At 74.5% G+C, this 56,946-nt stretch carries 50 protein-coding genes (1 of these 50 only partly in view); 30 read left to right on the top strand and 20 right to left on the bottom strand.

The window, feature by feature from the left end:
* Window positions 1-1,366 carry the 5' portion of a phosphatidylglycerol lysyltransferase domain-containing protein gene (locus tag AC07D6_RS24675; protein ID WP_479047722.1) on the bottom strand. 464 nt of this gene lie to the left of the window's left edge, so only the first 1,366 of its 1,830 coding nucleotides appear in the window; it begins with the start codon at window positions 1,364-1,366; the stop codon falls past the left edge of the window.
* A gap of 161 nt (window positions 1,367-1,527) precedes the next feature.
* Here AC07D6_RS24675 and AC07D6_RS24670 point away from each other — a divergent pair, with 161 nt between their 5' ends.
* Window positions 1,528-2,640 (top strand): alpha/beta hydrolase, encoded by a 1,113-nt coding sequence (locus AC07D6_RS24670; RefSeq protein WP_479047720.1) that lies wholly within the window; start codon window positions 1,528-1,530, stop codon window positions 2,638-2,640.
* On the opposite strand, the gene AC07D6_RS24665 is transcribed toward AC07D6_RS24670, so the two are convergent.
* The gene (locus tag AC07D6_RS24665; RefSeq protein WP_479047718.1) at window positions 2,627-3,733 is read right to left on the bottom strand and encodes an ABC transporter ATP-binding protein; all 1,107 of its coding nucleotides are present in this window, start codon (window positions 3,731-3,733) and stop codon (window positions 2,627-2,629) included. The two genes, AC07D6_RS24670 and AC07D6_RS24665, sit on opposite strands and share 14 nt — an antisense overlap.
* 161 nt (window positions 3,734-3,894) lie before the next feature.
* Here AC07D6_RS24665 and AC07D6_RS24660 point away from each other — a divergent pair, with 161 nt between their 5' ends.
* The 4 genes from AC07D6_RS24660 to AC07D6_RS24645 all read left to right on the top strand — a co-directional run bounded on the left by AC07D6_RS24660 (window position 3,895) and on the right by AC07D6_RS24645 (window position 7,409).
* Window positions 3,895-4,623, top strand: a complete 729-nt coding sequence (locus AC07D6_RS24660; RefSeq protein WP_315875925.1) for an ABC transporter permease — start codon at window positions 3,895-3,897, stop codon at window positions 4,621-4,623.
* A 3-nt stretch (window positions 4,624-4,626) separates the two neighbouring features.
* The gene (locus AC07D6_RS24655; protein ID WP_315875924.1) at window positions 4,627-5,310 is read left to right on the top strand and encodes an ABC transporter permease; all 684 of its coding nucleotides are present in this window, start codon (window positions 4,627-4,629) and stop codon (window positions 5,308-5,310) included.
* On the top strand, window positions 5,310-6,287 hold the full coding sequence (locus AC07D6_RS24650; RefSeq protein ID WP_479047715.1) for an ABC transporter substrate-binding protein: 978 nt from the start codon (window positions 5,310-5,312) through the stop codon (window positions 6,285-6,287). Before AC07D6_RS24655 ends, AC07D6_RS24650 begins: the two co-directional genes overlap by 1 nt.
* A 108-nt stretch (window positions 6,288-6,395) precedes the next feature.
* The gene (locus tag AC07D6_RS24645) at window positions 6,396-7,409 is read left to right on the top strand and encodes a coiled-coil domain-containing protein (RefSeq protein WP_479047713.1); all 1,014 of its coding nucleotides are present in this window, start codon (window positions 6,396-6,398) and stop codon (window positions 7,407-7,409) included.
* Between the two features lie 196 nt (window positions 7,410-7,605).
* On the opposite strand, the gene AC07D6_RS24640 is transcribed toward AC07D6_RS24645, so the two are convergent.
* Complete coding sequence (locus tag AC07D6_RS24640; protein ID WP_479047711.1) at window positions 7,606-8,766, bottom strand: NADH-quinone oxidoreductase subunit D; 1,161 nt, start codon at window positions 8,764-8,766, stop codon at window positions 7,606-7,608.
* A 5-nt stretch (window positions 8,767-8,771) separates the two neighbouring features.
* Entirely contained in the window at window positions 8,772-9,794 is a 1,023-nt protein-coding gene (locus AC07D6_RS24635) for an SAM-dependent methyltransferase (RefSeq protein ID WP_479047954.1), read from the bottom strand.
* 169 nt (window positions 9,795-9,963) lie between these two features.
* Here AC07D6_RS24635 and AC07D6_RS24630 point away from each other — a divergent pair, with 169 nt between their 5' ends.
* Together AC07D6_RS24630 and AC07D6_RS24625 are read left to right on the top strand one after the other, a co-directional pair.
* On the top strand, window positions 9,964-11,160 hold the full coding sequence (locus tag AC07D6_RS24630) for a sensor histidine kinase (protein ID WP_315875919.1): 1,197 nt from the start codon (window positions 9,964-9,966) through the stop codon (window positions 11,158-11,160).
* Window positions 11,161-11,253: 93 nt separating this feature from the next.
* Window positions 11,254-11,934 carry a response regulator transcription factor gene (locus AC07D6_RS24625; RefSeq protein ID WP_315875918.1) on the top strand — a complete coding sequence of 227 codons (681 nt, stop codon included), beginning with the start codon at window positions 11,254-11,256 and terminating at the stop codon, window positions 11,932-11,934.
* A 126-nt stretch (window positions 11,935-12,060) separates the two neighbouring features.
* Here AC07D6_RS24625 and AC07D6_RS24620 read toward each other — a convergent pair whose 3' ends face one another.
* Entirely contained in the window at window positions 12,061-13,161 is a 1,101-nt protein-coding gene (locus AC07D6_RS24620; RefSeq protein WP_315876108.1) for a DUF5937 family protein, read from the bottom strand.
* A 94-nt stretch (window positions 13,162-13,255) separates the two neighbouring features.
* Window positions 13,256-14,692, bottom strand: coding sequence for a threonine aldolase family protein (locus AC07D6_RS24615; RefSeq protein ID WP_479047951.1), 1,437 nt, complete (start codon window positions 14,690-14,692; stop codon window positions 13,256-13,258).
* A 171-nt stretch (window positions 14,693-14,863) separates the two neighbouring features.
* On the opposite strand from AC07D6_RS24615, the gene AC07D6_RS24610 reads away from it, so the two are divergent.
* From AC07D6_RS24610 to AC07D6_RS24570, 9 genes are all read left to right on the top strand, one after another.
* A complete protein-coding gene (locus AC07D6_RS24610; RefSeq protein ID WP_315875917.1) occupies window positions 14,864-15,808 on the top strand; it encodes a Rossmann-like and DUF2520 domain-containing protein in 945 nt (314 codons plus the stop codon).
* 332 nt (window positions 15,809-16,140) lie between these two features.
* A complete protein-coding gene (panC, locus tag AC07D6_RS24605; protein WP_479047948.1) occupies window positions 16,141-17,073 on the top strand; it encodes a pantoate--beta-alanine ligase in 933 nt (310 codons plus the stop codon).
* On the top strand, window positions 17,070-18,800 hold the full coding sequence (locus AC07D6_RS24600) for an L-aspartate oxidase (protein WP_479047708.1): 1,731 nt from the start codon (window positions 17,070-17,072) through the stop codon (window positions 18,798-18,800). Before panC ends, AC07D6_RS24600 begins: the two co-directional genes overlap by 4 nt.
* On the top strand, window positions 18,797-19,852 hold the full coding sequence (nadC, locus tag AC07D6_RS24595) for a carboxylating nicotinate-nucleotide diphosphorylase (RefSeq protein ID WP_479047705.1): 1,056 nt from the start codon (window positions 18,797-18,799) through the stop codon (window positions 19,850-19,852). Before AC07D6_RS24600 ends, nadC begins: the two co-directional genes overlap by 4 nt.
* A 3-nt stretch (window positions 19,853-19,855) precedes the next feature.
* A complete protein-coding gene (locus AC07D6_RS24590) occupies window positions 19,856-20,662 on the top strand; it encodes a type III pantothenate kinase (RefSeq protein ID WP_479047703.1) in 807 nt (268 codons plus the stop codon).
* Window positions 20,663-21,126: 464 nt separating this feature from the next.
* Complete coding sequence (locus AC07D6_RS24585) at window positions 21,127-21,315, top strand: hypothetical protein (RefSeq protein WP_315875912.1); 189 nt, start codon at window positions 21,127-21,129, stop codon at window positions 21,313-21,315.
* 104 nt (window positions 21,316-21,419) lie between these two features.
* On the top strand, window positions 21,420-21,965 hold the full coding sequence (locus AC07D6_RS24580; protein WP_479047701.1) for a BlaI/MecI/CopY family transcriptional regulator: 546 nt from the start codon (window positions 21,420-21,422) through the stop codon (window positions 21,963-21,965).
* 993 nt (window positions 21,966-22,958) lie between these two features.
* On the top strand, window positions 22,959-23,540 hold the full coding sequence (locus tag AC07D6_RS24575) for an amino-acid N-acetyltransferase (RefSeq protein ID WP_479047699.1): 582 nt from the start codon (window positions 22,959-22,961) through the stop codon (window positions 23,538-23,540).
* A 144-nt stretch (window positions 23,541-23,684) separates the two neighbouring features.
* Window positions 23,685-24,020: a histone-like nucleoid-structuring protein Lsr2 gene (locus tag AC07D6_RS24570; RefSeq protein WP_189537823.1), complete on the top strand. Its 336-nt coding sequence runs from the start codon at window positions 23,685-23,687 to the stop codon at window positions 24,018-24,020.
* A gap of 144 nt (window positions 24,021-24,164) precedes the next feature.
* Here AC07D6_RS24570 and AC07D6_RS24565 read toward each other — a convergent pair whose 3' ends face one another.
* Window positions 24,165-24,758, bottom strand: coding sequence for an SCO3374 family protein (locus tag AC07D6_RS24565; RefSeq protein ID WP_479047697.1), 594 nt, complete (start codon window positions 24,756-24,758; stop codon window positions 24,165-24,167).
* A gap of 430 nt (window positions 24,759-25,188) precedes the next feature.
* Between AC07D6_RS24565 and AC07D6_RS24560 the strand changes: the two genes are divergently transcribed.
* A complete protein-coding gene (locus AC07D6_RS24560) occupies window positions 25,189-27,714 on the top strand; it encodes an ATP-dependent Clp protease ATP-binding subunit (RefSeq protein WP_479047695.1) in 2,526 nt (841 codons plus the stop codon).
* 91 nt (window positions 27,715-27,805) lie between these two features.
* Here the strand turns inward: AC07D6_RS24560 and dacB are convergent, their stop codons facing one another.
* Window positions 27,806-29,422, bottom strand: a complete 1,617-nt coding sequence (gene dacB, locus AC07D6_RS24555) for a D-alanyl-D-alanine carboxypeptidase/D-alanyl-D-alanine endopeptidase (protein WP_479047693.1) — start codon at window positions 29,420-29,422, stop codon at window positions 27,806-27,808.
* A gap of 440 nt (window positions 29,423-29,862) precedes the next feature.
* Here dacB and AC07D6_RS24550 point away from each other — a divergent pair, with 440 nt between their 5' ends.
* Window positions 29,863-30,555 (top strand): M23 family metallopeptidase, encoded by a 693-nt coding sequence (locus AC07D6_RS24550; protein ID WP_315875906.1) that lies wholly within the window; start codon window positions 29,863-29,865, stop codon window positions 30,553-30,555.
* Between the two features lie 51 nt (window positions 30,556-30,606).
* On the opposite strand, the gene cseC is transcribed toward AC07D6_RS24550, so the two are convergent.
* From cseC to AC07D6_RS24520, 6 genes are all read right to left on the bottom strand, one after another.
* Window positions 30,607-31,935, bottom strand: a complete 1,329-nt coding sequence (cseC, locus tag AC07D6_RS24545) for a two-component system sensor histidine kinase CseC (RefSeq protein WP_479047690.1) — start codon at window positions 31,933-31,935, stop codon at window positions 30,607-30,609.
* 6 nt (window positions 31,936-31,941) lie between these two features.
* Window positions 31,942-32,640 (bottom strand): two-component system response regulator CseB, encoded by a 699-nt coding sequence (gene cseB, locus AC07D6_RS24540; protein WP_315875904.1) that lies wholly within the window; start codon window positions 32,638-32,640, stop codon window positions 31,942-31,944.
* Between the two features lie 19 nt (window positions 32,641-32,659).
* Window positions 32,660-33,361: a hypothetical protein gene (locus tag AC07D6_RS24535; RefSeq protein ID WP_391652692.1), complete on the bottom strand. Its 702-nt coding sequence runs from the start codon at window positions 33,359-33,361 to the stop codon at window positions 32,660-32,662.
* Complete coding sequence (locus tag AC07D6_RS24530; protein WP_315875903.1) at window positions 33,349-33,951, bottom strand: SigE family RNA polymerase sigma factor; 603 nt, start codon at window positions 33,949-33,951, stop codon at window positions 33,349-33,351. Before AC07D6_RS24530 ends, AC07D6_RS24535 begins: the two co-directional genes overlap by 13 nt.
* A gap of 251 nt (window positions 33,952-34,202) precedes the next feature.
* Window positions 34,203-35,117 carry an HhH-GPD family protein gene (locus AC07D6_RS24525; RefSeq protein WP_479047687.1) on the bottom strand — a complete coding sequence of 305 codons (915 nt, stop codon included), beginning with the start codon at window positions 35,115-35,117 and terminating at the stop codon, window positions 34,203-34,205.
* A 71-nt stretch (window positions 35,118-35,188) separates the two neighbouring features.
* Entirely contained in the window at window positions 35,189-35,866 is a 678-nt protein-coding gene (locus AC07D6_RS24520) for a phosphatase PAP2 family protein (RefSeq protein ID WP_315875901.1), read from the bottom strand.
* A 170-nt stretch (window positions 35,867-36,036) separates the two neighbouring features.
* Here AC07D6_RS24520 and AC07D6_RS24515 point away from each other — a divergent pair, with 170 nt between their 5' ends.
* Window positions 36,037-36,879 carry a hypothetical protein gene (locus AC07D6_RS24515; RefSeq protein ID WP_479047683.1) on the top strand — a complete coding sequence of 281 codons (843 nt, stop codon included), beginning with the start codon at window positions 36,037-36,039 and terminating at the stop codon, window positions 36,877-36,879.
* Between the two features lie 76 nt (window positions 36,880-36,955).
* Here AC07D6_RS24515 and disA read toward each other — a convergent pair whose 3' ends face one another.
* Together disA and radA are read right to left on the bottom strand one after the other, a co-directional pair.
* Window positions 36,956-38,077 (bottom strand): DNA integrity scanning diadenylate cyclase DisA, encoded by a 1,122-nt coding sequence (gene disA / locus AC07D6_RS24510; RefSeq protein WP_315875899.1) that lies wholly within the window; start codon window positions 38,075-38,077, stop codon window positions 36,956-36,958.
* Window positions 38,078-38,191: 114 nt separating this feature from the next.
* Entirely contained in the window at window positions 38,192-39,592 is a 1,401-nt protein-coding gene (gene radA / locus AC07D6_RS24505; RefSeq protein WP_479047680.1) for a DNA repair protein RadA, read from the bottom strand.
* A 391-nt stretch (window positions 39,593-39,983) separates the two neighbouring features.
* On the opposite strand from radA, the gene AC07D6_RS24500 reads away from it, so the two are divergent.
* Window positions 39,984-41,765, top strand: a complete 1,782-nt coding sequence (locus AC07D6_RS24500; protein WP_479047678.1) for a BACON domain-containing protein — start codon at window positions 39,984-39,986, stop codon at window positions 41,763-41,765.
* 12 nt (window positions 41,766-41,777) lie between these two features.
* Here the strand turns inward: AC07D6_RS24500 and AC07D6_RS24495 are convergent, their stop codons facing one another.
* Entirely contained in the window at window positions 41,778-42,662 is an 885-nt protein-coding gene (locus AC07D6_RS24495; protein ID WP_391652688.1) for a DUF3109 family protein, read from the bottom strand.
* Window positions 42,663-42,711: 49 nt separating this feature from the next.
* On the opposite strand from AC07D6_RS24495, the gene AC07D6_RS24490 reads away from it, so the two are divergent.
* From AC07D6_RS24490 to ilvD, 4 genes are all read left to right on the top strand, one after another.
* Window positions 42,712-43,641 carry a Ppx/GppA family phosphatase gene (locus AC07D6_RS24490; protein ID WP_315875896.1) on the top strand — a complete coding sequence of 310 codons (930 nt, stop codon included), beginning with the start codon at window positions 42,712-42,714 and terminating at the stop codon, window positions 43,639-43,641.
* Window positions 43,642-43,676: 35 nt separating this feature from the next.
* Window positions 43,677-44,516 (top strand): sugar phosphate isomerase/epimerase family protein, encoded by an 840-nt coding sequence (locus AC07D6_RS24485; RefSeq protein ID WP_479047946.1) that lies wholly within the window; start codon window positions 43,677-43,679, stop codon window positions 44,514-44,516.
* Complete coding sequence (locus AC07D6_RS24480) at window positions 44,513-45,130, top strand: TetR/AcrR family transcriptional regulator (RefSeq protein ID WP_479047675.1); 618 nt, start codon at window positions 44,513-44,515, stop codon at window positions 45,128-45,130. The genes AC07D6_RS24485 and AC07D6_RS24480 overlap by 4 nt, the downstream gene beginning before the upstream one ends.
* Before the next feature lie 202 nt (window positions 45,131-45,332).
* Entirely contained in the window at window positions 45,333-47,186 is a 1,854-nt protein-coding gene (gene ilvD / locus AC07D6_RS24475) for a dihydroxy-acid dehydratase (protein ID WP_315875894.1), read from the top strand.
* A 424-nt stretch (window positions 47,187-47,610) separates the two neighbouring features.
* On the opposite strand, the gene AC07D6_RS24470 is transcribed toward ilvD, so the two are convergent.
* Window positions 47,611-49,788 carry a protein kinase domain-containing protein gene (locus AC07D6_RS24470; protein ID WP_479047944.1) on the bottom strand — a complete coding sequence of 726 codons (2,178 nt, stop codon included), beginning with the start codon at window positions 49,786-49,788 and terminating at the stop codon, window positions 47,611-47,613.
* Window positions 49,789-49,948: 160 nt separating this feature from the next.
* On the opposite strand from AC07D6_RS24470, the gene AC07D6_RS24465 reads away from it, so the two are divergent.
* From AC07D6_RS24465 to proC, 5 genes are all read left to right on the top strand, one after another.
* Window positions 49,949-50,212 (top strand): peptidase, encoded by a 264-nt coding sequence (locus AC07D6_RS24465; protein ID WP_315875892.1) that lies wholly within the window; start codon window positions 49,949-49,951, stop codon window positions 50,210-50,212.
* Window positions 50,213-50,257: 45 nt separating this feature from the next.
* On the top strand, window positions 50,258-50,824 hold the full coding sequence (locus AC07D6_RS24460) for a hypothetical protein (RefSeq protein ID WP_479047672.1): 567 nt from the start codon (window positions 50,258-50,260) through the stop codon (window positions 50,822-50,824).
* A gap of 424 nt (window positions 50,825-51,248) precedes the next feature.
* Window positions 51,249-52,037 (top strand): ABC transporter ATP-binding protein, encoded by a 789-nt coding sequence (locus tag AC07D6_RS24455; protein ID WP_479047670.1) that lies wholly within the window; start codon window positions 51,249-51,251, stop codon window positions 52,035-52,037.
* A complete protein-coding gene (locus tag AC07D6_RS24450; RefSeq protein ID WP_315875889.1) occupies window positions 52,034-52,771 on the top strand; it encodes an ABC transporter permease in 738 nt (245 codons plus the stop codon). The genes AC07D6_RS24455 and AC07D6_RS24450 overlap by 4 nt, the downstream gene beginning before the upstream one ends.
* Before the next feature lie 122 nt (window positions 52,772-52,893).
* Window positions 52,894-53,703: a pyrroline-5-carboxylate reductase gene (gene proC, locus AC07D6_RS24445; RefSeq protein ID WP_315875888.1), complete on the top strand. Its 810-nt coding sequence runs from the start codon at window positions 52,894-52,896 to the stop codon at window positions 53,701-53,703.
* Window positions 53,704-53,724: 21 nt separating this feature from the next.
* On the opposite strand, the gene AC07D6_RS24440 is transcribed toward proC, so the two are convergent.
* The gene (locus AC07D6_RS24440; RefSeq protein ID WP_479047667.1) at window positions 53,725-54,360 is read right to left on the bottom strand and encodes an isochorismatase family protein; all 636 of its coding nucleotides are present in this window, start codon (window positions 54,358-54,360) and stop codon (window positions 53,725-53,727) included.
* Window positions 54,361-54,453: 93 nt separating this feature from the next.
* Here AC07D6_RS24440 and AC07D6_RS24435 point away from each other — a divergent pair, with 93 nt between their 5' ends.
* The gene (locus AC07D6_RS24435) at window positions 54,454-55,440 is read left to right on the top strand and encodes a GlxA family transcriptional regulator (RefSeq protein WP_479047664.1); all 987 of its coding nucleotides are present in this window, start codon (window positions 54,454-54,456) and stop codon (window positions 55,438-55,440) included.
* Here the strand turns inward: AC07D6_RS24435 and trpS are convergent.
* On the bottom strand, window positions 55,407-56,408 hold the full coding sequence (gene trpS / locus AC07D6_RS24430; protein WP_479047662.1) for a tryptophan--tRNA ligase: 1,002 nt from the start codon (window positions 56,406-56,408) through the stop codon (window positions 55,407-55,409). The two genes, AC07D6_RS24435 and trpS, sit on opposite strands and share 34 nt — an antisense overlap.
* Window positions 56,409-56,946: the final 538 nt, after the last annotated feature.

Genomic DNA, 56,946 nt, shown 5'->3' with positions numbered 1-56,946 from the left:
CGAAGTGGATGATCGCCTTCAGGTCGCCGTACGGGGACGTGTCCGCCGTGTCGTCCGCCTTGTGGGCGGTCGCGACGACCGCGTCGCCGTCCGCCGGGTCCCCGATGCGGCCCAGGGCCATGGAGAAGCCGCGCTCGGTGTCGGTGCCCCGCCAGTCGGCGGCGGCCCGCCGGATGCGTTCCAGCTCGCCGTCCGGCAGGTCACGGGCGCGCCGCACCCGGGTCTCGTAGCCGTTGCGCTCGATGCGCTTGACCATCTGGCGCACGTTCCGCATGGCGCGCCCGGACAGGGAGAAATCCGCGACCTCCACCACCGCCTCGTCGCCCAGCTCCAGCGCGTCCAGGCCGGTCTCGCGGGTCCAGACCTGGCCGCCGGTCTCGGAGCAGCCCATGACGGCGGGCGTCCAGGAGTGTGCCTTGGCCTCGTCCATGAACCGCTCGATGGCGCCCGGCCAGGCCTCCACGTCCCCGATCGGGTCGCCGCTGGCCAGCATCACCCCGGAGACGACGCGGTACGTGACGGCGGCCTTGCCGCTCGGGGAGAAGACGACCGCCTTGTCGCGGCGGAGCGCGAAGTGGCCCAGCGAGTCCCGCCCGCCGTGCCTGGCGAGCAGCTCCCGCAGCCGGGCCTCGTCGTCCCCGGTGAGCCGGGCGACCGGGTGCTCGGGGCGGAACGCCAGGTAGACGGTGGTGACGGCGGTGAGCAGGCCGAGCGCGCCGAGCGAGTACCCGACCGTCCAGGAGACGCCGCCGCCGTACGCGACGGGCCCCTCGATGCCGAACAGGCCGAGCAGGACGTGCTCCAGGCGGTCGCTGAGGCCGGGGTCGCCGACGATCCGGCCGGGGTGGGCGCTCACGACGACCAGGCCGAGGCCCAGCGATCCGGCGCCCATGAGGACGAAGTTGGCCAGTGCCCGCCAGCGGCTGCGCGGGTCCGGCAGTGCCGCGAACTCCCCGCGGTGGCGCAGCAGCAGCGCCAGCAGGGCCAGCGACAGCAGTACGCCGACCACGGAGTGGCGGTACAGGAACTGCGCCACCGCCCCCGCCGGGAGCAGGATCACCGCGGCCCGCCAGGCACGGCGCTTGCGGCGCTTCAACCCGTGTGCGAGCAGGAGCAGCAGGACGCCGACGCTGAGCGACAGCGCGGCGGACAGCGGGCCGAGCGTGCCCGGCAGGACCCCCACCAGGTCGTGGAACCGGCTCGCCCGGAAACGGGGGAACACCCCGGCGGCGATGTCGACCAGGCCGGTGAACGTGCAGGCCGTGCCGACGAGCGAGGGCACCTTCTCGGCACGCGGTCCGCGCAGGACTCGGCGCACCCGAGCCGGAACCGATGCCGACTTATCCCCATCTACCGTGACAGACATGGCTTCCTGTGGCTCTGCGAGAGATTGACGCGTTCCCGTGGCCCGGACGGTGCCGGGGCCGGACAACCGGACGATGTGCGCCCTCTAGGACGGCACGCCCGCGTGGAGGGTTCACTCGCGCCCCCGGAAAATCTCGACGAAGAAGAAGGCTTGGACGACGCATGGGTCTCACCAGCAACAAGGTCCTGGCACTGGCCGCCCTCGTGGCCGTCGCGCTGTTCGCGGCCACGGTGTGGCTGTGGCCGCGGCTCGCCCGGCGGTCCTGGCGCGCCGTGCTCGGCAGGGCCGGCCTGCTCCTGGCGACCCAACTGTCGCTCTTCGCGGCCGTGGGCCTCGCCGCGAACGGCCACTTCCTCTTCTACGGCTCCTGGGCGGACCTCCTGGGCCGGGAGCAGGAACCGGGTGTGGTCGTCGACCACCCGGCGGGCACCGGCCGCGTCAGGGTCGTGGAGACGCGCCCGACGGACGTGCCGGGCGGCCACCGCCCGCAGGTCGGCGGCCAGATCCAGAAGGTCGTCATCCCGGGCGGGAAGTCGGGCATCGACAGCCCCGCGTACGTCTACCTGCCGCCGGAGTACTTCCAGCCCGCCCACGCGGGGCGCGTCTTCCCCGCCGCCGTCGTCCTCACCGGTTACCCGGGCACCGCCGAGAACCTGCTCAAGGGCCTGCGCTACCCGCGCACCGCGTACGAGCAGGCCAAGGCCGGGAAGATGCAGCCGATGGTCCTGGTGATGCTCCGCCCGACCGTCGCGCCGCCGCGGGACACCGAGTGCGTGGACGTGCCGGGCGGGCCGCGGACGGAGACGTACTTCGCCGAGGACCTGCCGAGGGCGGTCTCGGAGACGTACCGGGTGGGCCGGGCGGCGCGGAACTGGGGGATCATCGGCAACTCGACCGGCGGCTACTGCGCGCTGAAGATCGCGCTGCACCACCCGGACCGGTTCGCGGCGGGAGCGGGCCTCTCGGCGTACTACGAGGCGGCCGAGGACATCACGACCGGTGACCTGTTCCGGGGCGACGCGGGGCTGCGCGCCCGGGCCGACCTGCTGTGGAGCCTCGACCACCTGCCGCAGGGCCGGTCGTCGTTCCTGGTGACCACCTCCCGGCGGGGCGAGGGGAACCTGAAGGGGACGCGGGACTTCATCGCGAAGGTGCGGTCCCCCGCGCGCGTGTCGTCGATCACGCTGGACAGCGGCGGCCACAACTTCGGCACCTGGAACCGCGAGATACCGCCCGCCCTGGTCTGGCTGGGCGGGCGCCTCAGCGCGGCGTGACGCCGCCCGCGGACCGGCGCAGCGCCTCGTGCAGCCGCTCCGGGGTGAGGACGCCCAGGTAGCGGCCGTCGGCGGGGTCCACGACGGGGATCCAGCCCGCGTCGTACCGGAGCATCGCGGAGAACGCCTCCTTCAGGGACCCGCCCAGCGGCACCCGCGCCTCCATGGGCCGGGCGCGCTCCCGTACGGTGCCGGCCTCCCCGGCCGCCCCCGCGTCGGCCGGCAGCCAGCCGTACGGGCGGCCGTCGGCGTCGAGGACCACGGCCCGCGCGCCGCCCCCCGCGCGCGCGAGCGGGTCGTCGAGGCGTACGGCGGGGGGCCGGTCGAGGTGGGCCTCCTCGACCGGGGTGACGGACAGCCGCCGCAGGGCGCGGTCGGCGCCCACGAACTCCGCGACGTACGGGGTGGCCGGGGCGCCCAGGACGGCGGCGGGCGCGTCCAACTGCTCGATCCTCCCGTGCCCGTACACGGCCATGCGGTCGCCGAGCCGGACCGCCTCCTCCAGGTCGTGCGTGACGAACAGGACCGTCTTGCGCATCCGGGACCGGAGCTTCAGGAACTCGGTCTGCAGGTGCTCCCGCACGACCGGGTCGACCGCGCCGAACGGCTCGTCCATCAGCAGGACCGGCGGGTCGGCCGCGAGGGCGCGGGCGACGCCGACGCGCTGGCGCTGGCCGCCGGAGAGCTGGTCGGGGTAGCGGTCGCCGAAGGCGCGCGGGTCGAGGCCGACCAGGTCCAGCAGCTCCGCCGCGCGCGCGTGGGCCTCGGCGCGGCGGGCGCCCAGGAGGCGCGGCACGGTCGCCGTGTTCTCCAGGACCGTGCGGTGCGGGAAGAGGCCGACCTGCTGGATGACGTACCCGATGCGGCGGCGCAGCTCCACGGGGTCGGTGGCGGCGACGTCCCGGCCGTCGACGAGGACGCGGCCCGAGGTCGGTTCGACGAGCCGGTTGACCATCTTCATGGTGGTGGTCTTGCCGCAGCCGGACGGGCCGACGAGGGTGACCAGCTCGCCCTCCGCCACCTCGAACGACAGGTCCTCGACGGCCGTCGTGCCGTCCGCGTAGCGCTTGGTGACGTGTTCGAAGCGGATCACAGCTCCCCCTTGTGGCGCGTGGTGGCGTTGGGGCCCATGGTGCCCGTCCGGAGCGTCTTCCGGACGATTGTCGGTGCCGGGCGTTAGGGTCGTTCCCATCGAACACCACAGCGACGGCCGGGGGTTGGCCCCCGTCCGGGGAGCGGGGGAGGTGGGAGGCGATGAGCGGCTGCCTGGCGGCCAACGACTGGATCTGCCCGGAGTACGTGCGCTCCCGTGCCCAGGAGCTCGTCGACGCCACCGTGCAGCACGTGTGGATCACCGGCGTGTCGGTCCTCCTCGGGATCGCCGTGGCCTTCCCGCTGGCGCTGCTCGTACGGGCCAGACCGGCGTTCGGCGGGCCCGTGCTGGGGCTGACGACCGTGCTGTACGCGGTCCCGTCGCTCGCGATGTTCTCGCTGCTGCTCCCGCTGTTCGGACTGTCGGCGGCGCTGGTGGTGACGGGCCTGGTGCTGTACTCGCTGACGATCCTCGTCCGGAACGTCCTCGCCGGCCTCGCCGCCGTGCCCGCCGAGACGCGGGAGGCCGCCCGCGGGATGGGGTACGGGCCGGCGCGGATGCTGTGGGAGGTCGAACTGCCGCTGGCGCTGCCCGCGCTGCTGGCCGGGGTACGGATGGCGACGGTGTCGACGGTCGCCCTGACCACCGTGGGCGCGCTGGTGGACTACGGCGGGCTGGGCACGCTGATCACCGGTGGCCTCAAGAGCTTCTTCAAGGCCCAGGTGCTGACCGCGTCGGTGCTGTGCGTGCTGCTGGCGGTCACCGCCGACGTGCTGCTCCTGGGCCTCCAGCGGCTGCTGACGCCGTGGACGCGCGCGTCGCGGGCGCGGGCGCCCCTGCCCGTGCCGGAGCGGCGGGCGGCGCCGGGCGGCGCCGGGAAGGCGGGCTGAGCGGTGGGCGTGGTGGGCGATGCCTGGACGTGGCTGACGACCGGGGCCAACTGGCAGGGCGAGAGCGGGGTGTGGCACCGGCTGGGGGAGCACCTGTGGTTCAGCGGCGTCTCCCTGCTGGTCTCCTGCCTGATCGCGCTGCCCCTGGCGTTCTGGCTGGGCCACGTCGGCCGGGGCGGCGCCCTGGCGGTGAACGTGTCGAACGCCGGGCGGGCGGTGCCCACGCTGGCGGTGCTGGTGCTGCTGACGCTCACCCCACTGGGCCGGCACGGCGGCATACCGACGGTCGTCGCGCTGGTGCTGTTCGCCGTGCCGCCGCTGCTGACCAACGCGTACCTGGGCGTGCGGGAGGTGGACCGGGCGGTCGTCGAGGCGGCGCGCGGCATGGGGATGTCGGGCGGCCAGCTGTTCCGCACGGTCGAACTGCCGCTCGCCCTGCCGATGGTGATGACCGGTCTGCGGCTGGCCGCCGTGCAGGTGATCGCCACGGCCACGCTCGCCGCGATGGCGGGCGAGGGCGGCCTGGGCCGGATCATCACCGCCGGTTTCCACACCTACGACACCGCTCAGGTGTTCGCAGGGGCGCTGCTCGTCGGCGCCCTCGCCCTGCTCGTCGAGGGCGTGCTGGTGGCGGCGGGCAGGGTGCTCGCGGGCCATGGACCCAACGGACGGAGACCTGAATCGTGATGAGTGGAAGCACCCGCCTGGCCGGTGCGGTTCTGGGCGTGCTCGCGCTGACCGGCGGGCTCGCCGCGTGCGGCGGTAGCAGCCTGGAGGAGCGCGGCGGGGCCTCCGGCGAGCCCTCCGGCCCGGCGTCCGGGACGGCGTTGGTCGTCGGCTCGGCCGGTTTCACCGAGTCGCAGGTGCTCGCGGAGCTGTACGCGGGCGTCCTCGCCGACGCCGGGTACCGCACGTCCATCAAGACGGTCGAGAACCGCGAGCTGTACGAACCATCCCTGGAGAAGGGCGAGATCGACGTCGTACCGGAATACGCCGCTACGCTTGCGGAATTCCTGAACGCGAAGGTGAACGGGCCGAAGGCACCGGAGGAGAAGCCCGTCGCGTCCAGCGATGTGACGGCCACCGTGGCCGCCCTGGAGAAGCTCGCCGCGCCGCGCGGACTGAAGGTCCTTCCGGCGGGTGAGGCGGTCGACCAGAACGCTTTCGCGGTGAGCGGGGAATTCGCCGCGCGACACAAGCTGAAGACGCTTTCCGATCTTGGCCGTTCGAAGCTGAAGGTGAAGATCGCCGCGGGTGACGAGTGCGCCGTGCGGCCGTTCTGCGCGCCCGGCCTGAAGTCCGTCTACGGAATCGACGTGGCGGGCATCGACCCCAAGGGCGTGGGCACGCCGCAGGCCAAGCAGGCCGTGAAGGACGGCGTCGACCAGCTCGTGCTCACCACGACGACGGACGCCACGCTCGACGCCTTCGGACTGGTGCTCCTGAAGGACGACAAGAAACTGCAGAACGCCGACAATGTGCTGCCCGTCGTCAATGCCGAGGACGCCGGATCACCCGCGATCGCCACCGCCCTCAACAAGATCACCAAGGCTCTGTCGACCGCCGATCTCGTCGAGTTGAACCGGAAGGTCGACGCCGAGCGCGCAAAGCCCGCCGACGTCGCGAAGGCTTACCTGGAGGAGAAGGGACTGATCGGCGGGTAACGGCCGCCGGTGCGGGGAAGTGGAGTGGTCGGCCCGGACGGATCGCGTGGGCAAAACGTTGCCGGGCCGACGCACCAAAGGCCCCGTACGCACGGTAAATTTCAGGCCATGCCACGTGGACGCCACCGCCATTCCCCACCCCTGCACCGGCTGCTGCCGCCCTCCGCGGTGGCCGGCGCGTCCGTCCTCTGCGCCGGGGGCGCCTGGCTCCTGGCCGACCCGCTCGGCCTGCGCCTGCTCGTCGCCGCCGCGGCGGCGGTCGCCGTCACGGGCGCGGTCCTCATGCGTGCCTGGGACCGCACGGCCGGCCGGCGCGTCGCCGAACTGACGCGCGCCCGCGCCGGTGACCAGTGGAAGACCGAGGAGCGCATAGCCGAGCTGGAGGCCGACCTCGACGAGGCCCGCGAACTGCGGGCCAAGCTCGACGCGAAGCTGCGCGCCAAGCGGGTCGAACTCGCCGGCCTCCGCAACGAGCACGCGGAACTGCTGCGCCGGTACGCCACCGCCGAGACGGAGCGCGCCAGCGCCCTGGAGGGCCGCCGCCAACTCACCCTGGGGTCCGCCGCCCCCGGCGCCCCGGCGGCCGGGACCGGGGCGACCGGCACCCCGACGGGCAACGGGGAGCCGGCGACCGCGTCCTTTGCGCCGACCCGGGACGACTACCTCCGCGCCGCGCGGGCCCTCGACGGCCTCACGCGCAACGCCGCCGCCCAGGAGGCCCGCAGGAGCGCCGGGACCGCGCCCCGTCCCTCGGGCACCGCCCCCGGCACCACCGGGACGTCCGCCCTCGCGATGCGCCCCGTCCCCGCGGCGGCCACCATCGCCCCGTACGCCGCCCAGCGCCGCCCCGTCCCGCGCCCCGCGGGCAGCTTCGACTTCTTCGGCACGCAGAAGGGCGCGGGCCGGCGGGGCGGCACCGGCAAGCAGGCCCCCGCCGCCATCGAGGCCGCCGTCCAGGACGAGGACCTGGCGGACGTCGTGGGCGAGGAGGCCCTCGCCGCCGCACGGCCGGCCGGGCGGCCGGACGGGGAGGGGGCCGTCGGCGAGGTCATCGACCTCACCGCGCACGACGAGACCGAGCAGCTCGACGTGGCCGAGCTGCGGGACGCGGTCAGCTCGTAGGGCGCCCTCCGCACGTACGCGCGCGAGGACGGCGGCCGGGGACGGGGTCCCCGGCCGCCGTCCTCGCGCGTGGCGCCCACCCCCGGTGGGAACCGGCTCGTCGGACGTTCGTTCCGCCGTCCTCGCGCGCGGCACCTACAGCGCGTACGGGCCGACCTCCGACTCGTTCTCGCCGCCGCCCTCGCGCGCGTGGCGCCTACTTGTCGATGTCGCCGACGACGAAGAAGAACGAACCGAGGATCGCCACCATGTCCGCGACCAGCGTTCCCGGCAGCAGCTCCGACAGCACCTGGATGTTGTTGTACGAGGCGGAGCGCAGCTTCAACCGGTACGGGGTCTTGTCGCCCTTGGAGACCAGGTAGTAGCCGTTGATGCCGAGCGGGTTCTCCGTCCACGCGTACGTGTGTCCCTCGGGTGCCTTGAGGACCTTCGGCAGCCGCTGGTTGATCGGGCCGGGCGGCAACTCCGCGATCCGGTCCAGGCAGGCGTCGGCCAGGTCCAGCGCGTTGTGCGTCTGCTCCAGCAGGCACTCGAACCGGGCGAGGCAGTCGCCCTCCTGCCGGGTGACGACCCTCAGCGTGTCCTGGAGCTCCCCGTACGCCAGGTACGGCTCGTCGCGGCGCAGGTCGAAGTCGACGCCGGAGGCGCGGGCGATCGGGCCGCTCACGCCGTACGCGTGCGCCGCCTCCGGGGACAGCACGCCGACGCCGCGGGTCCGGCCGCGGAAGATCTCGTTGCCGAGGACCAGCCGGTCGTACACGTCCATGCGGGAACGGATGGCGGCGACGGCCTCGCGGGTCCTGCCCAGCCAGCCCGCGGGCAGGTCCTCCTTCAACCCGCCGACCCGGTTGAACATGTAGTGGATGCGACCGCCGGAGGCCTCCTCCATGATGTGCTGGAGGTCCTCCCGCTCCCGGAACGCGTGGAAGATCGGCGTGATGCCGCCCAGCTCCAGCGGGTAGGAGCCGAGGAACATCAGGTGGTTCAGGACCCGGTTCAGCTCGGCGAGCAGGGTCCGCGTCCACACGGCCCGCTCCGGGACCTCCATGCCGAGCATCCGCTCGACGGCGAGGACGACGCCCAGCTCGTTGGAGAACGCCGAGAGCCAGTCGTGGCGGTTGGCCAGCACGATGATCTGCCGGTAGTCGCGCGCCTCGAACAGCTTCTCGGCACCTCGGTGCATGTACCCGATCACCGGCTCGGCGTGCCGGATGACCTCCCCGTCGAGGACCAGGCGGAGGCGGAGCACACCGTGCGTCGAGGGGTGCTGGGGGCCGATGTTCAGCACCATGTCGGTGCTCTCCGCGGCACCGCCGATGCCGACCGTGGTCTCCCTGGGCTGGGTGGTCTCCGTCATGCCGCTCAGTATCCCCCGGCGGGCCGCCGCTGGAGCAGCCAGGTGAAGTCGCCGAGCCCGCCGCGTGCGGTCAGTTCGGCGGCCTCCCCGGCGGCGGCGAGGGCCCGGACGTAACCGGCCGGGTCGGACGAGGCGAGCGCGAGCGCCGGCCGCTCCCCAAAGACCCCGAGCCGCCGGAGGGCCTCCCGCTGCGACAGCAGCTCGGCCGGTCCGGACGCCGCCGCCGCGCAGGCGTCCAGGGCCACGTGGGACGTGAGGTCACAGGTGCCGTCCGGGACGGGCGGGACCTCGCGGCCCTCGCGGAAGCCGGTCAGCGTACCGAAGGGGGGCCGGGCGCCCGCCGTGTGCGCGTAGTCCACCGCGACCGCCAACCCGGCCGACAGGGTGCGCGCCGCGGCGGCCCACGCCTCGTCGCGGGGCCGGCCGATCTCGGCGCGCTCTCCCGGTTCCCGCAGCGGCCACCAGCGGTCGAGCCACGCCGCGTCCGCCCCGGCCACCGGCGCGCCGAGCCGTTCGGTGCCGTCCCGCCGCACCTCCACGCGCCGGGGCGTGCCGTCGTCGTCGGCCTGCGCCACGTCGACCGGGACGTTGTCCAGCCACTCGTTCGCGAACAGCAGCCCGCGCACCCCGGCCGGTGGCCGCGCGACCCACTCGACGCGCGGGTCCAGGCCCGGGGGCCGGGGCGCGCGCTCCACGGCGTACGCCCGTACGCGCAGCTCCGGGGGGAGCGCGGCCAGCACCCCGGTCACCAGCTCGCCGCGGCCCGCGCCCATGTCGACGAACGCGACCTCGTCCGGGCCGTCCGCCCCTACCCCCGCCCCCGTCCCTGTCCCCGCTTCCTGCGCCAGGTCGGCGGCGACGCGCTCCAGGAGCCGGGCGACGGCGGCGGCGTACAGGGGCGAGGCGTGCACGGAGGTACGGAAGTGACCGGCGGGGCCCTCGGGGCGGAGGTAGAACCCGCCCGGCCCGTACAGGGCGTCCTCCGTCGCCGCCCGCCAGCCCCGCCAGGACCGGTCGCTCCAGGTCACGCCGTTCCCCCCGGTCGTCTCGCCGGTCGTCCTGCCGGTTGCCCCGCCGGTCGTCTTCGCCGTCTCATCCGCCACGGGCACAGTGTCCACCTTGGGGAGTAGGAGCTTCCGAATCGGATCGCACTCCTGGTTGACCCGTGCACCTATCCGGTTTCCCTACGCTGGCTACGTGCAGCGCCTCTACGACTTCCTCCGCAGGCACCCGACGGGCGTCGACAGCTTCTGGGCATTGATGCTGTTCGGGTTCTCCGTCCTGTGGGTGGCCTCGGTCCCGAACGGGCCGGACGGCCTGGTCGCCGCCGCGGTCGTCCTGCTGTTCGGGCTGGTCGTGGCGCTGCGCCGCCGTCTGCCGGAGACGATGCTGCTGCTGACCGCGGCCGTCGGGGTCGTCCAGCTCCTGGTGGGCCTCCCGCCCAACCCGGCCGACTTCGCGATGCTCGTCATCATCTACACCGTCGCCGCCCACGACGGGCCGCGCTGGGCGTCGCGGTTCGCCCTGGTCGGCGGGGCGTGCGCGGCGACGATCTCGCAGTTGCGGTGGCCGGTGGAGGGCGTCTCCACCACCGGGCAGGTGTTCTTCACGATCGTGATGTCGGTGCCGTTCGTACTCGCCTGGGTGCTCGGCGACTCGATGCGCACCCGCCGCGCCTACCTGGCCCAGTTGGAGGAGCGCGCGGACCGGCTGGAGCGGGAGCGGGAGGCGCAGGCCAAGGTCGCCGTCGCCGCCGAACGGGCCCGCATCGCGCGCGAACTCCACGACGTGGTCGCCCACAACGTGTCCGTCATGGTCGTCCAGGCGGACGGCGCCGCCTACGTCCTGGACAGCTCGCCGGACCAGGCGCGGCAGGCGCTGGAGACCATCTCGTCCACCGGCCGCCAGGCCCTCGCGGAGATGCGCCGACTGCTCGGCATCCTGCGGACCGGGGAGCCGGAGGAGGCGGGGGAGTACGTCCCGCAGCCGGACGTGCAGCAGATCGAGGACCTCGTCGAACAGGTCCGCACCGCGGGCCTCCCCGTCGACTTCAGGGTCGAGGGCACCCCGCGCCGGCTGCCCAGCGGCGTCGAGCTCACGGCGTACCGCATCGTCCAGGAGGCGCTCACCAACACGCGCAAGCACGGCGGCCCGGACGTCGGGGCGTGCGTGCGGCTGACGTACTTCGACGACGGGCTCGGGCTGCTCGTCGAGGACGACGGCCGGGGCGCCGCGCACGAGATGTACGTGGACGGCGGCGCCGACGGCAGGGGGCACGGCCTGATCGGCATGCGCGAGCGGGTCGGCATGGTCGGGGGCACCCTGGACGCGGGACCGCGCCCGGGCGGCGGCTTCCGGATCAGCGCGCTGCTCCCCCTGAGACCCGCCCACTAGAACGCTCCCGCGGGCCCCCGGGCCCGCGGCCCCCGACCCCTCCCCGTCAGGCCCCTCCCGTGGGCCCCTCCCCGTTAGGAACAGGACCCAGACATGACGATCCGTCTGATGCTCGTCGACGACCAGGTGCTGCTGCGCACCGGCTTCCGCATGGTGCTGGCCGCCCAACCGGACATGGAGGTCGTGGCGGAGGCGGGCGACGGGGTGGAGGCCCTGCAGGTGCTGAGGTCGACGGCGGTCGACGTGGTGCTCATGGACGTCCGCATGCCGAAGCTCGACGGGGTGGAGGCCACCCGTCGCATCTGCGCCGAGCCCGGCGCGCCCCGCGTCCTCATCCTCACCACCTTCGACCTGGACGAGTACGCCTTCTCCGGGCTGAAGGCGGGGGCCAGCGGCTTCATGCTCAAGGACGTGCCGCCCGGCGAGCTCCTCGCCGCGATCCGTGCCGTCCACAGCGGCGACGCGGTGGTCGCCCCCTCCACGACCCGCCGGCTCCTGGACCGGTTCTCCCCGATGCTGCCCAGCGGCACCGGCGGGCAGCCGGAGCACAAGGCCCTGTCCCGCCTCACCGACCGGGAGCGCGAGGTCATGCTCCTCGTCGCCCAGGGCCTGTCGAACGGCGAGATCGCCGCCCGCCTCGTCCTCTCCGAGGCGACCGTGAAGACCCACGTCGGCCGCATCCTCACCAAGCTGGAGCTCCGCGACCGCGTCCAGGTCGTCGTCCTCGCCTACGAAACCGGACTGGTCCGCGCCGGCAGCGGCCCCCTCCCGTAACGCCCCTCCCGTCACACCCCCCGTAACGCCCCTCCCGTCACACCCCTTCCCGGCGGTGCCTTCCTCGGTCCGGTGGCCCTCCCCGGCGGCGGCGCGCCCTCCCCGGCGGCGCGTCCGCCCCGGCGGTCAGCGCAGCACGGTCTCCAGGAAGTCGCTGCCGATCCGGGCCACCGCCGCCACGTCCAACTGGTGCAGGACGTAGCGGCCACGGCGGCGGACCGTCACCAGCGCGGCCTTCTTCAGGACCGACAGGTGGCGCGACACCTCCGGCGGGGTGATCCCGTACGTGTCGGCCAGCTCGCTCGTCGTGTACGAACCGCGTGCCAGCTGCCGGCACAAGCGCATCCGCATGGGATGGGCCAGCGCGTCCATGCGCCGCTGCAACAGCTCCACCGACGCCGGACCCGGCACGGACGGCGTGCCGACCGGGTACTGCACGACAGGCCGCCAACCCGGCGCGTGCAGCACCAGCAGGTGCGGCCAGCCGAAACTGGTCGGCACGAACGTCACCCCGGCTCCGACCCCCGGGTCCACCGCCGTCGTCCGGCCGTGCGCCATCTTGTCCACGTGGATGTGCCGCCGCGCCCCCTCCTCCTCGACCGCGACCGCCGGGGACACCGCGCGCAACGCCTCGGCCGGGCCCCGGCGGCGCAGCAACTCGATCTTCTCCCGCGCGTCGGCCGCCAGCCCCGGCCCGACCCGGCGCCAGGTGTCCGCGAAGAACGCCTCGTCGCAGTCCTCGAACAGGCGCCGCAGCCACGCCCGGACCCCGCCCGGGTCGTCGAGCAGCCGGCGGGTGAAGTCCAACTGCCGGGGCCCCCGGTTGGCGGCCAACTCCAGTGCGCGGGCGGCCCGTACCGGAGCACCGGCCACGTGCGTCACGGAACAGCTGAACTCCAGCGCCGCCGTGACGAACCGCTCCTCGTCGAGCTGGTCCAGCATGTCCAGCTCGTCCGCGAGCGTCGCCCCCGGCCGCCCGTCCCCGCCCCGCACTCCGGCGTACGGCTGGAACACGTCGGACACGGTCGCCGTCCACAGGAAGTTCGCCTCGTGGAGCCGGTCGGCCAGGTCGGGTCTGAGGCCCGCCGCCGTGGCCGTCGCCCACCCGTGCAGCCCCGGGTGGTGCCCCGGCTCGGCCAGCGCGTGCAGGGCCACGCCCAGTTCGGCGAGGGGCGAGATCGCGAAGTCGATCCGCTCGGGCGGCAGGCCCGTGATGTCTATCGTCACGCTCACGCCCCTATGGTGCGGTGCACCGGGCAGGGCGGACGGTCACTTGACGGTCCCCGTCAAGTGACGCGCCCCCCCCCGGAGCGGCCACCGCTCATTCCTCCCGCGCCACCCGGCGCACCGACTCCATGAACCCCCGCACCGCCTCCCTCACCTCGTCGGCCGTCCACTCCAGCCCCGGTGCCGTGACCGTCACCTCGGTCATCGCGACACCGGGCGGGCCGCCCGCGCTCCCCTCGGTCCAGCGGCGGAAGAGGACCGTGCCCGTCTCCTCCGCCTGACGGACGGCCGCCTCCGTCAGGACTTCCGCCGGGTACGGGAGCCACACCTGGAACTCGTGCGTGTGCGGCACCTCCGGGTGCACCCGGGACCACGGCACCGCCGCCGCCTCGAACCCCTCCCGCAGGCCGGCCGCCACGACCCGCGCGTGCGCCACGTACGACGGCAGCCTCGGCAACTCCCGCTCCAGGCCCAGCAGGGCCGCCAGCACCGCCGGGTGCTGCTGGAACACGTTGCCCCCGTACCGGTGGCGCCACGCCCGCGCCTCCTCCACGAACGTCTCGGGCCCCACCAGCGCCGCCCCGGACAGTCCGCCCAGCGACTTGTAGAAGGACACGTACACGCTGTCCGCCAGGCCCGCGATCTCCGGCAGGCTCCGCCCGAAGTGCGCCGTCGCCTCCCACAGCCGGGCGCCGTCGAAGTGCACCACCGCGTCCTGCTCCCGGGCGGCCTCCACCACCTCCTCCAGTTCGTCCCAGGCCGGCAGCACGAATCCCGCGTCACGCAGCGGCAACTCCAGCATCAGCGTCCCGAACGGCTCCTCCACCGCCCGCACCTCGTCCGCGGTCGGCAGCCGGCCCGCGCTCGTCGGATGCACCGTCCGCAGCCCGCTCACCACCCCCAGCGCGCCCCGCTCGTGCACCTCCGGATGGGCCAGCGGGTGCAGCGCCACGACCCGGTTGCCGGTCCGCCCCGCCCAGCACCGCAGCGCCACCTGCTGGGCCATCGTCCCGGTCGGGAAGAACACCGCCGCCGGGAACCCGAGCAGCTCCGCCACCCGCTGCTCCAGGTGTTCGACGACCCCGCTCCCGTACAGGTCGACGCTTTCGCCCAGGTCGTACACCGACGGTCCCCCGGCGGCCAGCGCCGCGAGCCACTCACCCGGTGTCGCCTCCGCCGACGACCGGTGCAACACCCGCTCGGCCGCCCGCCACGCGGCGATCCGACGTCGCCGCTGCCACGCCTCCCCTCCCCGTGTCTCTTCTTCCCGGGCTTCCTCTTCCCGGGCCTCCGCTCCCTCTTCGCGCGTCCCCTCTCCCCGGGCTTCTCCTTCGCGTGTCCCCCCTTTCTTCTCTTCCTTCCGCGCCCCGTCCTCCCGCACTTCCCCCGCGCGGGTCTCCTGTCCGCCCCCTCCGTGTGCCGCCCCTTCCCGCTTCTCCGCGCCGTGCCGCCCGGCTCCGCCTCCCTCCTTCCCCCGCCGCTCCGCCCCGGTCCCGTCCCGTCGTCCGACGTGCTCGCCGTCGTCATCCATCACATCAGCCATGCCGTGATCATCCCCGCGCGTCATCCACAGGCGCGTGTGATTATCGGGCCGGGTGTCGGTGGCCTGTGGATGGTGCGGAAGCGGCGGCGAAACGCTGGCGTAGCATGACGAGAAATCGTCCGGTACCCGCCGAGGACTGGAACGGAAGGCCGTCGCCACGTGAACCCACCAGCAGAACCCCGCCCCGCCCGACTCGCCGTCGGCGTCGTGGGCGCAGGCAGGGTCGGACCCGCCCTGGCCGCCTCCCTGCAGCTCGCCGGACACCGCCCGGTCGCCGTCTCCGGTGTGTCCGACGCGTCCCGGCGGCGCGCCGCCGAGCTGCTGCCCGACGTGCCCGTCGTCCCGCCCGCGCAGGTGCTGGAACGGGCCGAGCTGGTCCTCCTCACCGTCCCCGACGACGCCCTGCCCGGCCTGGTCGAGGGTCTTGCCGAGACCGGTGCCGTACGGCCCGGCCAGCTCCTCGTCCACACCTCCGGCCGTTACGGCGTCGGTGTGCTCGACCCCGCCCGCCGGGTCGGCGCACTGCCGCTCGCCCTGCACCCCGCCATGACGTTCACCGGCACGAGCGTCGACGTCCAGCGGCTCGCCGGGTGCTCCTTCGGGGTGACCGCGCCCGAGGAGCTGCGCCTGGCCGCCGAGGCGCTCGTCATCGAGATGGGCGGCGAGCCCGAGTGGATCGCCGAGGAGGCCCGCCCCCTCTACCACGCGGCCCTCGCCCTGGGCGCCAACCACCTCGTCACCCTGGTGGCCCAGTCGATGGAGCTGCTCCGCCGGGCCGGGGTGGGCGCGCCCGACCGGATGCTCGGCCCGCTGCTCGGCGCCGCCCTCGACAACGCGCTGCGGTCCGGTGACGCCGCCCTGACCGGGCCCGTCGCGCGCGGTGACGCGGGTACGGTCGCCGCGCACGTCGCGGAGCTGCGCAAGCACGCGCCGGCCACGGTCGCCGGCTATCTGGCGATGGCCCGCTCGACCGCCGACCGGGCCCTCGCGCACGGCCTGCTCAAGCCCGAGCTCGCGGAGGATCTGCTCGGGGTACTCGCCGCAGGACCCGCCGGTGAAGGCCGCCCCGGTACCGAGGGCCCGGAAGGAGGCACCAGCCGATGAGCCCGTCGCCGCACGCCACCGGAGTGTCCGGCAGCACCCCGGGCGCACGCCCCGCTGTCGCGCTCGTCCACACCCGCGAGGCACTGGACCGGCTTCTGGACCAGGTCCGGACCCCGTCCACACAGGCCCCCGCCGCGGCCCGGGCCGAGCCCGCCGCGCCCGTCCCGGCCGCCGGCAGCCCCACGCCCGCGCCCGCCTCTGCGCCCGCGCCCAGCCCCGTCGCGGCCGAGTCGCCCGCCGACAGCCCCACTCCCGCGTCCGCCCCCACCTGCGCTCCCGCATCCACCCCCGCCCCCGCCGCCTCCTCCACCGTTCCGCGGGTCGCCGTCGTCATGACGATGGGCGCGCTCCACGACGGCCACGCCACGCTGGTGCGGGCCGCGCGGGAGAGGGTCGGGCGGGGCGGCCTCGTCGTGGTCACCGTCTTCGTCAACCCCCTGCAGTTCGGGGCGGGCGAGGACCTCGACCGCTACCCCCGCACCCTCGACGCCGACGTGCGGATCGCCGAGGCGGCCGGGGCGGACGTCGTGTTCGCGCCCTCCGTGGACGAGGTGTACCCGGGGGGCGAGCCGCAGGTGCGCGTCTCCGCCGGCCCCATGGGGCAGCGGCTGGAAGGCGCCTCCCGCCCCGGCCACTTCGACGGCATGCTGACGGTCGTGGCCAAGCTGCTCCACCTCACCCGCCCCGACGTGGCGTTCTTCGGCCAGAAGGACGCCCAGCAGCTCGCCCTGATCCGGCGCATGGTGCACGACCTGGCGTTCCGCGTGGAGATCGTCGGGGTGCCCACCGTCCGGGAGCCCGACGGCCTGGCCCTGTCCAGCCGCAACCGCTACCTGTCGCCCCGGGAGCGCCGCACCGCGCTCGCCCTGTCCGCCGCGCTGTTCGCCGCCCGCGACCGGCTCGCCGCCCAGCAGGCGCTGCGCGCGCGTGCCGCGACCCTGCCCGCGTCGCCCAGCCGTGCCGAGGCGCTGTCCCGGCTCGGCGAGTCCCGCGCGGCAGCCGACGCGCACGCCGTCGCCCAGGCGGCCCAGCACGGCCAGGGCGGAGGGGCCGCCGCGGTCCGCGCCGCCGCCCGGGCCGTCCTGGACGAGGCCGCGGAGGCGGAGCCCCCGCTCGCCCTCGACTACCTCGCCCTCGTGGACCCGGCCGACTTCACCGAGGTTCCCGACGACCACACCGGAGACGCGGTCCTCCTCGTCGCCGCCAGGGTCGGCACCACCCGGCTGATCGACAATCTGCCCCTGACCTTCGGAGCCCCCGCATGACCGGCATACGACTGCAGGCCCCGGCACCCGGCTGGGCCATCGACGCCGACGTGGTCGTCGTGGGCTCCGGCGTCGCCGGTCTGACCGCCGCCCTGCGCTGCACGGCGGCCGGGCTCCGTACGGTCGTCGTCACCAAGGCCCGCCTCGACGACGGGTCCACCCGCTGGGCGCAGGGCGGGATCGCCGCCGCGCTCGGCGACGGGGACACCCCGGAGCAGCACATGGACGACACCCTCGTCGCGGGCGCCGGCCTGTGCGACGAGGAAGCGGTCCGCGCGCTGGTCACGGAGGGGCCCGACGCGGTGCGGCGCCTCATCGCCACCGGGGCCCGGTTCGACACGGACGCGTCCGGCACCATCGAGCTGACCCGCGAGGGCGGCCACCACCGCCGCCGCATCGCGCACGCGGGCGGTGACGCGACGGGCGCCGAAATCTCCCGCGCCCTCGTCGACGCGGTCCGCGAACGCGCCGTCCGCACCATCGAGAACGCGCTCGTCCTCGACCTCCTCACCGACGCCGCGGGGCACACGGCGGGGGTGACCCTGCACGTCATGGGCGAGGGCCAGCACGACGGCGTCGGTGCCGTGCACGCCCCGGCGGTCGTCCTCGCCACCGGCGGCATGGGCCAGGTCTTCTCGGCCACCACCAACCCGGCGGTCTCCACCGGCGACGGCGTCGCGCTCGCCCTGCGCGCCGGTGCCGAGGTCAGCGACCTGGAGTTCGTCCAGTTCCACCCCACCGTCCTGTTTCTGGGCCCGGAGGCCGAGGGCCAGCAGCCGCTGGTCTCCGAGGCGGTACGGGGCGAGGGCGCCCACCTGGTCGACGCGGAGGGCGTCCGGTTCATGGTCGGCCAGCACGAGCTCGCCGAGCTGGCCCCGCGCGACATCGTCGCCAAGGGCATCATGCGGCGGATGCGCGAGCAGGGCGCCGCCCACATGTACCTCGACGCCCGCCACTTCGGCGCCGAGATGTGGGAGTCCCGCTTCCCGACCATCCTCGCCGCGTGCCGCACGCACGGCTTCGACCCGGTGACGGAGCCCATCCCGGTCGCCCCCGCCGCCCACTACGCCTCCGGCGGCGTCCGCACCGACCTGCGCGGCCGCACGACCGTGCCGGGCCTCTACGCGTGCGGAGAGGTCGCCTGCACCGGCGTCCACGGCGCGAACCGCCTCGCCTCGAACTCCCTGCTGGAGGGTCTGGTCTTCGCGGAGCGCATCGCCGACGACATCGCGGACGGCGTCGCCGCCCGGCGGGCCCGTGCGGTCGCCCCCGCCCCGCACCCCGCGCCGCGCGTCCTGCCGCTGCTCGACCCGGCGGCCCGCGCGCGCGTGCAGCACGTGATGACGCTCGGCGCCGGCGTCCTGCGTTCCGCCGCCAGCCTCGCCGAGGCCGCCGAGCGGCTGGACGCCATCCACAGCGAGGCCCTCGGCAACGCCGGGGGGGAGGGCCACAAGGCGGCCGAACCCGGCGTCGAGTCCTGGGAGACCACCAACCTCCTGTGCGTCGCCCGCGTCCTGGTCGCCGCCGCCCTCCGCCGCGAGGAGACCCGCGGTTGCCACTGGCGCGAGGACCACCCCGACCGGGACGACGCCGCCTGGCGCCGCCACCTCGTCGTACGCCTCTCCCCGGACCGGAGCCTGGACGTCCGTACGACCGGCACCCAAGACTTCCCCCCGACCGTCCAGCCCGCCGAACAGGCCGCCGCCCGCAGGGAGCCGCAAGCATGACCACGCCCGAAGAACGCCCGCAGCCCGTGGACGTCCCCCTGATCCAGATCGGGACGCCCGCGTCCGCCCGGGACACGGCAGACACGGCAGACGCGGCGAGCGGCGGCTGCGGTGACGGCTGCGGCTGCGCGGCCGGCCCGGAGGGCGACGAGGCGTACGAGTGCGGGCTCGACCCGGCGCTCGCCGAGCTCCTCGCGCAGTCGGGCCTCGACCCGGTCCTCGTCGAGGACGTCGCGTACCGCGCGGTCGAGGAGGACCTGGACGGCGGCGTGGACGTCACCACGGTGGCGACGGTCCCCGAGGACGCCGTCGCCACGGCGGACTTCACCGCGCGCGAAGCGGGCACGGTCGCCGGCATCCACATCGCCGAGGCGGTGCTGTCGATCGTCTGCACCGACGAGTTCGAGGTCGAGCGGCACGTCCTGGACGGCGACCGCGTCGAAGCCGGCCAGAAGCTGCTCTCCGTCACCGCCCGCACCCGGGACCTGCTGACCGGCGAGCGCAGCGCCCTCAACATCATGTGCCGCCTCTCCGGCATCGCCACCGCCACGCGCGCGTGGGCGGACGCCCTGGAGGGCCACAAGGCGAAGGTCCGCGACACCCGCAAGACCACCCCCGGCCTGCGGGCCCTGGAGAAGTACGCCGTCCGCTGCGGCGGCGGCGTCAACCACCGCATGTCGCTCTCCGACGCCGCGCTGGTCAAGGACAACCACGTGGTCGCGGCGGGCGGCGTCGCCCAGGCGTTCAAGGCCGTGCGGGAGCAGTTCCCGGACGTGCCGATCGAGGTCGAGGTGGACACGCTCCACCAGGTCCGCGAGGTCCTCGAAGCGGGCGCCGACCTGATCCTCCTGGACAACTTCACGCCCGTCGAGACCGAGGAGGCCGTCGCGCTCGTCGCGGGCCGCGCCGTCCTGGAGTCGTCCGGCCGGCTCACCCTGGAGAACGCCGCCGCGTACGCCGCGACCGGCGTCGACTACCTCGCGGTGGGCGCCCTCACCCACTCGTCGCCGATCCTCGACATCGGCCTCGACCTGCGAGAGGCCCAGGGCTGACAGATGCTCCTCACCATCGACGTCGGCAACACCCACACCGTCCTCGGCCTCTTCGACGGCGAGGAGATCGTCGAGCACTGGCGGATCTCCACGGACGCCCGCCGCACCGCCGACGAGCTGGCGGTGGTCCTCCAGGGCCTGATGGGCATGCACCCGCTGCTCGGCGACGAGCTGGGCGACGGCATCGAGGGCATCGCGATCTGCTCCACGGTCCCGTCCGTGCTGCACGAGCTGCGCGAGGTGACCCGGCGCTACTACGGCGACGTGCCCGCGGTCCTCGTCGAGCCCGGGATCAAGACAGGGGTGCCGGTCCTGACCGACAACCCCAAGGAGGTCGGCGCCGACCGGATCGTCAACTCGGCGGCGGCCGTCGAGCTGTACGGCGGCCCGGCGATCGTCGTCGACTTCGGTACGGCGACGACGTTCGACGCGGTCAGCGCACGCGGCGAGTACGTGGGCGGGGTGATCGCCCCCGGCATCGAGATCTCCGTCGAGGCGCTCGGCGTCCGGGGCGCCCAGCTCCGCAAGATCGAGGTGACGCGGCCGCGCGGAGTGATCGGCAAGAACACGGTCGAGGCGATGCAGTCGGGCATCGTGTACGGCTTCGCCGGCCAGGTCGACGGGGTCGTCCACCGCATGCGGCGGGAGCTGGTCGGCCCGGACGGCGACCCCTCCGACGTGACGGTCATCGCGACGGGCGGGCTGGCGCCGATGGTGTTGGGCGAGGCGAAGCTGATCGACGAGCACGAGCCGTGGCTGACGCTGATCGGGCTCCGCCTCGTGTACGAGCGGAACGTCTCCCGCATGTGACGGCTCCGGACGCGGCGGTTCCGGAGTGGGGCCGGGGCGGGGCCGGGGGCTGAACGCGCCCGGCCCCGCTCCTGCACGATGTTTGTCCTATACGCACGTATTGTCGTCACCATGCCCACGCCCCACGGAACACGAGACGGCCTGGCGCTCGGCGCGGACGAACCGCGTGTGCCGCGACGCGCCCCGCACCCGACCCCGCTCGACGGCGAGGACGCCCGGGACGAGAGCGCCCGGGACGAGAGCACCCAGGAGGGCAGCCTCCGGGGCCGTCCACGCCCCGCCGGCGCCGCCGGAGACGCGCCGGAGGAGCCGAAGGGGCCGAAGGGGCCGCGGTCGCCCGAGCCGCCCGGCCCCGCGCCCGCAGGGCGTCCGGTGCCCAAGCCGTCCGAGGTCTTCCCGCCGCGACGCCGCCCGGCCCCGCCCCCGTCGGGGGAACGGGCCGCCGGGTAGCTAGGCTGGATGCCATGGACTACGTATCCGCGCTCCTTCCGCCCGTGGTGATGGCCGTCTTCTTCACCGCGATCGTGGTGACGATCGTCAAGAGCCAGGGCGGCCCGAACAAGTCCAAGGAGGACGCCGCCGTCGACGCGGCGCTCGCGCGCGCCGAGGCCGGGCGCCGTCCCGACGGCGCGCCGGAGCCCGGCAAGGGGTGACCCTCCGAAGACCGCTTTGGGGACGTACGACGTGATTCACGTCGTACGTCCTTTTTGTTACGTCAATAGCTGTTCGTTCAGGGAACTCCCACTATGGTGGCGGTGTGCCCCGTCAATTGGGAGAGCTTGAAGACGCCGTCATGACGCGCGTCTGGCAATGGAACCGTCCGGTCACCGTCCGGGAAGTCCTGGAGGATCTCCAACGGGAGCGGTCCATCGCCTACACCACGGTCATGACCGTGCTGGACAATCTCCACCAGAAGGGCTGGGTGCGGAGGGAAGTCGTCGGCCGGGCCTATCGATATACGGCGGTGTCCACGCGCGCGGCGTACTCGGCCGCACTGATGAACGAAGCCTGGTCGCGGAGCGACAACCCGGCCGCCGCACTCGTCGCCTTCTTCGGCATGATGTCGCCCGAGCAGCGGGAAGCACTCAGCGACGCGATCCGCATCGTCCAGCGCGACACTCCGGAAGGAACAGCCGAAGGGCCGGAAGGCGCCGGGCCGCAGGAACGTGAAACTCCCGGAAAAGCTTCCCCCGCCGCGCCGGGAGAACCCCCGAATGCGTCGGCGGAAGACGCTGCTCCGGACGACGGCACTCCACCCGCGGGCGAAAGCGCAGAGCGAGGTACAGGCCAAGGCCGCCCCTGAAGCGCCGTAGGGCCCAGCGGCCCGCAAAGCGGCGCCGAACGCCCCGCGGAAAGCCCGGCGGACGGATTCGGCGGTACGACTCCGCAAAGCACCCCCCAAGGCGCCGCTTCACCAACCGGAGAAACCCCGCAGGCCACCCCCCGGAACCCCCGGGCCCACCCCGACCGGGCCCAGCGCCGCGCCGAGCCACCCACCGGCGGCGAACCCCCGCCCAACCCGCCCCCAAAGGCGTGCCCCGCTTCCCGGGAGCCCGCCCGCAGAAGCCCGCCCCACACCGCCCCGCCCTCCCGGGAGTCCGTCCCGCACCAGGGTCCGGGTCCCCAGGAGCCCGCCCTGCACGAGTCCGTCCCGCACCAGGCCCGGTCCCCCAGGAATCCGCCTCCAAAGGCGCGCCCCGCTTCCCGGGAATCCGCCCGCAGAAGCCCGCCCCGAGCACCCCGGAGACCGGCGGCCTCACCGCCGTTCCGGGCATCCCGCCTGGTCTCGGCGCCCCACCCGGCAGGCACCCGGCCGGACGCCTGCCAGGCGCCCCGGCACCCCACCCCGTACGGCCCACCGCCCGCCCGGCCCGGCACTCCACCCGGTACGGCCCCGGCCCACCGCCCGGCCCCCACTCATCCGCCCGGCACCCAGCCCTTTCCGCCCGTCCCCTCCGCCGGCACCGCACAAGGCGCCCCAGCCCGACATCCCCGTCGGCCCCGGCCCCCAGTACGGAGCTCCCACAGACCCGGCTCCCGCCCGGAGCTCCCACCGACCCCGGCGCTCGCCCGCACCGACCCCGGCCCCCAGTCCGGCGCCCCCACCGGCCCCGGCGCCACCACCCCACCACCCCTGCTCCCTCACCACTCTCACCTCCCGCCACTGCCGCTCCCTCACCACCCCCGACCCCACCTCACCCCCGCCATCCCGCTGCCTCCGCCACCCCCCTACCGGGGACTCCGCCCGCGAGGGCGGCGGCGGATCGGGGGGCGCGGGGCGGTAGCGTTCGCAGCCATGTCGTCCACGTCATCCGCCTCCGCCTCCGCCGCCCCGACCCCGCCCTCCGCGCAGCCCTCGGGGAGCGCCCGGGCGAAAGCCGTCACCGTCCGCCGCGCGCGGACCGGTGACGTCCCGGCCGTACGCCGCCTCGTCGACCCGTACGTCACCCGGGGCATCCTTCTCGACAAAGCGACCGTGACGCTTTACGAGGACATCCAGGAGTTCTGGGTCGCCGAACGGGACGAGGACGCCACCGTCGTGGGTTGCGGCGCACTCCATGTGATGTGGGAAGATCTCGCCGAAGTCCGCACCCTCGCCGTCGACCCCGACTTCAAGGGCGCAGGCGTCGGCCATCAGGTGCTGGACAAGCTGCTGCACACCGCCCGCTGGCTCGGAGTGCGCCGGGTATTCTGCCTCACCTTCGAAGTGGACTTCTTCGCCAAGCACGGCTTCGTCGAGATCGGTGAGACGCCCGTCGACGGAGATGTCTACAGCGAGCTCCTGCGTTCCTATGACGAGGGTGTCGCCGAGTTCCTCGGCCTCGAACGGGTGAAGCCGAACACCTTGGGCAACAGTCGGATGCTTCTGCACCTGTGACCGCCCCCGCGAGCACGATCCCTATGTCCGAATCGCGTATGTTTCCCGCGTTCTCGTGGTTCTGAACCTGTCCCGAGGGTTTGTGTTTTCCAGAGAAAAGCGGTTTCCTTTCCGCGTACTGCATTTTCGATGAAAGGAAATCCGGTGGCACAGAAGGTTCAGGTCCTTCTTGTCGATGACCTCGACGGCGGCGAGGCGGACGAGACCGTGACGTTCGCTCTGGACGGCAAGACCTACGAGATCGACCTCACCACCGCCAACGCGGACAAGCTGCGTTCCCTGCTCGAGCCGTACACCAAGAGCGGTCGGCGCACCGGTGGCCGTACCGCGGGTGGCCGCGGCAAGGGCCGTGCCGCCGCGGGTGGCAGCCCGGACACCGCGAAGATCCGCGCGTGGGCGAAGGAGAACGGCTACAACGTGAACGACCGCGGTCGCGTGCCGGCCGAGATCAAGCAGGCGTACGAGGACGCCAACCGCTGAGCGGCGGCCTCCTGACGCCCGGCCCACGCCCGTCCCGGCGTCCACACCGGACGCGCCGGGCACACCGGACGCACCAGGCGTGCCAGGAGCACCGGCGCACCGGGCACTCCGGACCCCCGGGGCGCCCCGGACGCGCCGGCGCCCTCACCGCCGGGCCGCGCCCCGGCCCCGGGCGCGGGTACCGGCGGCCAGCAGCCGGACCCGGTGGCACTCCGCCGCCGCCACGGCGACGAGCCGCACGAGCCCGCAACCGCCCGGAGGCCCCGCGCACCCCGCGACCCCCGGGAGGCCCGCGAGCGTGGTCTCCACCGCGCGCCCCGGCCGGGGCGGTCGCAGCCACACGGCGGCACCGGGCGTGCCGGGTGTGTCCCACCCAGGGGGAGTGGGAGCGGTCATCCGGCCGCCCCTGCCCCACGCGGCCAGGTCCAGGTCGACCCCGCCCCACTCGAGCCAGTCGAGGAGGCCGGGGAGTTCCTCGGCGGTCCCCGCGGCCACGAGGACGCGCACCCGACGCCCGGAGGCCGCGACGGGCCAGTCGCCGCGCACCCGCCGCAGCACGGCGAGCCCGGCGGTGGCGGGCAGGTCCAGGACGTCGAAGCGGAGCCCGGTCGGCAGCCCCACCGGCGGCCCGTCGGCCGTGGCCCAGCCCAGCTCGTCCTCGTACCACCGCGCGACGGCCGCCCCCGTCGGATGGCGCGTGGGGGACGGCGCGTGGGGGACGGGGAGGGGGGCGGCCATGCCGGGGGAACTTCCGACGACCGCCGGAAGTTACGCACCGTGGATGGACGGTCGCTTTCCGTGTGCGATCCGGTGGTACGCGGGGGCGTTCCGCGACGCAAGGATGTTCGCCCGTAGCTGAGGCACTGGGGGTGCGCCGCATGGACTGTCCCTGCTTGCGGGTAAGACATCCCTAGTGGGGAGGGGCGACACGCGGGCGCGGACGTCTCACGTTCGCCATCGGCGTACTGCCGGTGAGGGTATCTGCCTGGCCTGCGGGAACATCGTCTCGCACCATCGGGTTGGAGCAGTTGTCGGCGTTCGGGGTCAGGAGGCCATCGACGGGTGTCGGCAGTTGGAATGAGCGGTCCCCGCTTGCGGGACTAAGCTGCGGAAGGACAGGGAGGGGACCGACCCCTTACTGCCTGACCGCTCTGAGGAGCGATTAACGATGTTCGAGAGGTTCACCGACCGCGCGCGGCGGGTTGTCGTCCTGGCTCAGGAAGAAGCCCGGATGCTCAACCACAACTACATCGGCACCGAGCACATCCTCCTGGGCCTGATCCACGAGGGTGAGGGTGTCGCCGCTAAGGCCCTGGAGAGCCTCGGGATTTCGCTCGAGGCGGTCCGCCAGCAGGTGGAGGAGATCATCGGCCAGGGCCAGCAGGCCCCGTCCGGGCACATCCCCTTCACGCCCCGTGCCAAGAAGGTGCTGGAGCTGTCGCTCCGCGAGGCCCTTCAGCTCGGCCACAACTACATCGGCACCGAGCACATCCTGCTCGGCCTGATCCGCGAGGGCGAGGGCGTCGCCGCCCAGGTCCTCGTGAAGCTGGGCGCCGATCTCAACCGGGTGCGGCAGCAGGTCATCCAGTTGCTCTCCGGTTACTCCGGGGGCAAGGAGGCCGCCACCGCCGGCGGTCCCGCCGAGGGCACGCCCTCGACGTCCCTGGTCCTCGACCAGTTCGGCCGGAACCTCACCCAGGCGGCCCGCGAGTCCAAGCTCGACCCGGTCATCGGGCGCGAGAAGGAGATCGAGCGGGTCATGCAGGTGCTGTCCCGCCGTACGAAGAACAACCCGGTCCTCATCGGCGAGCCCGGCGTCGGCAAGACGGCGGTCGTCGAGGGCCTGGCGCAGGCCATCGTCAAGGGCGAGGTCCCCGAGACCCTCAAGGACAAGCACCTCTACACCCTGGACCTCGGCGCGCTGGTCGCCGGCTCCCGGTACCGCGGTGACTTCGAGGAGCGCCTGAAGAAGGTCCTCAAGGAGATCCGCACGCGCGGCGACATCATCCTGTTCATCGACGAGCTCCACACCCTGGTGGGTGCGGGTGCCGCCGAGGGCGCCATCGACGCCGCGTCCATCCTGAAGCCGATGCTCGCCCGCGGCGAGCTCCAGACCATCGGCGCCACCACGCTCGACGAGTACCGCAAGTACCTGGAGAAGGACGCCGCGCTGGAGCGCCGCTTCCAGCCGATCCAGGTCGCGGAGCCGTCGCTGCCGCACACGATCGAGATCCTCAAGGGCCTGCGCGACCGGTACGAGGCGCACCACCGCGTCTCCATCACGGACGAGGCGCTCGTCCAGGCGGCCACGCTGGCCGACCGGTACATCTCGGACCGCTTCCTGCCGGACAAGGCGATCGACCTGATCGACGAGGCCGGCTCCCGGATGCGCATCCGTCGGATGACCGCGCCGCCGGACCTCCGCGAGTTCGACGAGAAGATCGCCTCCGTCCGCCGGGACAAGGAGTCCGCGATCGACGCGCAGGACTTCGAGAAGGCCGCGTCCCTCCGCGACAAGGAGAAGCAGCTCCTGGCCGCCAAGGCCAAGCGGGAGAAGGAGTGGAAGGCCGGCGACATGGACGTCGTCGCCGAGGTCGACGGCGAGCTGATCGCCGAGGTCCTCGCCACCGCCACCGGCATCCCGGTCTTCAAGCTGACGGAGGAGGAGTCCTCCCGTCTGCTCCGCATGGAGGACGAGCTCCACAAGCGCGTCATCGGCCAGAAGGACGCCATCAGGGCCCTGTCGCAGGCCATCCGCCGTACGCGGGCCGGCCTCAAGGACCCGAAGCGCCCCGGCGGCTCGTTCATCTTCGCCGGCCCGTCCGGCGTCGGTAAGACCGAGCTGTCCAAGACGCTCGCCGAGTTCCTCTTCGGCGACGAGGACGCGATGATCTCGCTCGACATGTCGGAGTTCAGCGAGAAGCACACGGTCTCCCGCCTCTTCGGCTCCCCGCCCGGATACGTGGGCTACGAGGAGGGCGGCCAGCTCACCGAGAAGGTGCGCCGCAAGCCGTTCTCCGTCGTCCTCTTCGACGAGGTCGAGAAGGCCCACCCCGACATCTTCAACTCCCTGCTCCAGATCCTGGAGGACGGTCGCCTGACCGACTCCCAGGGTCGGGTCGTGGACTTCAAGAACACGGTCATCATCATGACGACCAACCTCGGGACCCGGGACATCTCGAAGGGCTTCAACCTGGGCTTCGCCGCCCAGGGTGACGTCAAGACGGGCTACGACCGGATGAAGGCGAAGGTCAACGAGGAGCTGAAGCAGCACTTCCGCCCCGAGTTCCTGAACCGCGTCGACGACACGGTCGTCTTCCACCAGCTCAGCCAGGAAGACATCATCCAGATCGTCGACCTGATGATCGCCAAGGTGGACGAGCGCCTGAAGGACCGCGACATGGGCATCGAGCTCAGCGGTGACGCGAAGATCCTCCTGGCGAAGAAGGGCTACGACCCGGTGCTGGGTGCCCGTCCGCTCCGCCGGACGATCCAGCGCGAGATCGAGGACGTGCTGTCGGAGAAGATCCTCTTCGGCGAGCTGCGGCCCGGTCACATCGTGGTCGTGGACACCGAGGGCGAGGGTGAGGAGAAGAAGTTCACCTTCCGCGGCGAGGAGAAGGCGGCCCTGCCGGACGCGCCGCCGATCGAGGCGGCCGGCGGCGCCGGACCGAACCTGTCCAAGGACGCCTGACGCGCGGCGGCGCCACGCCGCAGCTCGTGACCGAGGGGCCCGCCCCGGACCGTGACAACGGTCCGGGGCGGGCCCTTTCGCGTGCCGCGCGTCAGCAGAGCGCCTCGGGCTTCCGCCAGCTGCATTCGAGCGGGGCCGCCGGCGCGGCCGAGCGGCGTTCGGCACGCGGCCGTACCGGCCCGGCGATCGTGCCCGCCGCCGTGTCCGAGGAGGCGAGGGTCACCACGACGGCGTCCTCGATGTCCTTCACCGACGACGCCAGGTGGTTGTTGAGGACCACGCTGTAGACGAGGCGGCGGCCGGCCGCGTCCGTGACGTACCCGGAGAGGGCCGAGGCGCCGGTCAGGGTGCCGGTCTTGCCGCGGGCGTTCAGGGCCGCCGGGGTGTCGCACATGCGGCGCCGCAGCGTGCCGCCGACCGCGCGGTCCGGGCCGCAGGCCACGGGCAGCGAGGCGTACCAGTCGGCGTACCAGGGGGCGTCCTGGACGGCGAGGAGCAGCCCGGCGAGCTGGTCGGCCGGGAAGAGGTTCATCCGGGACAGGCCCGAACCGTCGACCTGGCGCAGCCGGGCCGTGTCGACGCCCTCCTCCGCCAGGTACGCCTCGACGGCGGCGAGGCCGGCCTCCCAGCTACCGCTGCCCGAGACCTCGTACCCGACGGCCTTGGTGAGCGCCTCGGCGTGCATGTTGTTGGAGAGCTTCATGAAGGGGTGCATCAGCTCCCTGAGCGGCATGGACTCGTGCGCCGCCACCTGCCTGGCCGACGCGGGGGTCCTCAGCCCGAGCCGGGTGGGGCCCTCGACGCGCACGCCGTGGGCGGCCAGCGCGTCCGCGAAGACGGCGGTCGCGTACCCGGTCGGCTCGTCGACGGTGATCCACTCCTTGGTGGGGGAGGCCCCGGCCGGGATCTCGCCGCTGATCACGAGGGTGTTGGTGCCGTGGGCGCGCTCGATGGTGAGCGTGTCCGGGCGGCCGGTGCCGACGGTGGTGGCGCGGTTGTCGACGCGGACGTAGTCGTTGCGCGGGGTGAGGGTGACCGCGGGGCGCTGCCCCGGGGCGGTGGCGGCGGCCTCGACGATGACGGTGCCGGAGTCGTAGTCCGTGTCCGGGGCGAGGGTGAGCGCGGAGATCTGCGCGGAGTAGTACGACGACTCGTCGTCCGCGGCCCAGGAGCGGCCCAGCCGGTTCGTGTCGAAGCGGGTGTCGTCGGCGACGAGGCGGCCGGTGACCCGGCGGATGCCGGCGGCGGCCACGCGCGCGGCGAGCCGGTCGTAGTCGGCGGCGAGCGTGGTGGGGTCGCCGGTGCCGCGCAGGTAGAGGTCGCCGTGGAGCGCGTCGGCCTGCCGGCGGCCGGTGGCCAGCACCTCCGTGCGGAACCGGTGGTCGGGGCCGAGGAGGGCCATGGCCGCCACGGACGTGGGGATCTTGGTGTTGGAGGCCGGGATGAGGCGGTCGTCGCCGTCGCGCTGGTACAGGGTGGCGCCGGTCGCGGCGTCGGCGACGACCACCCCGGCGGCGCCCCCGTCGAGGCGGGGGTCGGTGAGGATCTCGTCGAGGGCGCCCTTGAGGCCGGTGTCGGACGGCCCGGCGCCGGCGGGCGCGCCGGCCAGGCCCTGGGCGGTCCAGGCGAGGAGCGCGGCGAGGCCGAGCGCGGTGGCGCGGGCGGCCAGGGACTTGCGCGTCTGTGTGGTGCGCGTCACGGGTCTCATGGCCAGAGGATCCCGGAGCGGGGGCCGCTCAGGAAGAAGGCGGTCCCGTTCCGGGTGACGATACGCACAGGGCAATTCCGACTTACTAGGTGGAATAGTGCGCCGTTACTCATATCGATCTTCCCTCGGGGTGGTTGTCGGGAGGGCGTGCGGCGCGAGAACCCGGCGTGCGCGGGCGGCGTGTGCGTGGGTGGGGGGTGGCAGGGCCCGCCTGCCTTGGAGATGCGCAGAGAATGCCCTTTTTGGGTGCATATCCCAAAGGTGGTGGCGAAATGCTCCGGGGCGTCAAGTGTCCGCGTCACACTGGGGACGCTACGACCTTATGTCGTAGAAACGGCGTTTGAGACATCTCGGGAGAAGCCGGTACCAAGGATGACCGAAGCCCGGCGCGTCGCTCGTGCCGGGCCCGTCCTTTCCCCTCACCCGGAGGTTCACCCCGTATGTCGCAGCGCGCCAACCACCCCGCCCGTAACGCCGTCGTCGCCCTCGCTGCCGCCGGCATGGGAGTCGCCACGGTGTTCGGAGCAGGTGCGTCGGCCGTCGCGGCCGAGGCCCAGGCCCCGCTCGCCATGGACACCGCGGCCGCCGTCGCCGCCCAGGCCCAGGCGCAGGCCCAGGCCGCCGCCAAGGCCGCCCAGACGAAGGCCGTCAAGGCCGCCGCGGTCAAGGCCATCGCCCAGAAGCCCGCCGTCACGAAGAAGGCCACCAAGGCCGTCGGCTGGATCAAGCCCGTCACCGGCTACACCCTGACCGCCAGCTTCAACCAGGGCGGTTCCATGTGGTCGCACAAGCACTCCGGCCAGGACTTCGCCGTCCCGGTCGGCACCCCGGTGAAGGCCGCCCACGGCGGCACCGTCGTCAAGGCCGGCCCCAACGGCGGCGGCGACGGCCCGGCGTACGGCAACGCCATCGTGATCAAGCACAGCAACGGCACGTACTCGCAGTACGCCCACCTCTCGAAGATCAACGTGTCGATCGGTTCGAAGGTGAAGACCGGCCAGCTCATCGCCCGGTCCGGCAACACCGGCAACTCGTCCGGCCCGCACCTGCACTTCGAGATCCGCACGACGCCGAACTACGGCTCCGCGGTCAACCCGGCGGCCTTCCTGCGCGCCGAGGGCGTCGTCATCTGATGCCCTCCCGGGGCGCCCCGCGGCGCCCCCGCCGTCCCCGACGGCTCCGGTTCAGTCCCCCTCCGGGAAGTGGACCACCGGGAAACTCCCCGTGTTCGTCGGAGCGTGCTCCGGCAGCCACAACACCGCGACGGCACCGCCCACCCCCGGGGCGGTGCCGTGCGGCGTCGCGGCGTTGCGGAAGGTGAGCCGGGCGCCCAGCACCCGCGCCTGGCCCGCCGCGATGGTCAGCCCCAGCCCGTGGCCGGCGCCCGCGCGGCCCCGGTCGCTGGCACCCGTGCGGAACCGGCTCGGCCCCTCGCGCAGCAGCGCCTCGGGGAACCCGGGCCCGTGGTCCCGCACCCGCACCACCCGGCCCTCGACGGTCACCTCGACCGGCGGCTTGCCGTACTTGGCGGCGTTGGTCAGCAGATTGCCGAGGATGCGCTCCAGGCGGCGCGGATCGGTGCTCACCCACGACTCGTGCACCACCCGCACCACCGCGTCCGGGTTCAGCAGGGCCACCCGGCGGCCGACGAACTCGCCGAGCGCGATCTCCTGGAGCTCGGCCCGCTCCGACGCGCTGTCCAGCCGGGCGACCTCCAGTACGTCCTCGACCAGGGTCCGCATCGCCCGCGCCCGGTCCCGCACCAGCTCGGTCGGCCGGCCGGGGGGAAGCAGTTCGGCGGCGGTCAGCAGCCCGGTGACCGGGGTGCGCAGCTCGTGCGCGATGTCCGCGGTGACCCGCCGCTCCGCCTCGATCCGCTCGTGCAGGGCGTCCGTCAGGGCGTCCACGGCACGCGCCAGCTCGTCCGTCTCGTCCCGTACGAGCCCGCCGATCGCGTCCCGCACCCGCACGTCCGTGTTGCCCTGCGCGACCTTCCCGGCGGCGGTGGCCGCCTTCCGCAGCCGCCGCGACAACTGGCCGCCGATCAGCACGCCGAGCGCCGACCCGGCGAGCACCACCGACACCGAACCGACGACCAGCGCCTCGTCGAGCCGCCTCATCACCGTCGCGCTGCGGTCCGCGAACGGGGTGTGCAGCGACAGCACGTCGCCGTTGCCCAGCGGCACCGCCGCCCACACGTCCGGCGCGCCGTCCGCGTGCTCCTCCACGTACGTACCGCGGTGCTTGCGCGCCGCCAGCCGGACCAGCTCCCGGGGCAGGGCGGGGTCGTTCAGCTCGGTGCCGAACCGCGGCTCCTTCGGCTTGGACGCCTCGTACACGCGCTGCGCGAAGATCAGCCGCTCCATCTGCACCTCGCGCGCGTTGTCGAGCATCGACACCCGGGCGGCGTTGTGGACGACGAGGCTGAGCGCGACCGCGACCAGGGCGCCCACGGCGGCGATCGCGACGGAGATCTTCCACCGCACGCCGGTCCGCAGCGCGGGCTGTTTCATCGGGCGTCAGGCCTTGAGCTTGTATCCGAAGCCGCGGACCGTCTCGATCCGGTCCTGGCCGATCTTGGCGCGCAGCCGCTGCACGTGGACGTCCACGACGCGCGTGTCACCGCCCCAGCCGTAGTCCCAGACCCGCTCCAGCAGCTTGTCCCGCGACAGGACCGTGCCCGGCGCGGACGAGAACTCCAGCAGCAGCCGCATCTCCGTCGGCGTCAGCGCGACCGGCGTGCCGCCCCTGCGGACCTCCATGCCCTCCGTGTCGACCGCCAGGTCCCCGAAGGCCAGCAGCCCGCGCTCGCCGCGCCCGCCCCGGTCACCGGCGTCCGCGCCCCCCGCGTTCTCGAAGCGGCGCAGCACGGCGCGGATGCGGGCCATCAGCACGGCCCCGTCGAACGGCTTGGTGACGTAGTCGTCGGCGCCCGCCTCCAGGCCCAGCACCACGTCGATCGAGTCCGCGCGCGCGGACAGCATGATCACCGGCACGGTCGACTCGTCCCGGATGCGGCGGCACAGGCTCACCCCGTCCATGCCGGGCAGCATCACGTCCAGCAGCGCGATGTCCGGCTGCCGCGACCGGAACGCCTCCAGGCCGGACAGCCCGTCCGGCATCGCCGTGACCGCGAAGCCGTCCCGCTCCAGGGCCAGCTGCGTGGCCTCCCGGATGACGTCGTCGTCCTCGACGAACAGGACGTGCGTCTCCGCCATACCGCGCCCTCCCGCGCCCTCAGTCCCCGCTCGGCGCGGTCGGTGCGGGACCGCTGATGTCCCCGCCCTCGACCGCCTTGCTGTACTCGTTGCGCACCGCGTAGTGCTCGGTGAACCGGTCCGACGTCCACCGGTACGTGATCACGTCCTCGCCGGACGGGTAGGCGATCGGGTCGCCCTCCGCGTACACCTGCTTGGTGACCACCAGGTCGCCCCGGTCGATCTCCGAGTAGACGGCGGGCTCCTCCAGCGCGAACACGTTCTCGTACCGCCGGCCTTGCATCCGGTACACGTACGTGCCGACGCCCACCGCGTCACCGCACGTCAGCACGTTGACGACGACGTCCGCCGCCCCGCTCCCCGTGAGGTTCCCGTACGAGGTGTCGACCGGGTAGGCGTCGGGGCCGCACGGCTTGAGGTCCCGCTTCACCTGGTCCCCGACCTTCGGGTCGCCCTTCAGCAGCGCGACCGCGTCGACCCGCCGGAACGGCGACGGCGCCGACGCGGCCGGCGTGGGCCGACTGGAGGGGACGCCCTGGTCGGTGGGGGCGGGGCCCTCGTCGCGCGGACCGGTGCCGCCGGTGGAGCAGCCGGTCGCGAGCAGCCCGAGCAGGCCGACGGCGGCGAGCCCGGCCACCGCCGTCCTCCCCGCCGCTCCACCGCTCCCGGGGGCCGGCGGCTCCGCGCCGCCGCCCCCGTGCCCGCCGCTCAGGCCGCGCACCGCTCCTGCTCCCGTCCATGACGACGTCCGTCCACCACCCGCGCACCGCGCTCCGCACGCCGGGCCCGGTCCCCGCCCCGGTCCAGGGCGCGGGCGACGGCCTCCCGGCTCTCCAGTTCCTGGCGGAGGCGGGCGAGCGCGCGGTGCAGCGTGCTCTTCACCGTACCGGTCGACATGCCGAGCGCCGCGGCGGTCTCCTCGGTGCTCATCTGCTCCCAGTGGCGCAGGACGACGACGCTGCGCTGCTTCGGCGCCAGCACCTTCAGCACGTCCATCAGCAGGGCCCGGTCGGCGTGCTGCTCGGTCGCGTCGTCGACGGACGCGTCGGGGAGCTGCTCGGTGGGCACCTCCTCCAGCTTGCGGGCGCGCCACCACTCCGTCCGGGTGTTGATCATGACACGGCGCAGGTAGGCGTCGGCGAGCGCCTTGTCGGCTATGCCGTCCCAGCGGCCGTACGTGCGGGCGAGGGCGGTCTGCAGCAGGTCCTGTGCGTCGACCGGGTCCGGTACGAGCCGCCGGGCGCTGCGCAGGAGGGCGTCCTGCCGTACGCGTACGTACTCCTCGAATTCGAGCACCTCGCCGTGCGACATCCCGAACCGCCTCCGTTTCCCCGTGACAAGCCGTGGTCCCCGCAGCGCCTCCGGCCACTTCGGCCGGTGTCCCGCGCTGACACCCGAGAAGCTACGGAGCGCTTGTCACGGCACTGTCCGGGCCACCCTTCGGCGGACGCACGGCTGCCCATCGGTTGTGTAACAGCGGCTCCGCCGCAGCGGCCCGGGAGGGCGGGGACGCGGAGCGGGACGGCCCGGGAGGGGGCCGGTCGGGTGGACGGCAGCCGGTCTCAGGCGGACGGGAGCCGGTACAGGCCGTCGTCCAGGGGCTCCACGAGCCCGTCCGAGACGAGGCCGTCCAGGGCGCGGGCGCGCTGCACCGCGTCGTGCCACACCGCGTCCAGCGCGGCCTGCGGCACCGGGGCGGTCGCCTCCCGCAGGACGGCGAGCAGCTTGCCGCGGACCTGCCGGTCCGTGCCCGCGTACGTCTGGCCGCGCCGCGGCGGGCCGTCGTGGGCGGGCTTCCCGGCGAGCCGCCAGGCGCACGCGCGTGCGATCGGGCAGCGCGCGCAGTCCTCGCCCCGCGCCGTGCACACCAGTGCGCCCAGCTCCATCGAGGCCGCCGCCCAGCGGGCCGCCGTCGCCTCGTCGTCCGGCAGGAGGGCGCGCGCGAGGCGGCGCTCGGCGGCGGTCGTGGCGTTCGGCGGGTACTGGACGCCGGTCACCGCGCGCGCGAAGACGCGGCGGACGTTGGTGTCCAGGACGGGATGCCGCCTGCCGTACGCGAACGACGCCACCGCCGCCGCCGTGTACTCCCCGATGCCGGGCAGCGCCAGCAACTGGGCGTGGTCGCTCGGCACGTCGCCGCCGTGCCGTTCCGTTATGGCGACGGCCGCGCCGTGCAGCCGCAGGGCGCGGCGCGGGTACCCCAGCCGGCCCCAGGCGCGGACCGCCTCGCCGGGCGCCTCGGCAGCCAGCGCGGCGGGGCGCGGCCAGCGGGCCAGCCACTGCTCGTACACCGGCAGGACCCGGTTCACCGGGGTCTGCTGGAGCATGAACTCGCTCACCATCACCCCCCAGGCGCCCGCCTCGGGGCGCCGCCAGGGCAGGTCGCGCGCGTGCTGGTCGAACCAGGCGAGGACGGGCGCGTGGAGTCGCTCGGCCGGGGGGAGGGGGGCCGTTTCGGGAGTCTCGGTCGCAGTCATGACCCTCCGATCCTGACACGGCCGGGCGGGTTTTCGGCGCTCCCGCCCCCCGGGCCCCGTCGACGCGCCCCTCAGGAGACCCGGCGGTGGCCCGCGCGGCGGCGGGCCGCGCGACGGCCGCGCTGCCGGGGGATCGCCGCGGCCAGGTCGATGTCGGGGCCGGGGCCCGCCAGCCACCGGGCGGCGCCCGAGCGGCTCGTCCGCATCGTCTCCACCAGGCGCCGCGTCGGGCCCGTCAGCAGGCGGACGAACACGACCACCGCCAGCGCGCCCACCACGAGGCCCGCGGCCACGTCGTGCGGGTAGTGCACGCCCACGAACACCCGGGAGGACGCCATCACGACCGCCAGCGGCACCGTCAGCCACGCGATCCGCCGCCACGCCAGCGCGAGCGCCATCGCCGACGCGCCTGCGATGGCCGAGTGGTTGCTCGGGAACGACCAGTCCCCGTACGGGGGGCACTGTGCGATCGACGCGACGGCGCCGACCACGGCACGGCACGGCCTCTCCTCGTCCACCAGCGACTTCAGCGTCTCGCTGACGACGTAGCCGAAGGCGGTGGCGACCGGCGCGAGCGCGGCGAGCGCCACCGCCCGCCCGTCGGCGGGCCGCACCCGCCACCAGGCGACGACGAACAGCACGCCGAAGACCAGCAGGCCGGCGTCGGTGCCGATCTCGGCGAACACGTGCACCCAGGCGGGGGTGTCCCGGGCGAAGTCGGTGACGGTGCGATAGAGGTCCTCACTCATGAGCAGGGACGGTACCCGGCCGCCGGAATCACTCGTTCGGCGCCATCCTCCGCGGACGCGCCCGGCGGGTCCGTGCAAAACGGCCACGCAGGTGTGATCATCGGTAAAACTTGGCGCGAGACCGGCGCGTGGGGCCGGTGGCGGCCGTGATCTCTCGTACAGTTTTCGCCGTGGGATCTCTGCGCAATCCGGTCGGGCCGCTTCCCTCCTCCATCTACTGGCGGCGGAGGGCGGTCTTCGCGGCCGTGATCGCGCTGCTCGTCGCCCTGGTCGTGTGGTTCGTCGGCTCAGGCGACGGCGAACCCCGGCGGGGCGGCGACGGTGCCAACGCCGGTTCGCCCGCCCCGTCCATCACGCCCGGCCCGTCGCCCTCGGGTCCCGCCATCGGCACGCAGCCCGGCGGCCGGGACGAGTCCGGCGCCTCCGGGGGCTCCGGAGGCTCGTCCGGTACGGGCGGTCCCGGCACGGGCGGGAGCGGCTCCGGCTCCGGTACGGGCGGGGGCCAGGGGGCCGGCGCGGGCGCGGGTGCCGGCGCGGGCTCCGGTACGGGCGCGGGCGGCCAGGGCGGCGGACCGGGCTCCGCCCAGCAGGTCCCGGCCGACTCGCCGCTGCCGGTCTGCGCCCCGGGCACGCTGCAACTGACGCTGGGCAGCACGAAGGTCTCGTACGCCCCCGGTGAGAAGCCGCGGTTCCGGCTGACCGCGCGGAACACCTCCGCGACCGGGTGCAAGACCGACCTCGGCCCGGCCACCGCGGTCCTGACGATCAGTGACGAGGGCGGCGACGAGATCTGGTCGTCCAAGGACTGCCCCAAGGGCCCCGGCAGCGTGTACGTCGCCGTCCCGGCCGGGGGCACCGCCACGTACACGGTCGAGTGGGACCGCCGCCACAGCGCGCCCCGCTGCGCCACGCCCCCCGTGAAGACGGCGGGCCCGGGCACCTATCTGGCGGAGGCCGCCGTGCCGGGCGTGAAGGGCGTACTGCGGTCGTCGATCACGCTGGCGAAGGACTGAAGGGCCGAAGCGCCGAGAGCCTGGGAGGCCGGTGGGCCGGAGGCCCGGGTGGCGGGGGCCGGCGCCCCCGCGGCCGTCAGACGTACCGTTCGAGGATCGACGACTCGGCGAGCCGCGACAGGCCCTCCCGGACGCTGCGGGCGCGGGCCTCGCCGACGCCGTCGACGGCCTGCAGGTCGTCGACGCTCGCCGCGAGCAGCTTCTGCAGCCCGCCGAAGTGCTCCACGAGCCGCTCGATGATCGCGCCCGGCAGGCGCGGCACCTTCGCCAGCAGCCGGTAGCCGCGCGGCGACACCGCCGAGTCCAGCGTCTCCGGCGAACCGCTGTAACCGAGCGCGCGGGCCACCGTCGGCAGCTCCAGCAGCTCGGCGTGCGACAGCGCGTCCAGCTCCGTCAGGGCCTCCGCGACCGTACGGGACCGCTTCGCGGTCGGCTCGGGCACGTAGTCCCGCACCACCAGCTCCCGCTCCGGCTCCACGCCCGCGATCAGCTCGTCCAACTGGAGCGAGAGGAGGCGGCCGTCCGTACCCAGCTCGACGACGTACTCCGCGATCTCCGTGGCGATCCGGCGGACCATCTCCAGGCGCTGCGCCACGGCCGTCACGTCCCGGACCGTCACCAGGTCCTCGATCTCCAGCGCGGAGAGCGTCCCGGCCACCTCGTCGAGGCGCAGCTTGTACCGCTCCAGCGTGGCGAGGGCCTGGTTGGCGCGCGACAGGATCGCGGCGGACTCCTCCAGGACGCGGCGCTCGCCGTGCACGTACAGGGCGATCAGCCGCATCGACTGCGACACGGAGATCACCGGGAAGCCGCACTGCTTGGACACCCGGTCCGCCGTGCGGTGCCGCGTGCCGGTCTCCTCGGTCGGGATCGACGCGTCGGGGACCAACTGGACGCCCGCACGGAGGATCTTGGTGATGTCCTTGTCGAGGATGAGGGCGCCGTCGAGCTTGCAGAGCTCGCGCAGGCGGGTCGCGGTGAACTCGACGTCCAGGACGAAACCGCCGGTGCACATCGACTCGACGGTCTTGTCCATGCCCAGGACGATCAGACCGCCCGTGTTGCCGCGGAGGATGCGCTCCAGTCCGTCCCTCAACGCCGTGCCGGGGGCGACCGCGCTGAGGGACGCGCGCATCAGCGCTTCGTTGCCGGAGCCTCCGCCCGACTTTCCGGGTGTTCCCCGGTCGTTGGCTGCCACTGCACTCCTCCGGCTCGTACGGGTGGGCGAGACCAGCCCAAAGTCTAGCGACCCCCACCGCACCAGTGGCTCCGCCGACAAATCACCCGCCCGCCCGGGGCGGGGCCCGGCACCCTACTCCGCGGCCGGAGCGGAGCCCCGGCGGGTGCGGGGGAGGACCTGGAGGGCCTCGCCCACGTCCGCGACCTCCCGCACCCGCATCCCCGCGGGCACCTTCCCCGGGTCCCCCGGCACCAGCGCGTGCGTGAACCCCAGCCGGTGCGCCTCCGCGAGCCGCCGCTGCACCCCCGTCACCCGCCGCACCTCCCCGGCGAGGCCCACCTCGCCGATCGCCACCAGGTTCTTCGGCAGCGGGGTGTCGGACGCCGCCGACGCCAGCGCCAGCGCGACCGCCAGGTCCGCCGCGGGCTCGGACAGCCGTACGCCGCCCACCGTCGCGCTGTAGATGTCGCGCTTGCCGAGCGCGCTGATCCGCCCCCGCTGCTCCAGCACCGCCAGCATCATCGACACGCGGGACGTCTCCAGGCCCGACGTCGTACGCCGCGGCGAGGGGATCTGGGAGTCGACCGTCAGCGCCTGCACCTCCGCGACCAGCGGTCGCCGCCCCTCCAGCGTGACCGTCAGGCACGTCCCCGGCACGGGCTCGGCGCGCCGCGTCAGGAACAGCCCGCTCGGGTCGGCCAGGCCCGTGATGCCCTCGTCGTGCAGTTCGAAGCAGCCGACCTCGTCGGTCGCCCCGTACCGGTTCTTCACGCCCCGCACGAGCCGCAGCCGCGCGTGCCGGTCGCCCTCGAAGTGCAGCACCACGTCCACCAGGTGCTCCAGCAGCCGCGGCCCCGCGATGGCGCCGTCCTTCGTGACGTGGCCGACCAGCAGCGTGGCCATGCCGCGCTCCTTGGACGCCCGGATCAGCGCCCCGGCCACCTCCCGCACCTGCGCCATGCCGCCCGGCGCCCCGTCGATCTCTGGCGACGCCACCGTCTGGACGGAGTCCAGGACCAGCAGCGACGGCTTCACCGCGTCCAGGTGCCCCAGCACCGTCGACAGGTCCGTCTCCGCCGCCAGGTACAGGTGGTCGTGCAGCGCGCCGATCCGGTCGGCGCGCAGCCGGACCTGGCTCGCCGACTCCTCACCCGTCACGTACAGCGTCGGGTGCTCCGCGCTCGCCGCCTTCGCGGCCACGTCCAGCAGCAGCGTCGACTTGCCGACGCCGGGCTCGCCCGCGAGCAGGACGACCGCGCCGGGCACGAGCCCCCCGCCCAGCACCCGGTCCAGCTCGTCCACGCCCGTCGAGCGGGCCGTGGCCTGCCGCCCGTCGACCTGGCCGATCGGCACCGCCGCCGTCGACACCCGGCCGGCCGCCGTCGTCCGCACGGCGGGCGCGCCGCCGTACTCCTCCACCGTCCCCCACGCCTGGCACTCGGGGCAGCGGCCGAGCCACTTGGCGGTCGTCCAGCCGCATTCGGTGCAGCGGTAGGACGGCCGGTCCTTGGAGGATTTCGTACGGGCAGCCATGCGACACACCGTAGCCGCCGCCACTGACAGCGGACGGCCGCCCGCCGCCGCGCGACCGGCCCCGGGCCGCCGCGTCCGCCTCCTCCGGTCCCGGGCGGGCACTCCGCGGGGCCCGGACGCCCCGCCGACACCGCTACCGCCCGGGGACCGCGCCCCGCCGGCACCGCCGCTCTCCGGGACCGCGCCGCCCCCGCACGCGCCGCCCCCGCACGCTCCGCCCGGGGCCGCCGCCGCCTGGGGCCACACCGCCCGGGGCTGGAGACGTTGAATACGGCCGACACGGAGCATTGGCAAATCCCGCTGTCCCCTTTCGAGGGACACGTTCACCCATAAGGCTTAAAAGTGCCCAACGGGTGCGAGGAGTGTGCCTCCAGGCGCCTACGGTCGCCGGGTGACGAGCAGCAGGCTGGAGCACCCCACGGACACCACCGGCGCACACCGGGCGCAGCACCGTGCGCCCCGGAGCGGGCAGGCGGTGGCGCAGCACCCGCCCACCCGCTACGAGCCGTACCTCGACGGCCTCTTCACCTACTGCCTCTCCGTGCTGTGCGACCACGACGCGGCCACCGCCGTCCTCGGCGAGGTCCTGGCCGTCGCGGAACGCCAGCACGGGCGCTGCCCCGCGGACCCGTCGCTCCGCAAGGCGTGGCTGTACGCGCTCGCCCGCTGGGCCTGTCTGCGCGAGCTGGCCCGGCGGCGGCGCGTCCGGCACGGCGCGCGCACCCGGTGGCCGGTCTCGGAGGAGGCGCCCCGCGCCCCCGAAGAGGCCCCCCGAGATCCCGAGGGGGCCCCGGGGGCGCCCGGGGAGACCCCCGGGACGCCCGAGGAGGCCCCCCGCGACGGTGCGGAGGCCGCCGAGCGGCACCGCGGCGAACTGGCGCTCCTCGCCTGGCCCGAGGCGGCCGGCACCACGCCGGAGCAGCGCGAGGCCCTGGAGCTCGCGGTACGGCACCAACTGGACGCCCCCGAGGTCGCCGCCGTCCTCGGCATGGCCCCGCAGGCCGCCCGTGAGCTGCTGTCCGCCGCCGCGTGCGAGGTGGAGCGGACCCGCGCCGCCCTCGCCGTCGTCGAGACCGGCACCTGCCCCGCCGTCGCCCGGCTCACCGGCGACCACCGGGTGCTGCTGTCCTCGGCGCTGCGCCGGGAACTGGTCCGGCACGTCGACGACTGCCCGGTGTGCCGCCGCACCGCCGAGCGCGCCGAGGCCGCCGGCCCCTGGCCGGGCTCCACGGTCACCCCCGCCACGCTCCCGCTCGTACCGGCACCCCGGTCGGCGGCGCGCGCCGCGATGCTGGACGCCTCCCGCGCGCGCTCCACCGGGCCGCGCTTCGGGCGGGACGGCTTCCCCCTCGACCCCAAGGACCACGCCGCGCGCCGCGCCCGGCTGCGCACCCGCGCCGTGACCACCACCGTCATCGCCGCCGTCGTCGCGGCACCCGTCCTCGCGCTGTGGGTGGCGTACCAGGGCGACACGGCGGCCGACGGGGGCCGCGGCGACCGGGCGTTCAGCGCCCCCGGCCAGGCCGGCGCCCGGGAGGGCGGCCACTACGCGAACGCCGGCAGCACCCGCACCGGCCCCGGCCCCCGGTTCCACCTGCCCCGCCAGGTCCCGGACGTCTCCGTCGAGGTGCTCAGCGGCGGCTCCGCCCCGTCACCGGCGACCTTCGGGCGCCGCGGCCTCGGCCGCGTCACGGTCACGGCCCGGTCGTACGGCGACGTCACGGTGCTGACGCTCACCGCGTCCGGCGGCCCCGTCGACTGGTCCCTGCGGACGGACGCCCCCTGGCTCCGCGCCAGCCGTACGTCCGGGACGCTGGAGCCGGGCCGGTCGGCCTCCGTGTACGTCTCCGTCGACCGCGCCCGCGAACCGCGCGGTCCCTGGACCGCCCGCGTCCACGTCGGCCCGTCCGGCGCGGTCGTCGCCCTCACCGGGTACGGGCCCGGCCGCGTCCCGGCCCGCCCGGAACCGCCCCGCGGCCCCGTGGCGCCGCCCGCCCCGCCGCAGGTCGCCGCGTCCGTCCCCTCGCCCGCCCCGCCCGCGGCGAGCGAGCCGCCCCCGGCGACGGAGCCCCCGCCGTCCGTCGACCCGCCGCCCCCGACGGACGCCCCGCCCCCGGCGACGGAGCCGCCCGCGTCCGAACCGGCGGCGGGTCCCCCTCCGCAGCCGCAGTGACCGCCGGGCGCCCTACGACACGGGCCCGGCGGGCCCGGTAGGTCCGATCGGGGCCACCGGGTCCGCCGGGTGCGGGGCCACCAGCGGCAGCGAGGACGCCAGCCGCGCCTCGCACAGCCCCACCAGCACGTCGTACGCCGCCCGGCCCATCAGCTCCGTCAGCTCCGGCCGGTACGTCACGTACACCGGCTCGCCCGCGCCGTGCGCCGAGGTGGCGGAGGTGCACCACCAGTGCAGGTCGTGCCCGCCGGGGCCCCAGCCCCGGCGGTCGTACTCGCCGATCGACACCTGGAGCACCTTCGTGTCGTCCGGCCGCTCGATCCAGTCGTACGTCCGCCGCACCGGAAGCTGCCAGCACACGTCCGGCTTCGTCTCCAGCGGCTCGCGCCCCTCCCGCAGCGCCAGGATGTGCAGCGCGCACCCCGCACCGCCCGCGAAGCCGGGACGGTTCTGGAAGACGCACGAGCCGTTCCAGCGGCGCGTCTGCCGCTCGCCGTCCTCGTCGAGCTGCACCCAGCCCGTCGCCGTCCCCACGTCGTGGAACTGCCACAGCTCCGGCGTCAGCCGCGCCACGTGCCCGGCGACCCGCTTCTCGTCGTCCTCGTCGGAGAAGTGCGCGCCGAGCGTGCAGCACCCGTCGTCGGCGCGGCCCGCCTGGATGCCCTGGCAGCCGCTGCCGAAGACGCACGTCCAGCGGGACGTCAGCCACGTCAGGTCGCAGCGGAAGACCTGGTCCTCGTCGGCCGGGTCCGGGAACTCCACCCACGCGCGCGGGAAGTCCAGGCCCTTCTCGTCGTCCTCGCGGTCCTCGTGCGGGACGCCGGCCCCGGCCGCCGGGGCGTCGCGCTTCTTGCCGGATCCCGTTTCGCCCGGCTTGGCCTTCTTGGTCTTTGGCACTCCTCCAGCGTAGGCGCAGCCCGTCCCCCGCTCGCAGTAGCGTGCTGGCATGAGACTCGGAGTCCTCGACGTCGGTTCGAACACGGTGCACCTGCTGGTCGTGGACGCCCACCCCGGCGCCCGGCCGCTGCCCGCCCACTCCCACAAGGCGGAGCTGCGCCTGGCCGAACTGCTCGACGCGGACGGCGCGATCGGCGCCCCCGGCGTCGACCGGCTCGTCACGATCGTCGGGGACGCCCTCCACACCGCCGAGGAGAAGGGCTGCGAGGCGGTCCTCCCCTTCGCGACCTCCGCCGTCCGCGACGCCGCCAACGCCGAGGCGGTCCTCGCGCGCGTGAAGGCCGAGACGGGCGTCGACCTCCAGGTCCTCACCGGGGCGGAGGAGGCCCGGCTCACCTTCCTCGCCGCCCGCCGCTGGTTCGGCTGGTCGGCGGGGAAGCTGCTGCTCCTCGACATCGGCGGCGGCTCCCTGGAGATCGCGTACGGCATCGACGAGGAGCCCGACGCGGCCGTCTCCCTCCCGCTCGGCGCCGGACGGCTCACCGCCGGCTGGCTGCCCGGCGACCCGCCGGACCCGGCCGACGTGCGGGCGCTGCGCCGCCACGTGCGGGCGGAGATAGCCCGGACGGTCGGCGAGTTCGCCCGCTTCGGCCGGCCCGACCACGTCGTCGCCACGTCCAAGACGTTCAAGCAGCTCGCCCGGATCGCCGGGGCGCCGGGCTCCGGCGACGGCCTGTACGTGCAGCGCGTACTGAGTCGTTCGTCACTGGAGACGTGGGTGCCGAAGCTGGCCGCCATGACCGTCGAGCAGCGCCGCGGCCTGCCCGGCGTGTCCGAGGGCCGGGCCGCCCAACTGCTGGCCGGGGCGCTGGTCGCGGAGGGGGCGATGGACCTGCTCGGCGTCGACGTGCTGGAGATCTGCCCGTGGGCGCTGCGCGAGGGCGTCATCCTGCGCCGCCTCGACCACCTCCCCGGGTGACGGGCCGGGCCCGTACCCTTTTCCTCGTGGCAGACGTGGCAGACGCGGCAGAGCAAGCGGAGCGGCCGGGGGCGCGCGCGCCCCGCGTGAAGGTCGCCCTCTCGACGGCCTCGGTCTACCCCGAGTCGACGGCGACGGCCTTCGAGGTGGCCGCGCGCCTCGGCTACGACGGTGTCGAGGTGATGGTGTGGACGGACCCGGTCAGCCAGGACCTGGAGGCCCTGCGCCGGCTCTCCGACTACCACCAGGTGCCCGTGCTCGCCGTGCACGCCCCCTGCCTGCTGATCACCCAGCGCGTCTGGTCGACCGACCCGTGGGTGAAGCTCCAGCGCGCCCGGGCGGCGGCGGAGAAGCTCGGCGCGTCGACGGTCGTCGTCCACCCGCCGTTCCGCTGGCAGCGGCAGTACGCGCGCGACTTCGTCTCCGGCATCTGGCGGATGGCGAACGAGACGGACGTGCGGTTCGCCGTCGAGAACATGTACCCCTGGCGGTACCGCGACCGCGAGATGCTCGCGTACGCCCCCGAGTGGGACGTCACCAAGGACGACTACCGCCACTACACGGTCGACCTCTCCCACACGGCGACCGCCCGCACGGACGCGATGGCCATGGTGTCCCGCATGGGCGACCGGCTGGGCCACGTCCACCTCGCGGACGGGCGCGGCTCCGCGAAGGACGAGCACCTGGTACCGGGCCGCGGCACGCAGCCCTGCGCCGAACTGCTGGAGCACCTCGTCCGCACCGGCTTCGACGGGCACGTCGTCATCGAGGTCAACACGCGGCGCGCCATGTCCGCCGCCGAGCGGGAGGCGGACCTCGCCGAGGCGCTGGCCTTCACCCGGCAGCACCTGGCGTCGTCGGCCCGCGTCCCGTGACCGGCGCAGCGGCGCCGCGCCGGGGCCGCGGACGGCCGCCCGCCGCCGAGCGCGCGGACGGGCCCGGCGCCCGCGAGCGCATCCTGGAGGCGGCCCGCGACGAGTTCGCCGAGCGCGGCTACGACAGGACGTCGGTGCGCGGCATCGCGAAGGCCGCCGGCGTCGACGCGGCCCTCGTCCACCACTACTTCGGCACGAAGGACGAGGTGTTCGCGGCGGCCGTCGAGGTCTCCTTCGAGCCCGCGCTGGTCGTCCCGGCCGTGGTCGGCCCCGGCCCCGCCGGCGTGGGGGAGCGGCTGGCCCGGTACTTCTTCGACGTGTGGGAGGACCCGGCCGCGCGCGCGCCGCTCCTGGCGGTGATCCGCTCGGCGCTCACGCACGAGGCGGCGGCGAAGGTGCTGCGCGGGTACGTGCTGCGGCGGGTGCTGGAGCGGGTCGCGGAGGAGCTCGACGTACCGGACCCGCGGTTCCGGGCGGAGCTGGCCGCGTCGCACATGATCGGCATCGCGGTCCTGCGGTACGTCATCCGGGTCGAGCCGTTGGCGTCGGCGGAGCCGGAGGCGATCGTGGCCGTGGTCGCGCCGACCCTCCAGCGGTACCTGACCGAGGCGTGACCCGGCCTCCAGCGGTACCTGACCGAGGCGTGCCCCGACCCGCCAGCGGGTCCCCGCCCGAGGCGTGGCCCGGCTCCGGGAGCGCGGGGGCGGGTGACCGGGAGACGACCGGTGTGTCCCGTTATCCGGACAAGCTGTCCACTTCCTGGAGGGGCGGCGTACGCTCGTAGGAGCCAGTCTCTTTGATGAGGAGCGAGCGACGATGCCCGAGCTGAGGTCCCGCACAGTCACCCACGGCCGCAACATGGCGGGCGCCCGTGCCCTTATGCGCGCCTCCGGGGTACCGGGCGAGGACATCGGGCGCAAGCCGATCGTCGCCGTCGCCAACTCCTTCACCGAGTTCGTCCCCGGCCACACGCACCTCCAGCCCGTCGGCCGGATCGTCAGCGACGCCATCAGGGCGGCCGGGGCGATCCCGCGCGAGTTCAACACGATCGCCGTCGACGACGGCATCGCGATGGGCCACGGCGGCATGCTGTACTCGCTGCCGTCCCGCGACCTGATCGCCGACTCCGTCGAATACATGGTCGAGGCGCACTGCGCGGACGCCCTGATCTGCATCTCCAACTGCGACAAGATCACCCCCGGCATGCTGATGGCGGCGCTGCGCCTGAACATCCCGACGGTCTTCGTCTCCGGCGGCCCCATGGAGTCCGGCCGCGCCACCCTGGTCGACGGCACGGTCCGCACGCTCGACCTGGTCGACGCGATCTCCGACGCGGCCAACGACAAGATCTCCGACGAGGACATCCTCCGCATCGAGGAGAACGCCTGTCCGACCTGCGGCTCCTGTTCCGGCATGTTCACCGCCAACTCGATGAACTGCCTGACGGAGGCCATGGGCCTCTCCCTCCCCGGCAACGGCTCCGTCCTCGCCACGCACACGGCCCGCCGCGCCCTGTACGAGAACGCGGCGCGCACGGTCGTCGAGGTGACGAAGCGGTACTACGAGCAGGACGACGAGTCGGTCCTGCCCCGCAACGTCGCCACGTTCGCCGCCTTCGAGAACGCGATGGCCCTGGACATCGCCATGGGCGGCTCCACCAACACGATCCTGCACCTGCTGGCCGCCGCGCAGGAGGCGGGCGTCCCCTTCGGGCTGGAGGAGATCGACGCCGTCTCGCGCCGCGTGCCGTGCCTGGCGAAGGTCGCGCCGAACGTCGCGAAGGACCGCACGTACTACATGGAGGACGTGCACCGCGCCGGAGGCATCCCCGCCCTGCTGGGCGAGCTGCACCGCGCGGGCCTGCTCAACGAGGACGTGCACGCCGTCCACAGCCCGTCCCTGGCGGACTGGCTGAAGACCTGGGACGTGCGCGGCGGCTCCCCGTCCGCCGAGGCCGTCGAGATGTGGCACGCGGCGCCGGGCTGCGTGCGCTCCGCGGAGGCGTTCTCCCAGTCGGAGCGGTGGGAGGCCCTGGACCTCGACGCCGAGAACGGCTGCATCCGCTCCGCCGAGCACGCCTACTCCAAGGACGGCGGCCTCGCGGTCCTGAAGGGCAACCTGGCGGTCGACGGGTGCGTCGTGAAGACGGCCGGCGTCGACGAGTCGATCTGGACGTTCGAGGGCCCGGCGGTCGTCTGCGAGTCGCAGGAGGAGGCCGTCGAGAAGATCCTCAACAAGCGGGTGAAGGACGGCGACGTCGTCGTCATCCGCTACGAGGGCCCCAAGGGCGGCCCCGGCATGCAGGAGATGCTCTACCCGACGTCGTTCCTGAAGGGCCGCGGCCTCGGCAAGACCTGCGCGCTGGTCACCGACGGCCGCTTCTCCGGCGGCACGTCCGGCCTGTCCATCGGCCACGCCTCCCCGGAGGCGGCGTCCGGCGGCACGATCGCGCTGGTCGAGGACGGCGACCGGATCCGCATCGACATCCCGAACCGCACGATCGAGCTGCTGGTCGACGACGAGACGCTGTCCGCCCGCCGCGACGCCCTGGCCGGCGCGTACGCCCCGAAGAACCGTACGCGCAAGGTCTCGGCGGCCCTCCGCGCCTACGCGGCCATGGCCACCAGCGCCGACAAGGGCGCCGTCCGCGACGTCACGAAGCTCCCGTAACGCCGGCCGGGTCGGGGCCCCGTCCGGGCCCCGTCCGCTGGTGTCTCGGGTGCGGTGGGTCGTTCCGTCCGGTGGCCGTCCGTCGATCCCCTGGTCGGGCGGGCCGTTCCATCCGGGGGTGTCCGCTGGCGTTTCCGGCGTGGCGGTCGTTCTGCCCGGGGTCCGTCCGCTGGTCTTCCCTGGTCGGGCGGGTCGTTCCGTTCCGGGCCTGTCCGCTGGTGCTTCCGGTGTGGCGGGTCGTTCTGCCCGGGCCCGGCTGCTGATCCCCCTGGACCGGCGAGTCGTTCTGCCGGGGCCCCGGCCACCGGCCCTCCCCGGCCGGGCGGGTCGTTGCGCCCGGGGCGGCGGGTGCCCCGCACCGCCGTACCGCGCCGACCGGAGCCGGCCGCCCCGCGCGCGGCGCCCGGCACCGGCCCGCGGGCCCTCACCACCCGGCCGGGTCCACCGCGAACACCGCCCCGTCCGGCGCCCCGCCGTACACCTTGCCCCCGGACACCACCGGCGCGGCCAGTAACGGCACGACCCCGGCGGCCATCCGCGGCCCGCTCTGCCCGACCAGCACCCCCCGCCCGGCGTCGACCCCGAGCAGCCGCCCGTCGCCGGCCATCAGGAAGACCCGGCCGTCCGCGGCCACCGGCCGCGACACCCGCGCCGCCCCGGTCTCCAACCGCCACAGCTCCCGGCCCCGCCCGGGCCCGGTGCCCAGGTCGACCGCGGCCAGCGCCCCGCCCGACCCCACGACGTACGCGGTCTCCCCGTCCACCACGGCCTGCGCCTGGTCGGCCGCCCCCGTCAGTGCCACCCGCCGCACCCCCCGGTCCCGCAGGTCCAGCCGCACCACGGCGTCGGTGTACAGGTCCTTGTCGGCGGAGAGCAGCACCAGCGCCTCCTCCGTCGCCTGCACCGGCGTCAGCGAACCGGGCACCCGCGTGCGCCACAGCACCCGGCCGTCCACCGGATCCACGGCGCTGACCAGCGTCGACGTCCCGTTCCCCGCGACCGCCGCGGCGAACACGGGCCCGCCCGCCGCCCCGGCCACCCACTGCGCGCCGCGCGCCGCCGGCCGCCCCGTCCACCGACCGGCGCCCGTCGCGCCGTCCAGCGCCCGCACCCGGCCGTCCCCGTCGACGACGAGCACCGTGTCGGCGCCGTGCACGACCTGGGCGTACGCACCGAGGCCGACGCCCCAGCGGACCGCGCCCGTCGCGGGGTCGAGCGCCTCCAGCCGGGCGTCCCCGCCGGCCGCCGTACGGGGGCTCACCACCCGCACCAACCCCCCGGCCGCCACCACGGCGGCCCCCTCCTCCGGCGCGGCCGGCCCCCCGGCCGGCACCGACCAGACCACCGCCCCGTCCGCCGCGCCCAGCCGCGCGGCCTTCACTCCGGGCGCGGCGCAGTACAGCGCGCCGTCCGCGGCGGCGCACACCGGCGGCCGCGCCGCCTCGGCCCCCGTACCCAGCGGCACCGCCCAGGCCCGGAAGCTCCGTGCCGCGGCGGCGGGGCCGGCCTCCCGCGCCCCGTCCCGGCCGTCCGCGCCCCGGACGGCGACCAGCCCCCCGACGAGGGCCCCGGCCACCGCGACCGCCACGGCGACCCACCCGAGCCGCCGCGCCCCGCCGCGCCCACCGCCCGCAGGCGTACGCGCGTCCCGCGGGTCGCCGTCCGCCGGGCTGCCGTCCGCCGGGTCCCCGGCCCCGCGCTGCTCGGGCACCCGGACGCCCCCGGCCGTACCGGCGCCCCTGCCCGCACCCCCGGCCGCGCCGGCGCCCCCGCCCCCGTCCGGCACGCGCAGGGCGACCATCACCTGCTCCGGCGTGGGCCGCTGTGCCGGGTCCTTGGCGAGGCACCGCCTCAACAGCGGCGCGAGCTCCTCCGGCACGCCCGCCAGGTCCGGCTCGTTGTGCACCACCTGGTACGCCACCACGTACGGGCTGTTCGAATCGAAGGGGCCCCGCCCCGTCGCCGCGTGCACCAGCACCGCGCCCATCGCGAACACGTCCGCCGCCGGCCCCACGTCCCGGGGCCGCTGGAACTGCTCGGGCGCCATGAACGGCGGCGTGCCGATCAGCTTCCCCGTCTCGGTGCGCACGTCGCTGTCGCTCGGCCGGGAGATGCCGAAGTCGATGACCTTCGGCCCGTCCGCCGCGAGCAGGACGTTGCTGGGCTTCAGGTCCCGGTGGACGACCCCGGCCCGGTGGATGTCGCGCAGCGCCTCCGCGAGCCCGGCGCCGAGCCGGCGCAACTCCGCCGCGTCCAGCGGCCCGTTCCGCTTGACCCGCTCCGACAGGGTCGGCCCGTCGATGAACAGGGTCGCCATCCACGGCCGCGCGGCTTCCGGGTCGGCGTCGACGACCGGCGCGGTGAACGCCCCGCTGACCCGCCGTGCGGCCTCGATCTCCTGCCGGAAACGCGCCCTGAACTCGGGGTCCGCCGCGTGTTCGACGTGGACGACCTTCACGGCGAGGCGCAGCCCGGAGTCCGACACGGCGAGTCGGACGACCCCCATGCCGCCCGAACCCAGCCAGTCCTTCAGCCGGTACCTGCCGGCGTACTCCGGATGCTCCGCTTCCGGTACGGTCCCGGGGCTGCGCAGCGGCGGCATCATCCACCCCCGTGTGTGCTCGCTCGGACGCGCGGCGCACGACCGGCGCACGCGCGACGCACGGAGCCTAGTCGATGATGCGTGCGATGTCGGTGTGGCTTGTTAGCCTCCCCTCCACAGACGCGCCCGCATCCGGCGGGAGCCTCGGGGGGAGGCACACATGGAGACGTACTCGGTCAAGCGCTACCCGGTCGCGCCGGGGGTCCGGCTCAACGTCCGCAGCGGTCCGGGCACGCAGTACGGCATCGTGAAGGTCCTGCCGGAAGGCGTGAACGTGCCGATCAACTGCCAGTCGCCGGGCACGTGGGTCTCGGGCCCGTACGGCACGTCGAACCTCTGGGACAACATCGCCAACGGCCAGTACGTGTCGGACGCGTACGTCCGGACCGGGACCGACGGGTACGTGACGGTGCGCTGCGCCTGACGCCCGCCCCGGCGGCGGCCCGGACCGGCGGGGGATAATCGTCCCGTGAGCGACCCCACGGACCCGACCGGCCCCACGGACCCGACCGGCCCCGCCGACACCACCGGCCCCGCCGGCGCGACCCGCGCCACGGGCACGTCCGGCGGTCCCCGGCCCGAGCCCCTCCGCTTCTTCGGCACCACCTGGGTCGGCCACGACGGTGGGTACGGGCTGCGGCGCGCCGGTGTCGCCGCCGGCTCCCTGGCCGCGGCCGTCGCGGGCGCGCTCGTCCTGCGCTTCGCGTACGAGGGCCTGGCCATCGCCCGGGTCGGCGGCTTCGTCAACGGCCTGGTGATCGTGATGTTCGCGGTGTGCACGGCCATCGCGTTCCAGCGGACGTGGGAGGGGTTCGGCCGCCGCCCGGCCGACCCGGCCCGCGAGGACGCCCTGCGCAGCCTGAAGGCGATCGGCTTCGTCGGCTCGCTCCTCGCCTACTTCGTCCGTTCCCTCTTCGAGGCCCCCGGCGAGAAGCTCGCCCGCGCCGAGTACGAGGCGGCCCGCGCCCGGTACGAGAAGCGCCGCACCACCCGCACCGGCAACCCGGCGGCCCGCAAGAAGCGCCCCCGCCGCTGATGCTCCGCTCCTGGCGCCGGGCCTTCCCGTCCCGTACCGCGCCGGGTCCCGCCGTTGGCGCCGGGCGTTCCCGTCCCGCACCTCTCCGGGCGCTCCTACCGCTGGCGCCCCGCCGCTGACGCTGGGTACCCCCGCCCCGCCCCGTACCGCCCCGCCTCGTACCCGCCGGGCCCCGCCGCTGACGCCGGGTGTCCCCGCCTCGTACCGCGCCGCCTCGTACCGTGCCGGGCCCCGCCGCTGACGCCGGGTGTCCCCGCCTCGTACCGCGCCGCCTCGTACCGTGCCGGGCCCCGCCGCTGACGCCGGGTATCCCCGCCCCCGTACTGCGCCAGCCCCTTCCCGCACCACCCCGGACACCCCGTCCCCCGCGCCGCTCCGAGCGCCCCCTTGACGCCTCCCTCTCCCCGTACCCATAATTCATCACATGGTGAATTACTCCGGTGCGGCCGTCGAAGCCCGGGGACTGACCGTCACCCGGGGAGCCCGCACCGTCCTGCGCGGCCTCGACTTCTCCGTACCCCCGGGCCGGATCACCGGCCTCCTCGGCCCCTCCGGCTGCGGGAAGACCACCCTCATGCGCGCCGTCACCGGCACCCAGGCCAAGGTCACCGGCGTCCTAGACGTCCTCGGCCGCCCCGCCGGCGACCCCGCCCTCCGCTCCCGCGTCGGGTACGTCACCCAGGCCCCGTCCGTCTACGACGACCTGACCGTCCGACAGAACCTCGCCTACTTCGCCGAGGTCCTCCGCCCCGGCCGCCGCCACCGCGACCACCGCGCCGGGGCCGTCGCCCGCGCCCTCGCCGACGTGGACCTCACCGACCGCGCCGACACCCTCGCCGGCCGGCTCTCCGGCGGCCAGCGCAGCCGCGCCTCCCTCGCCGTCGCCCTCCTCGACACCCCGGACCTCCTCGTCCTGGACGAGCCGACGGTCGGCCTCGACCCCGTCCTCCGCCGCGACCTGTGGGACCTCTTCCACCGCCTCGCCGCCGACCGGGGGACCGCCCTCCTCGTCTCCTCCCACGTCATGGACGAGGCCGAGCGCTGCCACCGCCTCCTCCTCCTGCGCGAGGGCGAACTCCTCGCCGACGGCACCCCCGGGGAACTGCGCCGCCGCCACGGCACCGCCACCGTCGAGGACGCCTTCCTCCACCTGGTCGACACCGCCGCCGCCAGGGCCGCCACCACCCGCACCCCACCCGAGGACCGGCCGTGAACGGATCCCGCACCCTGGCCACCGCCGCCCGCGTCCTGCGCCAGTTGCGCCACGACCCGCGCACCATCGCCCTGATGCTCCTCGTCCCGGTACTGATGATCACGCTGCTCCGGTACGTCTTCGACGGCGGCCCGAGCGTGTTCGACGGCATCGGCGCGTCCCTGCTCGGCATCTTCCCGCTGATCACGATGTTCCTGGTGACGTCCATCGCCACCCTGCGCGAACGCACCTCGGGCACCCTCGAACGGCTCCTCGCCATGCCCCTCGGCAAGGCCGACCTCATCGCCGGCTACGCCCTCGCCTTCGGCCTGCTCGCCGCCGTCCAGTCGGCCCTCGCCACCGCCGTCGCCCTGTGGGTCCTCGGCCTCGACGTGGCCGGCTCGCCCTGGCTGCTGCTCCTCGTCGCCCTGCTCGACGCGCTCCTCGGCACCGCGCTCGGCCTCTTCGTCTCCGCGTTCGCCGCGTCCGAGTTCCAGGCCGTCCAGTTCATGCCGGCCGTGGTCTTCCCGCAGTTGCTCCTGTGCGGCCTGTTCGCACCGCGCGACAGGATGCACCCCGCCCTGGAGGCCGTCTCGGACGTGCTGCCCATGTCCTACGCCGTCGACGGCATGAACGAGGTCCTCCACCACGCCGAGGTCACCGGCGCCTTCCTCCGCGACGTCCTGGTCGTCGCCGCCTGCGCCCTCCTCGTCCTCGCCCTCGGCGCCGCCACCCTCCGCCGCCGCACCCCCTGACCCGCCCCGGCCGTACGCCCCGCCCGCACCCGTACCGTCCTTCGGACAGCCGCGACGCCACCCCCCGTCCCGGTGGAAGGATGGCCCCCAGGCACGTACCCCACGGCGAGGTGAGCAGAGAAATGACCCAGACAGTCGCGGTCCTCGGCACCGGAAAGATCGGCGAGGCCCTCCTCAGCGGCATGATCCGGGCCGGCTGGCCCACCGCCCACCTCCTCGTCACCACCCGCCGCCCCGAGCGCGCCGAGGAGCTCAGCGCCCGCTACGGCGTCGAAGCCGTCGGCAACGCCGACGCCGCCAAGCGCGCCGACACCCTCATCCTCGCCGTGAAGCCCCAGGACATGGGCCGGCTCCTCGACGAGCTCTCCCACCAGGTCACCCGCGACCACCTCGTCATCAGCGCCGCCGCCGGCATCACCACGGCCTTCATCGAGGAGCGCCTCGCCCCCGACACCCCGGTCGTCCGGGTCATGCCGAACACCCCCGTCCTCGTCGACGAGGGCATGTCCGTCATCTCCGCCGGCACCCACGCCACCGGCGCGCACCTCGCCCACACCGAGGAGATCTTCGGCGGCGTCGGCAAGACCCTCCGCGTCCCCGAGTCCCAGCAGGACGCCGCGACGGCCCTGTCCGGCTCCGGACCGGCGTACTTCTACTTCCTCGTCGAGGCCATGACCGACGCGGGCATCCTCCTCGGCCTGCCCCGCGCCCAGGCCCACGACCTCATCGTCCAGGCCGCCATCGGCGCCGCCGTGATGCTCCGCGACAGCGGCGAGCACCCGGTCAAGCTCCGCGAGGCCGTCACGTCTCCCGCCGGCACGACCATCAGCGCCATCCGCGAACTGGAGAACCACGGCGTACGGGCCGCCCTCATCGCCGCCCTGGAGGCCGCCCGCGACCGCAGCCGCGAACTGGCCTCCGGCAACGGCTGACCCGGAGCCCCGCGGCCGGGGTCACACCGCCCCGGCCGCCCCCGCCCCGGCCACCCCGGCGCCCCGCAGCACGTCCGCCGTCGTCACGACCGTCGCGAACCCGCCCCCGTGCAGCGACACCGCCGTCGCCCGCGACAGCTCGTCCGCGGTCAGCGTCCAGCCGAACGGCCCGGTCCCGTCGAACGTGTGCATCGCGTCCAGCGGGAACAGCACCTCGTACCCGAGGTTCCCGGCCATCCGGGCCGTCGTCTCGTTGCACATGTTCGTCTGGACGCCCACGACCACGACCTGCCGCACCCCGGCGCCCCGCAGCCACGCGTCCAGGTCCGGCTCCCCGTAGAACGCCGAGTTCACCGACTTCACCACCAGCAGCTCGGGCCCGGCGCCCTTCCCCCGCCGCTCCTCCACCACGTCCTGGAAGCCGTTCCCCGGCTGCCCCGGCCGCAGCGGCGACCGCGGACCCGTCGAGTCGTGCCGTACGAACACGACCGGCCGCCCCGACCCCTGCCACACGTCGATCAGCGCGGCGATGTTCCCCTCCGCCGCCGGGTTGTTCCGCCGCCCCCAGGACGGGTCCGCGAACCCCTTCTGCACGTCCACCACGACCAGCGCGGCGTTCGCAGCGACCTCGACCTCGGCATTCCCGTTCAGTTCCATGCCGGAATCCTCCGGCCGCCGCACCACGCCCCACCAGTGGCGGAAACGCCGCCCATCGATGGATTGCCGCCACCCCGATGGCATCCTGCTCCCATGACCGTGTACCGCGTGGCGATGCTCGCCTTCCCCGGCGTACGCCCCTTCGACGTCTCCGTCATCACCGAGGTCTGGGGCGTCGACCGCACCGACCGCGGCGTCCCCCCGTTCGAACTGCGGCGCGCCGCCGCCGACCCGGGCACCCCCATCCCCCTCCGCGGGGGCCTCGCCCTCACCCCGGACCGCCCCCTCGCCTGGCTCGACGAGGCCGACCTCGTCATCGTCCCCGGCCTCACCGATCCCGACGTCGACATCGCCGCCCCCGTCCTCGACGCCCTCCGCCGCGCCCACCACGCGGGCACCCCCGTCGCCGCCCTGTGCGCCGGCGCGTTCGCCCTCGCCCGCGCCGGCCTCCTCGACGGCCGCCGCGCCGTCACCCACTGGTACGTCGCCGACCGCCTCCGGGAACGCCACCCCGCCGTCACGGTCGAACCGAACGCCCTGTTCATCGAGGACGGCGGCCTGTGGACGTCGGCCGGCACCGCCGCCGGCGTCGACCTGTGCCTCCACCTCGTCCGCACCGCCCACGGCGCCGAGACCGCCGCGACCATCGCCCGCGCCATGGTCACCGCCCCGTTCCGCACCGGCACGCAGGCCCAGTTCATCGAGCACCCCACCCCGCGCGCCGACCGCGACGCCGACGCCCTCGCCGCCGTACGCGCCCACGCCCTCGCCCACCTCGGTCAACCGCACACCGTCGCATCCCTCGCCGCCCGCGCCGGCATGTCCCCGCGCACGTTCGCCCGCCACTTCCGGGCCACCACCGGCACCACCCCCCTCCGGTGGCTCACCGCCCAGCGCGTCGCCGCCGCCCAGAAGCTCCTCGAACGCACCGACCACCCCCTGCCCGAGGTGGCCCGCCGCGCGGGCTTCGGCAGCGAGGTCACCATGCGCCAGCACTTCGCGGCCCACCTCGCCACCAGCCCGCGCGACTACCGCGCCGCGTTCCGTCAGACGGCCGGCAGCAGCCCCACGGCCCGGTAGGCCCGGTCCACCACCGGCCGCGCCATCGCCCGCGCCCGGTCCGCCCCCTCCCGCAGCACCCCGTCCACGTACGCCGGGTCGGCGGCCAGCTCCGCGTGCCGCGCCCGCAACGGCCGCAGCAGCTCCACCACGGCGTCGGCGACGTCCTGCTTCAGCGCCCCGTACGAGGCGTAGCCCTCCGCCGGCCCCGCCGGGTCGTCCGCGCCCGTACAGGCGGCGAGCACCTCCAGCAGGTTCGCCAGGCCCGGCCGCCCCTCCCGGTCGTACACGACGTCCCGCCCGCTGTCGGTGACGGCCCGCATCACCTTCCGCCGCACCACGTCCGGCTCGTCGAGCAGATGGACGACACCGGGCCCGTCGTCGTCCGACTTCCCCATCTTGGCCGTGGGGTCCTGGAGGTTCATGACCCGCGCCCCGACCGCCGGGTGCGTGGCCTTCGGTACGGTGAACGTGTGCCCGTACCGTTGGTTGAACCGCACCGCCAGGTCCCGCGTCAGCTCCACGTGCTGCACCTGGTCGTCGCCCACGGGCACCTCGTCCGCCTCGTACGCGAGGATGTCCGCCGCCATCAGCACCGGGTACGTCAGCAGCGACAGCCGCACGCTCCCGCCCCGTCCCCGCTCCCGCGCCGCCTTCTCCCGGTACTGGATCATGCGCCGCATCTCCCCGTCGGTGGCCGTGCACTCCAGCAGGTACGACAGCCGCGCGTGCTCGTCGACGTGGCTCTGCACGAAGAGGACGCACCGCTCCGGGTCGAGCCCCGCCGCGAGGAGCAGCGTCGCCACCTGCCGGCTGAGCCGCCGCACCCGCGCCGGGTCGTGCTCCACGGTCAGGGCGTGCAGGTCGACGACGGAGAACAGGGCGTCCGCCCGGTACTGGTCCTCCTCGACCCACTTCCGCACGGCCCCGATGTAGTTGCCCAGTGTCAGGTGCCCGGTCGGCTTGACCCCGCTGAAGATCCGCGTCATGTCCCTGTCCCTCTCACTCCTGGTCGGAACCGCCGCTCCCCGCGGCCGTTCCTCCCGGAGGGGGAAACGCGAACGGCCGCCGGGGCGGCGGCCGTCGTGTGCATGCGTCAGTGCGCGGCCGCCGTCAGGCGGCCCACCACAGAAGGCTGTGCGCATGCGCTGTCATGGTTCCACCGTAACGGGGTAGGGGCCTGGGTTGACACTGGTTTGCCTGATGCGTAGTGTTCTCCGAGTTGTCCGACGTGAGCGCCGACTCCGGTCGGTCCCCGGACAGCCATTCCGCAAGAACCACTTCCAGCGAGCGACGCGCTGTCGCGCCGCTTTACGTGCGCTTTTGCGAAATGAGGAATCCTCGCTTGAGAGAGCGGGAGCCCGATTAGCGTCGGGCCCACGGATTCGCTAAGGTTCACGACGTCGGAACGGCCCGAGGGCCGGGAGGACAGCCCCTTCTGACGGGGAATCAGGGCCGAAAGGATCTGATAGAGTCGGAATCGCCGGAAAGGGAAACGCGAAAGCGGAGAACGGATCGGCAGCCCGG

This window comes from Streptomyces sp. NPDC045287, from assembly GCF_056432325.1.
The sequence above is the reverse complement of the archived record's forward strand: the minus strand, read 5'-3'. Positions and strand labels throughout refer to the sequence as shown.

Excerpts from the sequence above, each read along its gene's own strand:
- trpS (WP_479047662.1), bottom strand. The coding sequence starts at position 56,408 with ATGACGCGGATCTTCAGCGGGGTCAAGCCGACCGGGCACCTGACACTG.
- AC07D6_RS24590 (WP_479047703.1), top strand. The coding sequence starts at position 19,856 with ATGCTCCTCACCATCGACGTCGGCAACACCCACACCGTCCTCGGCCTC.
- panC (WP_479047948.1), top strand. The coding sequence starts at position 16,141 with ATGACGATGGGCGCGCTCCACGACGGCCACGCCACGCTGGTGCGGGCC.
- radA (WP_479047680.1), bottom strand. The coding sequence starts at position 39,592 with ATGGCTGCCCGTACGAAATCCTCCAAGGACCGGCCGTCCTACCGCTGC.
- AC07D6_RS24650 (WP_479047715.1), top strand. The coding sequence starts at position 5,310 with ATGAGTGGAAGCACCCGCCTGGCCGGTGCGGTTCTGGGCGTGCTCGCG.
- AC07D6_RS24455 (WP_479047670.1), top strand. The coding sequence starts at position 51,249 with ATGGTGAATTACTCCGGTGCGGCCGTCGAAGCCCGGGGACTGACCGTC.
- AC07D6_RS24525 (WP_479047687.1), bottom strand. The coding sequence starts at position 35,117 with ATGACTGCGACCGAGACTCCCGAAACGGCCCCCCTCCCCCCGGCCGAG.
- AC07D6_RS24585 (WP_315875912.1), top strand. The coding sequence starts at position 21,127 with ATGGACTACGTATCCGCGCTCCTTCCGCCCGTGGTGATGGCCGTCTTC.
- AC07D6_RS24440 (WP_479047667.1), bottom strand. The coding sequence starts at position 54,360 with ATGGAACTGAACGGGAATGCCGAGGTCGAGGTCGCTGCGAACGCCGCG.
- AC07D6_RS24470 (WP_479047944.1), bottom strand. The coding sequence starts at position 49,788 with ATGCCGCCGCTGCGCAGCCCCGGGACCGTACCGGAAGCGGAGCATCCG.
- AC07D6_RS24575 (WP_479047699.1), top strand. The coding sequence starts at position 22,959 with ATGTCGTCCACGTCATCCGCCTCCGCCTCCGCCGCCCCGACCCCGCCC.
- AC07D6_RS24490 (WP_315875896.1), top strand. The coding sequence starts at position 42,712 with ATGAGACTCGGAGTCCTCGACGTCGGTTCGAACACGGTGCACCTGCTG.
- AC07D6_RS24435 (WP_479047664.1), top strand. The coding sequence starts at position 54,454 with ATGACCGTGTACCGCGTGGCGATGCTCGCCTTCCCCGGCGTACGCCCC.
- AC07D6_RS24600 (WP_479047708.1), top strand. The coding sequence starts at position 17,070 with ATGACCGGCATACGACTGCAGGCCCCGGCACCCGGCTGGGCCATCGAC.
- AC07D6_RS24530 (WP_315875903.1), bottom strand. The coding sequence starts at position 33,951 with ATGTCGCACGGCGAGGTGCTCGAATTCGAGGAGTACGTACGCGTACGG.
- AC07D6_RS24660 (WP_315875925.1), top strand. The coding sequence starts at position 3,895 with ATGAGCGGCTGCCTGGCGGCCAACGACTGGATCTGCCCGGAGTACGTG.
- dacB (WP_479047693.1), bottom strand. The coding sequence starts at position 29,422 with ATGAGACCCGTGACGCGCACCACACAGACGCGCAAGTCCCTGGCCGCC.
- proC (WP_315875888.1), top strand. The coding sequence starts at position 52,894 with ATGACCCAGACAGTCGCGGTCCTCGGCACCGGAAAGATCGGCGAGGCC.
- AC07D6_RS24560 (WP_479047695.1), top strand. The coding sequence starts at position 25,189 with ATGTTCGAGAGGTTCACCGACCGCGCGCGGCGGGTTGTCGTCCTGGCT.
- AC07D6_RS24625 (WP_315875918.1), top strand. The coding sequence starts at position 11,254 with ATGACGATCCGTCTGATGCTCGTCGACGACCAGGTGCTGCTGCGCACC.
- AC07D6_RS24640 (WP_479047711.1), bottom strand. The coding sequence starts at position 8,766 with ATGACGGAGACCACCCAGCCCAGGGAGACCACGGTCGGCATCGGCGGT.
- AC07D6_RS24565 (WP_479047697.1), bottom strand. The coding sequence starts at position 24,758 with ATGGCCGCCCCCCTCCCCGTCCCCCACGCGCCGTCCCCCACGCGCCAT.
- AC07D6_RS24520 (WP_315875901.1), bottom strand. The coding sequence starts at position 35,866 with ATGAGTGAGGACCTCTATCGCACCGTCACCGACTTCGCCCGGGACACC.
- ilvD (WP_315875894.1), top strand. The coding sequence starts at position 45,333 with ATGCCCGAGCTGAGGTCCCGCACAGTCACCCACGGCCGCAACATGGCG.
- AC07D6_RS24670 (WP_479047720.1), top strand. The coding sequence starts at position 1,528 with ATGGGTCTCACCAGCAACAAGGTCCTGGCACTGGCCGCCCTCGTGGCC.
- AC07D6_RS24550 (WP_315875906.1), top strand. The coding sequence starts at position 29,863 with ATGTCGCAGCGCGCCAACCACCCCGCCCGTAACGCCGTCGTCGCCCTC.
- cseB (WP_315875904.1), bottom strand. The coding sequence starts at position 32,640 with ATGGCGGAGACGCACGTCCTGTTCGTCGAGGACGACGACGTCATCCGG.
- nadC (WP_479047705.1), top strand. The coding sequence starts at position 18,797 with ATGACCACGCCCGAAGAACGCCCGCAGCCCGTGGACGTCCCCCTGATC.
- AC07D6_RS24465 (WP_315875892.1), top strand. The coding sequence starts at position 49,949 with ATGGAGACGTACTCGGTCAAGCGCTACCCGGTCGCGCCGGGGGTCCGG.
- AC07D6_RS24615 (WP_479047951.1), bottom strand. The coding sequence starts at position 14,692 with ATGGATGACGACGGCGAGCACGTCGGACGACGGGACGGGACCGGGGCG.
- cseC (WP_479047690.1), bottom strand. The coding sequence starts at position 31,935 with ATGAAACAGCCCGCGCTGCGGACCGGCGTGCGGTGGAAGATCTCCGTC.
- AC07D6_RS24645 (WP_479047713.1), top strand. The coding sequence starts at position 6,396 with ATGCCACGTGGACGCCACCGCCATTCCCCACCCCTGCACCGGCTGCTG.